58 protein-coding genes and 1 tRNA gene (1 of these 59 cut by a window edge) are annotated in these 55,178 nt (G+C 65.5%); 22 read left to right on the top strand and 37 right to left on the bottom strand.

The window, feature by feature from the left end:
• Window positions 1-24: 24 nt before the first annotated feature.
• The 6 genes from HG718_RS14610 to HG718_RS14585 all read right to left on the bottom strand — a co-directional run bounded on the left by HG718_RS14610 (window position 25) and on the right by HG718_RS14585 (window position 3,750).
• Entirely contained in the window at window positions 25-627 is a 603-nt protein-coding gene (locus HG718_RS14610) for a DsbE family thiol:disulfide interchange protein (protein WP_160586359.1), read from the bottom strand.
• Complete coding sequence (gene ccmD, locus HG718_RS14605; protein WP_036263110.1) at window positions 624-809, bottom strand: heme exporter protein CcmD; 186 nt, start codon at window positions 807-809, stop codon at window positions 624-626. The genes HG718_RS14610 and ccmD overlap by 4 nt, the downstream gene beginning before the upstream one ends.
• A 4-nt stretch (window positions 810-813) precedes the next feature.
• The gene (locus tag HG718_RS14600) at window positions 814-1,572 is read right to left on the bottom strand and encodes a heme ABC transporter permease (RefSeq protein ID WP_160586358.1); all 759 of its coding nucleotides are present in this window, start codon (window positions 1,570-1,572) and stop codon (window positions 814-816) included.
• Window positions 1,573-1,648: 76 nt separating this feature from the next.
• A complete protein-coding gene (ccmB, locus tag HG718_RS14595) occupies window positions 1,649-2,302 on the bottom strand; it encodes a heme exporter protein CcmB (RefSeq protein WP_160586357.1) in 654 nt (217 codons plus the stop codon).
• A complete protein-coding gene (gene ccmA, locus HG718_RS14590) occupies window positions 2,299-2,901 on the bottom strand; it encodes a heme ABC exporter ATP-binding protein CcmA (RefSeq protein WP_160586356.1) in 603 nt (200 codons plus the stop codon). Before ccmA ends, ccmB begins: the two co-directional genes overlap by 4 nt.
• 18 nt (window positions 2,902-2,919) lie before the next feature.
• The gene (locus HG718_RS14585) at window positions 2,920-3,750 is read right to left on the bottom strand and encodes a crotonase/enoyl-CoA hydratase family protein (protein ID WP_160586355.1); all 831 of its coding nucleotides are present in this window, start codon (window positions 3,748-3,750) and stop codon (window positions 2,920-2,922) included.
• Between the two features lie 312 nt (window positions 3,751-4,062).
• Between HG718_RS14585 and acnA the strand changes: the two genes are divergently transcribed.
• Both acnA and HG718_RS14575 read left to right on the top strand, forming a co-directional pair.
• Complete coding sequence (gene acnA / locus HG718_RS14580) at window positions 4,063-6,828, top strand: aconitate hydratase AcnA (RefSeq protein WP_160586354.1); 2,766 nt, start codon at window positions 4,063-4,065, stop codon at window positions 6,826-6,828.
• 252 nt (window positions 6,829-7,080) lie between these two features.
• Window positions 7,081-7,854 carry a DUF1223 domain-containing protein gene (locus HG718_RS14575; protein WP_160586353.1) on the top strand — a complete coding sequence of 258 codons (774 nt, stop codon included), beginning with the start codon at window positions 7,081-7,083 and terminating at the stop codon, window positions 7,852-7,854.
• Window positions 7,855-7,888: 34 nt separating this feature from the next.
• On the opposite strand, the gene HG718_RS14570 is transcribed toward HG718_RS14575, so the two are convergent.
• The 4 genes from HG718_RS14570 to HG718_RS14555 are packed head-to-tail and all read right to left on the bottom strand — an operon-like array spanning window position 7,889 to window position 12,770.
• Window positions 7,889-9,010 carry a DUF4340 domain-containing protein gene (locus HG718_RS14570; RefSeq protein WP_160586352.1) on the bottom strand — a complete coding sequence of 374 codons (1,122 nt, stop codon included), beginning with the start codon at window positions 9,008-9,010 and terminating at the stop codon, window positions 7,889-7,891.
• Complete coding sequence (locus HG718_RS14565; protein WP_160586351.1) at window positions 9,010-11,001, bottom strand: Gldg family protein; 1,992 nt, start codon at window positions 10,999-11,001, stop codon at window positions 9,010-9,012. Before HG718_RS14565 ends, HG718_RS14570 begins: the two co-directional genes overlap by 1 nt.
• Before the next feature lie 6 nt (window positions 11,002-11,007).
• Window positions 11,008-11,742, bottom strand: coding sequence for an ABC transporter permease (locus HG718_RS14560; protein ID WP_027839583.1), 735 nt, complete (start codon window positions 11,740-11,742; stop codon window positions 11,008-11,010).
• Window positions 11,739-12,770, bottom strand: a complete 1,032-nt coding sequence (locus HG718_RS14555; RefSeq protein ID WP_244617560.1) for an ATP-binding cassette domain-containing protein — start codon at window positions 12,768-12,770, stop codon at window positions 11,739-11,741. The genes HG718_RS14560 and HG718_RS14555 overlap by 4 nt, the downstream gene beginning before the upstream one ends.
• Window positions 12,771-13,512: 742 nt before the next feature.
• Between HG718_RS14555 and HG718_RS14550 the strand changes: the two genes are divergently transcribed.
• Window positions 13,513-13,920: a DUF2794 domain-containing protein gene (locus HG718_RS14550; protein WP_160586350.1), complete on the top strand. Its 408-nt coding sequence runs from the start codon at window positions 13,513-13,515 to the stop codon at window positions 13,918-13,920.
• Here HG718_RS14550 and HG718_RS14545 read toward each other — a convergent pair.
• A complete protein-coding gene (locus HG718_RS14545; RefSeq protein ID WP_160586349.1) occupies window positions 13,917-15,155 on the bottom strand; it encodes a cation:proton antiporter in 1,239 nt (412 codons plus the stop codon). The two genes, HG718_RS14550 and HG718_RS14545, sit on opposite strands and share 4 nt — an antisense overlap.
• Window positions 15,156-15,407: 252 nt before the next feature.
• Here HG718_RS14545 and HG718_RS14540 point away from each other — a divergent pair, with 252 nt between their 5' ends.
• Entirely contained in the window at window positions 15,408-17,393 is a 1,986-nt protein-coding gene (locus HG718_RS14540; protein WP_160586348.1) for a methyl-accepting chemotaxis protein, read from the top strand.
• A gap of 91 nt (window positions 17,394-17,484) precedes the next feature.
• On the opposite strand, the gene HG718_RS14535 is transcribed toward HG718_RS14540, so the two are convergent.
• Complete coding sequence (locus HG718_RS14535; protein WP_160586347.1) at window positions 17,485-18,240, bottom strand: Bax inhibitor-1/YccA family protein; 756 nt, start codon at window positions 18,238-18,240, stop codon at window positions 17,485-17,487.
• A 101-nt stretch (window positions 18,241-18,341) separates the two neighbouring features.
• Here HG718_RS14535 and HG718_RS14530 point away from each other — a divergent pair, with 101 nt between their 5' ends.
• Window positions 18,342-18,779, top strand: coding sequence for a PaaI family thioesterase (locus tag HG718_RS14530; RefSeq protein ID WP_160586346.1), 438 nt, complete (start codon window positions 18,342-18,344; stop codon window positions 18,777-18,779).
• Window positions 18,780-18,782: 3 nt separating this feature from the next.
• Here HG718_RS14530 and HG718_RS14525 read toward each other — a convergent pair whose 3' ends face one another.
• Both HG718_RS14525 and HG718_RS14520 read right to left on the bottom strand, forming a co-directional pair.
• A complete protein-coding gene (locus HG718_RS14525; protein ID WP_244624764.1) occupies window positions 18,783-21,398 on the bottom strand; it encodes an ABC transporter permease in 2,616 nt (871 codons plus the stop codon).
• Window positions 21,395-22,153 (bottom strand): ABC transporter ATP-binding protein, encoded by a 759-nt coding sequence (locus tag HG718_RS14520; protein WP_244624763.1) that lies wholly within the window; start codon window positions 22,151-22,153, stop codon window positions 21,395-21,397. The genes HG718_RS14525 and HG718_RS14520 overlap by 4 nt, the downstream gene beginning before the upstream one ends.
• A gap of 200 nt (window positions 22,154-22,353) precedes the next feature.
• Here HG718_RS14520 and HG718_RS14515 point away from each other — a divergent pair, with 200 nt between their 5' ends.
• The 3 genes from HG718_RS14515 (at window position 22,354) to thpR (ending at window position 24,995) form a co-directional block, all read left to right on the top strand.
• Entirely contained in the window at window positions 22,354-23,040 is a 687-nt protein-coding gene (locus tag HG718_RS14515; protein ID WP_373868276.1) for an arylesterase, read from the top strand.
• A gap of 155 nt (window positions 23,041-23,195) precedes the next feature.
• Window positions 23,196-24,236: an NADP(H)-dependent aldo-keto reductase gene (locus HG718_RS14510; RefSeq protein ID WP_027839576.1), complete on the top strand. Its 1,041-nt coding sequence runs from the start codon at window positions 23,196-23,198 to the stop codon at window positions 24,234-24,236.
• Between the two features lie 213 nt (window positions 24,237-24,449).
• Window positions 24,450-24,995 (top strand): RNA 2',3'-cyclic phosphodiesterase, encoded by a 546-nt coding sequence (gene thpR, locus HG718_RS14505; protein WP_160586345.1) that lies wholly within the window; start codon window positions 24,450-24,452, stop codon window positions 24,993-24,995.
• 9 nt (window positions 24,996-25,004) lie between these two features.
• Here the strand turns inward: thpR and HG718_RS14500 are convergent, their stop codons facing one another.
• Window positions 25,005-25,430, bottom strand: coding sequence for a metallopeptidase family protein (locus HG718_RS14500; RefSeq protein WP_160586344.1), 426 nt, complete (start codon window positions 25,428-25,430; stop codon window positions 25,005-25,007).
• A gap of 59 nt (window positions 25,431-25,489) precedes the next feature.
• On the opposite strand from HG718_RS14500, the gene HG718_RS14495 reads away from it, so the two are divergent.
• Window positions 25,490-25,801: a 4a-hydroxytetrahydrobiopterin dehydratase gene (locus HG718_RS14495; protein ID WP_280521618.1), complete on the top strand. Its 312-nt coding sequence runs from the start codon at window positions 25,490-25,492 to the stop codon at window positions 25,799-25,801.
• A gap of 29 nt (window positions 25,802-25,830) precedes the next feature.
• Here the strand turns inward: HG718_RS14495 and HG718_RS14490 are convergent, their stop codons facing one another.
• Entirely contained in the window at window positions 25,831-26,520 is a 690-nt protein-coding gene (locus HG718_RS14490) for a class I SAM-dependent methyltransferase (protein ID WP_160586342.1), read from the bottom strand.
• A gap of 180 nt (window positions 26,521-26,700) precedes the next feature.
• Between HG718_RS14490 and HG718_RS14485 the strand changes: the two genes are divergently transcribed.
• Complete coding sequence (locus tag HG718_RS14485; protein WP_160586341.1) at window positions 26,701-27,264, top strand: MarR family winged helix-turn-helix transcriptional regulator; 564 nt, start codon at window positions 26,701-26,703, stop codon at window positions 27,262-27,264.
• Window positions 27,265-27,356: 92 nt separating this feature from the next.
• On the opposite strand, the gene HG718_RS14480 is transcribed toward HG718_RS14485, so the two are convergent.
• Window positions 27,357-27,725 (bottom strand): VOC family protein, encoded by a 369-nt coding sequence (locus HG718_RS14480; protein ID WP_027839572.1) that lies wholly within the window; start codon window positions 27,723-27,725, stop codon window positions 27,357-27,359.
• A 207-nt stretch (window positions 27,726-27,932) separates the two neighbouring features.
• Window positions 27,933-28,715: an SDR family NAD(P)-dependent oxidoreductase gene (locus tag HG718_RS14475; protein ID WP_027839571.1), complete on the bottom strand. Its 783-nt coding sequence runs from the start codon at window positions 28,713-28,715 to the stop codon at window positions 27,933-27,935.
• A gap of 284 nt (window positions 28,716-28,999) precedes the next feature.
• On the opposite strand from HG718_RS14475, the gene HG718_RS14470 reads away from it, so the two are divergent.
• On the top strand, window positions 29,000-29,416 hold the full coding sequence (locus tag HG718_RS14470) for a YkvA family protein (protein ID WP_160586340.1): 417 nt from the start codon (window positions 29,000-29,002) through the stop codon (window positions 29,414-29,416).
• Between the two features lie 278 nt (window positions 29,417-29,694).
• Here HG718_RS14470 and HG718_RS14465 read toward each other — a convergent pair whose 3' ends face one another.
• From HG718_RS14465 to HG718_RS14445, 5 genes are all read right to left on the bottom strand, one after another.
• A complete protein-coding gene (locus tag HG718_RS14465) occupies window positions 29,695-30,633 on the bottom strand; it encodes a DMT family transporter (RefSeq protein ID WP_160586339.1) in 939 nt (312 codons plus the stop codon).
• Window positions 30,630-31,580 carry a DMT family transporter gene (locus HG718_RS14460; RefSeq protein WP_160586338.1) on the bottom strand — a complete coding sequence of 317 codons (951 nt, stop codon included), beginning with the start codon at window positions 31,578-31,580 and terminating at the stop codon, window positions 30,630-30,632. The genes HG718_RS14465 and HG718_RS14460 overlap by 4 nt, the downstream gene beginning before the upstream one ends.
• 258 nt (window positions 31,581-31,838) lie before the next feature.
• Window positions 31,839-32,639: a GDSL-type esterase/lipase family protein gene (locus HG718_RS14455; protein ID WP_160586337.1), complete on the bottom strand. Its 801-nt coding sequence runs from the start codon at window positions 32,637-32,639 to the stop codon at window positions 31,839-31,841.
• A 1-nt stretch (window position 32,640) separates the two neighbouring features.
• Window positions 32,641-33,642, bottom strand: coding sequence for an NADPH:quinone oxidoreductase family protein (locus HG718_RS14450; protein ID WP_027840503.1), 1,002 nt, complete (start codon window positions 33,640-33,642; stop codon window positions 32,641-32,643).
• Window positions 33,643-33,802: 160 nt separating this feature from the next.
• Window positions 33,803-34,432, bottom strand: a complete 630-nt coding sequence (locus HG718_RS14445; protein ID WP_160586336.1) for a DUF2141 domain-containing protein — start codon at window positions 34,430-34,432, stop codon at window positions 33,803-33,805.
• Between the two features lie 149 nt (window positions 34,433-34,581).
• On the opposite strand from HG718_RS14445, the gene HG718_RS14440 reads away from it, so the two are divergent.
• A complete protein-coding gene (locus HG718_RS14440; RefSeq protein WP_244617559.1) occupies window positions 34,582-35,361 on the top strand; it encodes an RNA methyltransferase in 780 nt (259 codons plus the stop codon).
• Here HG718_RS14440 and HG718_RS14435 read toward each other — a convergent pair.
• Window positions 35,297-35,998 (bottom strand): ChrR family anti-sigma-E factor, encoded by a 702-nt coding sequence (locus HG718_RS14435; RefSeq protein WP_160586335.1) that lies wholly within the window; start codon window positions 35,996-35,998, stop codon window positions 35,297-35,299. The two genes, HG718_RS14440 and HG718_RS14435, sit on opposite strands and share 65 nt — an antisense overlap.
• 2 nt (window positions 35,999-36,000) lie before the next feature.
• Entirely contained in the window at window positions 36,001-36,606 is a 606-nt protein-coding gene (locus HG718_RS14430) for a sigma-70 family RNA polymerase sigma factor (protein WP_308936406.1), read from the bottom strand.
• Between the two features lie 394 nt (window positions 36,607-37,000).
• Between HG718_RS14430 and HG718_RS14425 the strand changes: the two genes are divergently transcribed.
• From HG718_RS14425 to HG718_RS14415, 3 genes are all read left to right on the top strand, one after another.
• On the top strand, window positions 37,001-37,546 hold the full coding sequence (locus HG718_RS14425) for an invasion associated locus B family protein (RefSeq protein WP_160586334.1): 546 nt from the start codon (window positions 37,001-37,003) through the stop codon (window positions 37,544-37,546).
• A 14-nt stretch (window positions 37,547-37,560) separates the two neighbouring features.
• Window positions 37,561-38,823, top strand: a complete 1,263-nt coding sequence (rlmN, locus tag HG718_RS14420; protein ID WP_160586333.1) for a dual-specificity RNA methyltransferase RlmN — start codon at window positions 37,561-37,563, stop codon at window positions 38,821-38,823.
• Between the two features lie 126 nt (window positions 38,824-38,949).
• Complete coding sequence (locus HG718_RS14415; protein ID WP_036264025.1) at window positions 38,950-40,347, top strand: DUF3422 family protein; 1,398 nt, start codon at window positions 38,950-38,952, stop codon at window positions 40,345-40,347.
• 14 nt (window positions 40,348-40,361) lie between these two features.
• On the opposite strand, the gene HG718_RS14410 is transcribed toward HG718_RS14415, so the two are convergent.
• Complete coding sequence (locus HG718_RS14410) at window positions 40,362-40,811, bottom strand: VOC family protein (RefSeq protein WP_027840508.1); 450 nt, start codon at window positions 40,809-40,811, stop codon at window positions 40,362-40,364.
• A gap of 118 nt (window positions 40,812-40,929) precedes the next feature.
• Between HG718_RS14410 and HG718_RS14405 the strand changes: the two genes are divergently transcribed.
• Window positions 40,930-41,517, top strand: a complete 588-nt coding sequence (locus tag HG718_RS14405) for a TetR family transcriptional regulator (RefSeq protein ID WP_160586332.1) — start codon at window positions 40,930-40,932, stop codon at window positions 41,515-41,517.
• 3 nt (window positions 41,518-41,520) lie between these two features.
• On the opposite strand, the gene HG718_RS14400 is transcribed toward HG718_RS14405, so the two are convergent.
• Genes HG718_RS14400 through HG718_RS14390 form a run of 3 tightly spaced genes read right to left on the bottom strand, consistent with a single transcriptional unit; the run spans window position 41,521 to window position 44,030 of the window.
• A complete protein-coding gene (locus HG718_RS14400; RefSeq protein WP_160586331.1) occupies window positions 41,521-42,144 on the bottom strand; it encodes a TetR/AcrR family transcriptional regulator in 624 nt (207 codons plus the stop codon).
• Window positions 42,145-42,158: 14 nt separating this feature from the next.
• On the bottom strand, window positions 42,159-43,025 hold the full coding sequence (locus HG718_RS14395; protein WP_160586330.1) for a phytanoyl-CoA dioxygenase family protein: 867 nt from the start codon (window positions 43,023-43,025) through the stop codon (window positions 42,159-42,161).
• A gap of 51 nt (window positions 43,026-43,076) precedes the next feature.
• Complete coding sequence (locus tag HG718_RS14390) at window positions 43,077-44,030, bottom strand: LysR family transcriptional regulator (protein ID WP_160586329.1); 954 nt, start codon at window positions 44,028-44,030, stop codon at window positions 43,077-43,079.
• 138 nt (window positions 44,031-44,168) lie between these two features.
• On the opposite strand from HG718_RS14390, the gene HG718_RS14385 reads away from it, so the two are divergent.
• The 3 genes from HG718_RS14385 to ppa all read left to right on the top strand — a co-directional run bounded on the left by HG718_RS14385 (window position 44,169) and on the right by ppa (window position 46,574).
• Entirely contained in the window at window positions 44,169-44,618 is a 450-nt protein-coding gene (locus tag HG718_RS14385; protein ID WP_160586328.1) for an MAPEG family protein, read from the top strand.
• A 180-nt stretch (window positions 44,619-44,798) separates the two neighbouring features.
• Window positions 44,799-46,022, top strand: a complete 1,224-nt coding sequence (locus HG718_RS14380; protein ID WP_192928056.1) for an argininosuccinate synthase — start codon at window positions 44,799-44,801, stop codon at window positions 46,020-46,022.
• Window positions 46,023-46,046: 24 nt separating this feature from the next.
• Window positions 46,047-46,574, top strand: coding sequence for an inorganic diphosphatase (ppa, locus tag HG718_RS14375; RefSeq protein WP_027840514.1), 528 nt, complete (start codon window positions 46,047-46,049; stop codon window positions 46,572-46,574).
• A 16-nt stretch (window positions 46,575-46,590) separates the two neighbouring features.
• On the opposite strand, the gene HG718_RS14370 is transcribed toward ppa, so the two are convergent.
• Window positions 46,591-47,181, bottom strand: a complete 591-nt coding sequence (locus HG718_RS14370; protein ID WP_160586327.1) for a TetR/AcrR family transcriptional regulator — start codon at window positions 47,179-47,181, stop codon at window positions 46,591-46,593.
• Window positions 47,182-47,263: 82 nt separating this feature from the next.
• Between HG718_RS14370 and HG718_RS14365 the strand changes: the two genes are divergently transcribed.
• A complete protein-coding gene (locus tag HG718_RS14365; RefSeq protein WP_160586326.1) occupies window positions 47,264-47,896 on the top strand; it encodes a GNAT family N-acetyltransferase in 633 nt (210 codons plus the stop codon).
• Between the two features lie 10 nt (window positions 47,897-47,906).
• Window positions 47,907-48,896, top strand: a complete 990-nt coding sequence (locus HG718_RS14360) for a saccharopine dehydrogenase family protein (protein WP_160586325.1) — start codon at window positions 47,907-47,909, stop codon at window positions 48,894-48,896.
• Window positions 48,897-48,934: 38 nt separating this feature from the next.
• Here HG718_RS14360 and HG718_RS14355 read toward each other — a convergent pair whose 3' ends face one another.
• The 5 genes from HG718_RS14355 to HG718_RS14335 form a co-directional block, all read right to left on the bottom strand.
• On the bottom strand, window positions 48,935-50,464 hold the full coding sequence (locus HG718_RS14355) for a serine hydrolase domain-containing protein (RefSeq protein WP_160586324.1): 1,530 nt from the start codon (window positions 50,462-50,464) through the stop codon (window positions 48,935-48,937).
• Window positions 50,461-51,489, bottom strand: a complete 1,029-nt coding sequence (locus HG718_RS14350; protein WP_160586323.1) for an aldo/keto reductase — start codon at window positions 51,487-51,489, stop codon at window positions 50,461-50,463. The genes HG718_RS14355 and HG718_RS14350 overlap by 4 nt, the downstream gene beginning before the upstream one ends.
• A 38-nt stretch (window positions 51,490-51,527) precedes the next feature.
• The gene (folD, locus tag HG718_RS14345) at window positions 51,528-52,421 is read right to left on the bottom strand and encodes a bifunctional methylenetetrahydrofolate dehydrogenase/methenyltetrahydrofolate cyclohydrolase FolD (RefSeq protein ID WP_160586322.1); all 894 of its coding nucleotides are present in this window, start codon (window positions 52,419-52,421) and stop codon (window positions 51,528-51,530) included.
• A gap of 76 nt (window positions 52,422-52,497) precedes the next feature.
• A complete protein-coding gene (locus tag HG718_RS14340; RefSeq protein WP_027840518.1) occupies window positions 52,498-52,776 on the bottom strand; it encodes a YggT family protein in 279 nt (92 codons plus the stop codon).
• Window positions 52,777-52,910: 134 nt separating this feature from the next.
• Window positions 52,911-53,186 carry a SemiSWEET family sugar transporter gene (locus HG718_RS14335; RefSeq protein ID WP_160586321.1) on the bottom strand — a complete coding sequence of 92 codons (276 nt, stop codon included), beginning with the start codon at window positions 53,184-53,186 and terminating at the stop codon, window positions 52,911-52,913.
• Window positions 53,187-53,377: 191 nt separating this feature from the next.
• On the opposite strand from HG718_RS14335, the gene HG718_RS14330 reads away from it, so the two are divergent.
• Window positions 53,378-53,453: transfer RNA gene (locus tag HG718_RS14330), tRNA-Ala, on the top strand.
• 178 nt (window positions 53,454-53,631) lie between these two features.
• Here HG718_RS14330 and HG718_RS14325 read toward each other — a convergent pair.
• Together HG718_RS14325 and HG718_RS14320 are read right to left on the bottom strand one after the other, a co-directional pair.
• The gene (locus HG718_RS14325) at window positions 53,632-55,002 is read right to left on the bottom strand and encodes an MFS transporter (RefSeq protein ID WP_160586320.1); all 1,371 of its coding nucleotides are present in this window, start codon (window positions 55,000-55,002) and stop codon (window positions 53,632-53,634) included.
• Window positions 55,003-55,012: 10 nt separating this feature from the next.
• On the bottom strand, window positions 55,013-55,178 hold the 3' portion of the coding sequence (locus tag HG718_RS14320; protein ID WP_160586319.1) for a metal-sensing transcriptional repressor. The gene runs 95 nt beyond the window's last position; the window shows 166 of its 261 coding nt (coding positions 96-261); its start codon lies off the right edge, out of view; the stop codon is at window positions 55,013-55,015.

Genomic DNA, 55,178 nt, shown 5'->3' with positions numbered 1-55,178 from the left:
TCGCATTTGGCGTGCGATCAGGCCCTAAGGCGCAGGCGCCGCAGGCGTGCGGGCTTTTTCGAGTTCCGGCAGGATCACGTTTTCGACATCCGCAGGGGAAATCGGCCCCACATGCTTGTAGCGGATGATGCCGGCCCCATCGACAATGAAGGTCTCGGGCACGCCATAGACGCCCCAGTCGATGGCCGTGCGCCCGGTGCGGTCCGCGCCCACCGCCTCGAAGGGATTGCCCAGGGTGCCGAGGAAGCGGCGCGCATTGTCCGGCGCGTCCTTGTAGTTGATGCCGACAAGCCGCACATCGGCCCGGGCGGCAAGCTGCATGAGCACCGGGTGCTCCTTGCGGCAGGGGGCGCACCACGAGCCCCACACATTCACCAGCGTCGGCACCCCGGTCTTGAGATCGGCGGTCTGAAGCCCCGGCAGCCTGTCCGCCCCCTCAATGGCGGGCAGGGCAAACTCCGGCACCGGCTTGTCCTTGAGGGCCGACGGGATGTCGCTGGGGTCTCCCCAGAACAGGGCGAGATAGAGCAGGACGGCCAATGCCGCGAACACCGCAACCGGCAAGGCGGCACCGTAACGGCGGCCGGCACCGGGTGCTTTTTCGCGGTCATCAGCGTCGCCGCTCACGAGGTCTCCCTCCCCGGCTGTGACTGACCCTGCGCTTGCGCCTCAAGGGCCGCGACCCGCGCGCGCGCCGCCTTATGGGTGCGCAGCGCCCAGACGACGAGGCCGAGCGTTACCAGCGCAGTGATCCCGTAGGCCGGCCAGATGAAGGCCGCATAGCCATCCATGTAAAAGAAGTCCGCCATCGCCTCAGCTCGCGCTCCCGCCGGTCTGCATCACGCGATTGGCCTGCGCTGCCTCGAGGGCCGCCGCCCGCCGCTGGAGAATTTCCGTCCGCGTGCGCACCAGCGCCAGCACCAGGAACAGCAGGGTGAAGCCTGCGGCCATGATCAGAAGTGGCGTCAGAATGGACGAATGGATCGCCGGGCCGTCGAGCCGCGCCACGGAGGCCGGCTGATGCAGCGTGTTCCACCAATCCACCGAAAAGCGGATCACCGGCAGATTGACCGCGCCTGCGAGACAGAACACTGACGTCGCCTTGGCGGCACGGGAGAAATCCTCGATCACTTCCCACAGCGCCATATAGCCGAGATAGATGAAGAACAGGACGAGCACGCTGGTGAGCCGCGCGTCCCACACCCAGTACGCCCCCCACATGGGCTTGCCCCACAGGGCACCGGTGACCAGTGCCAGGAAGGTGAAGGCCGCCCCAAGCGGGGCCATGGCCTTGGCCGAGGCAAAGGCCAGCGGATGCCGCCAGATGAGCCCGATGGCGCAGGCCAGCGCCATGGACGCATAGCCCGCTGAAGCCAGCCACGCCGACGGCACATGCACATACATCATGCGCACGGTCTCGCTCTGCTGGTAATCCGGCGGTGAGGCGAGGAGCGCGAAATAGAGCCCCACGCCCAGCGTCAGCGCCGCCGCCGCGCTGGCCCAGGGAAGGACCGCGCCCGACAGCGCCATGAACTGCGCCGGATTAGCAAACCGCTGAATGGATCTAGCCATGGGGTTTATGTATCTCCGCCCTGCCCGCGCAGCAAGAAAAGCCGGATGCGGCGAAATAACGTGTCCTTGAAAGAGGTTACGACACCGAAATCCGCAATCCCGCCGCCGCTGCAAAGGGTGCCAGCGCCAGCGCTGCCAGGCTGAACGCCCCCAGAAACAGCATCGGCGTGTCCCCAAGCCCACTGCCCGACGCCGCCGCACCGAAAATGAGCACCGGCACATAGAGCGGCAGCACGATCAGCGACAGCACAAGCCCGCCGCGCCGGACGCCGACCACCAGCGCCGCGCCGAGGGCGCCGATGAGACTGAGGGCGGGCGTGCCGATCACAAGGCTCACCACAAGCGGCCCCAGCCCGTCCATGTTGAGGTTCACAAGAAACGCCACCGCCGGCATGGCGATGATCAGCGGCACCGTATTAGTGAGCCAGTGGGCCAGGCACTTGGCCAGCACCAGCGCTTCCACCGGCAAGGGTGCCATCAGGAACAGGTCCAGCGACCCATCCTCATAATCCGCCTGAAACAGCCGGTCGAGGGACAGAAGTGTCGCTAGCAGCACCGCCACCCACAGGATGCCCGGACCGATCCGGCCCAGGAGCGGCAGGTCCGCGCCGACACCGAACGGCACCATGGTGACCACGATGATGAAGAAGCCGAGCCCGACAAACGGCCCGCCGCCCAGCCGCCCGGCCAGTTTCATGTCCCGCGCGACGAGCGCCCAGAAGCCGCTCATGACACAGGCTCCGCCACGCCCAGGCGCAGCGCCTGCGCGGGGATGCCAAGGCCGCGATGGGTGGCCGCCACCACGATGCCGCCGCGCTGAAGATGCTCCGCCAGCAGATCATCAAGCAGGGCCCGGCCCGCATCATCGAGCGCACTGTCAGGCTCATCCATCAGCCAGACCGGCCGCGCACTGTCAGCGCCGAGAAAACATGAAAACCGCGCCAGCGTCAGCCGCCGCCGCTGACCCGCCGACAGCACACCCGCCGCAAGCTCCGGAATGTGCCCAAGCCCGAAACGGGCAAGCGCTGCATCAAGATCACCCTCGCCGCCGAACATACCGACCCAGAAGCGCAGGTTCTCCCGCACTGTGAGCTGCGGTTTCAGCGCGTCCAGATGGCCCAGATACAGCATCTCAGCATCCTGGCTGATCTCGCCGGCTTCTTCCTCAAGCAGCCCGGCCAGAATGCGCAGCAGGCTCGACTTGCCGGTGCCGTTGGGCCCCGTCACCACCAGCGCCTCACCACCGGACAACCTAAACGACACGCCCGCAAACAGAGCGCGCGTGCCCCGTCGGCAGGCTAGGTCGGTGACGTGGAGAAGCGCGGTCACGGGTGGAATGCGGTGTCCCTAGATATCGTCAAATTTCCCGCCCCGCCCCTTGCCGGCGGCAAAGCGCGCGGCGCCTTCGCGCGTGGCGCCGGAAGCCAGCGTTTCGCGACCGAGCCGGAACTCATTGGCCATGGCCTGATCATAGGGCATGTCCCATTGCATGTATGCGGACAATCTGTCGCCGCGCATGCAGCCCTGGGGGAACTTGGCGATCTGCTCGGCCAGCATGACCGCTTCCTCAAGCGCCTTGCCCTCGGGCACAACGCGGTTGGCAAGGCCCATGGACAGCGCTTCATGGGCGTCGACCGGGCGGCCGGTGAGGATGAGATCCATGGCGCGGCCATGGCCGATGATGCGCGGCAGGCGCACGGTGCCGCCGTCAATCAACGGCACGCCCCACCGCCGGCAAAAGACGCCGAAGACAGCGCTTTCACTCGCCACCCGCATATCCGCCCAGCAGGCAAGCTCGAGCCCGCCTGCCACCGCATAGCCTTCAACGGCGGCGATCACCGGCTTGGACAGGAGCATCCGCGACGGCCCCATCGGCCCGTCATCGGCCAGCCGCTCGAACAAAGCGCCCGTCCTTGGAAGCGTGCCCTGATTGGCAAGCGACGGATCGCTGCCCGCCACCGCCTTGAGATCGGCCCCGGCGCAGAAATTGCCCGCCGCCCCGGTGAAAACCGCGACCGCTGCGTCCCCATCGCGCTCGAAATCGAGGAAGGCTTCCACCAGTCTGTCGGCGGTCGGACGATTGACGGCATTGCGCGCGGTTTCACGGTTGATGGTGATGACCGTTACCGCGCCGCGGCGCTCCACCAGCACCGGGTTTTCGGATGTCGTTTCGCTCATGCCGCCCATTCCCTCCATTTGTGTCGAACTGTGTGGCTTAAGTGCCTTGGTCGCATAGGAAAAATCCGCCTTCCCCTAGGCGCACGAATTTCTTGGGAGTATAAAGCGCGCGCATACCCCCGCACGTTTTGAATGCGCGAAGCAATTTGCGCCGCCGGCTGGTCACAACCCCGGTGCAGAAGAACCCAAATACAAAGCGGTCGCGGGACACATCTTTCCACGCGCGGGCACATCCCCGCCCGCGGCTCAAGGCGCCACCTCCCCAGCCCACTGGTCCGGCGCCTCCCTGCTGCCTGATGAGGAGGATCTCTCTTGGCAACTGCTAAAAAAACGGCGCGCAAGAAGCCTGCGCCCAAACAGCTTCCCGCAACGTCGCTCGACAGCTTCAAGTGCCGCCGCACCCTGAAGGTCGGCACCAAGTCCTATGACTACTTCTCGCTGAAGATTGCCGAGAAGAACGGTCTCGACGGCATTTCCCGCCTGCCCTATTCGCTGAAGGTGCTGCTGGAAAACCTGCTGCGCTACGAAGACGGCCGCTCGGTCACCAAGGCCGACATCGAGGCCATGGCGAAGTGGCTGACCCGCCGCAAGTCGTCGAAGGAAATCGCCTTCCGCCCGGCCCGCGTGCTGATGCAGGACTTCACCGGCGTGCCCGGCGTGGTTGACCTCGCCGCCATGCGCGACGCCGTCGAGAAGGTCGGCGCCAACCCGGACAAGATCAACCCGCTCGCCCCGGTTGACCTCGTGATCGACCACTCGGTGATGGTCGACAATTTCGGCACCCGCGACGCCTTCAAGAAGAACGTCGAAATCGAGTACGAGCGCAACGGCGAACGCTACGAGTTCCTGCGCTGGGGCTCCACGGCCTTCAACAACCTCCGCGTTGTTCCCCCGGGAACCGGCATCTGCCACCAGGTGAACCTCGAATATCTGGCCCAGACCGTCTGGACCCGTAAGGAAAAGGTTGCCGGCCCGCGCAACACGGTGAAGACCGTTGAAGTCGCCTATCCGGACAGCCTCGTCGGCACCGACAGCCACACCACCATGGTCAACGGCCTGTCCGTTCTCGGCTGGGGCGTCGGCGGCATCGAGGCGGAAGCCGCCATGCTCGGCCAGCCGATCTCCATGCTGATCCCGGAAGTCATCGGCTTCAAGCTGACCGGCAAGCTGCCGGAAGGCATCACCGCCACCGACCTGGTGCTGACGGTGACCCAGAAGCTGCGCGAGAAGGGCGTGGTCGGCAAGTTCGTGGAATTCTACGGCCCGGGCCTCGACCACCTGTCGCTGGAAGACCAGGCAACCCTGTCCAACATGGCCCCGGAATACGGCGCCACCTGCGGCTTCTTCCCGATCGACGCGGAAACCATCCGCTACCTGAAGGCCACCGGCCGCAAGAAGGCCCGCGTGGACCTCGTGGAAGCCTATGCCAAGAAGCAGGGCATGTTCCGCACCGCCCGCTCGGAAGACCCGATCTTCACCTCGACCCTCGAGCTCGACCTCGGCGACGTGGTGCCGAGCCTTGCCGGCCCGAAGCGCCCGCAGGACCGCGTGCCCCTCACCGACGTGGCCGACAGCTTTGCCGGCACGCTCGTCAACGAGTTCAAGAAGGGCGACGAAGGCTTCAAGCGCGAGAAGGTCTCCGGTGAGAAGTTCACCATCGGCCATGGCGACGTCGTGATCGCCGCCATTACCTCGTGCACCAACACCTCCAACCCGTCGGTGCTGATGGCTGCCGGCCTCGTGGCCCAGAAGGCCAACAAGCTGGGCCTGAAGACCAAGCCGTGGGTGAAGCCGTCGCTGGCCCCCGGCTCGCAGGTCGTGACCGAGTACCTGAAGGCCGCAGGCCTGCAGAAGGAGCTCGACAAGCTGGGCTTCAACCTCGTCGGCTATGGCTGCACCACCTGCATCGGTAACTCCGGCCCGCTGCCGGCGCCGATCTCCAAGGCGGTGAACGATGCTGACCTCGTGGTCGCCTCCGTCCTGTCCGGCAACCGTAACTTCGAAGGCCGCGTGTCTCCGGATGTGCGTGCCAACTACCTGGCCTCCCCGCCGCTGGTCGTCGCCTACGCGCTGGCCGGCTCGGTGAACGTCAACCTCACCGAAGAGCCGATCGGCCAGGACAAGAAGGGCAATGACGTCTATCTGAAGGACATCTGGCCGACGTCGCTGGAAATCGCCGAGGCCGTGCGCAAGTCCGTCACCGCCAAGATGTTCCGCGAGCGCTATTCGGACGTCTTCAAGGGCGACACCCACTGGCGCAAGATCAAGGTCACCGGTGGCAAGACCTATGAGTGGAACAAGAAGAGCACCTATGTGCAGCACCCGCCTTACTTCGAAGGCATGACGGCCGAGCCGCAGCCGCGCGACGCCGTGACGGATGCCGGCATCCTGGGTCTGTTCGGGGATTCCATCACCACCGACCACATTTCCCCTGCCGGCTCCATCAAGGCGGACAGCCCGGCTGGTGAATACCTCAAGAAGCACAAGGTGAAGCCGGCGGAGTTCAACTCCTACGGCTCGCGCCGCGGCAACCACGAAGTCATGATGCGCGGCACCTTCGCCAATATCCGCATCAAGAACCAGATGGTGCCGGGTGTCGAAGGCGGCGTGACGGTACACTACCCGTCCGGCGATGCCATGCCGATCTACGATGCGGCCATGAAGTACAAGGAACAGGGCAAGTCCCTCGTTGTCTTCGGCGGCAAGGAATACGGCACCGGCTCCTCGCGCGACTGGGCGGCCAAGGGCACCAAGCTCCTGGGCGTCGAGGCCGTGATCGTGGAAAGCTTCGAGCGCATTCACCGTTCCAACCTCGTCGGCATGGGCGTGCTGCCCCTGCAGTTCGAGGAAGGCACGAGCTGGAAGTCCCTAGGCCTGACCGGCTCCGAGACCGTGACCATCAAGGGCACGGAAAAGGGCATCAAGCCGCGCATGAAGCTGAAGCTGGAGATCACCAACGAGAAGGGCAAGACCCAGACCGTGCCGGTGCTCTGCCGCATCGATACCGCCGATGAAGTTGATTACTACAACAATGGCGGCATCCTGCACTTCGTGCTGCGCAACCTGATTTCCGCCTGACGGATCAGGCCCGGCACCCCGGTGCCGCAACGACACTCAAGACGCGGGATGCTCCGGCATCCCGCGTTTTTTGTGCCCGGCTGCCGGTCATGACAGCTAGACTATCGGCCTGGTGAGCGGGGCAAGTGCCTGCACCCGTTCATCTTTCTCACGCCGCATTTCACCAATACTTGAGTGGATCAGGAGCGGATGACTTTCTAGGTTCTCCGTGGGCGGGGAAGGCCACACAAGCCTCTATGGAAGCAGCCACTCATGACCGGCGTCACCAACAGCAGATTTTTCACGCCCGCGGCATTGGCTGCAGGCCTCGCCGCGCTGACAGCGCTGCTGCCCGCAGCCCCTGCCGCCGCGCGGCCCGCCGTGGTGGAGCTGTTCACCAGCCAGGGCTGCTCATCCTGCCCGCCGGCGGACGCGCTGATGAATGAAGTCGCCACCCGGCGGGACGTCATCGCGCTGACCTACAACATCACCTATTGGGATTATCTCGGCTGGCGCGACACCCTGGGCCGCGATGAACACACCGCGCGCCAGGAAGCCTATGCGCAGCATTTCCGCGACCGGAAATACACCCCGCAGCTGGTGGTGGACGGTGCAAGCCACATGCCCGGCAGCCGCGTGCGCGCCTCGCGCGATGCCATCGACGACCGGGTGTCTCGGGTAAGCGGCCGTCCGGAATTGATCGCTGACGTCACCAATGACGGGATCACCCTGCGCGCCGGCGCCGTGCCGGGAAGCGAGACGGATGACGTCAGCGCCATCTGGCTTGTGCAGTTCGATACCGCCCACGAGGTGGAAATCACCCGCGGCGAGAATGCGGGCGAGACCATCATCTATTCCAACGTGGTGCGCGACGTGACGCGGCTGGCCGACTGGGACATGACCGAACCCCTGTCCCTCGACGTGGCGAAGGCCATGCTCATGGAAGGTGCCCATGACGGATGCGCGATCATCGTGCAGCGGGCGGGGCAATATGGCGTCGGCGAAGTCATCACCGCGACCCGCCTCGACATGAGCCTCATCAACTAGGCGTCAGCCCCGAAACAGGGTCCGGCAGACCGGCTTACTCAGCCGGGTCTGCCACGGCCTCAAGATCAACCGCGCCTTCCTCGCGCGGCTGCACCAGCGTATCGAGCGCCCGGGTAAGGTCCGCGCCCTTGGCGGTGGGCAGCGCATAGACGAAGGCCCCAAGCCGCGCGTCAAGCGCCTCTGCTTCCGCCTTGACCGCCTCTGACGCTTCGGCCGTCGTATCGGCACGGAAGCGGGCGTAATAGAGCTTGTCCTGCTTCTCGGCCTCAGCCGTGATCACCAGCCCGTCGCCGGTGACAAAGCGGCTCGTGACCGGAGCCTCCAGCGTTCTGTCTTCCGCTGGCACTACATCGATGAAGCTCAGCCCGACAAGCGCGTTGCCGATGCCGTTGATGGCATAGTCGGTGACAGGCTCCAGACCCTCATCGAGACCGCGGATGCGGTAGGCCGGGCCGGGTGTGGCCGCAAGATCCGGCTCACCATCAAGCTCCACCACATAGGCCTCGCCCTCCGCAGGCGTGACCTCCACATGGTGCACGTGGCCTTTTGCCAGGGTGAGAATGCCGGTGTCGAGCCAGGCTGCGGGGTTCTGTTCCAGGTTGAAGGAGCCGCGCGCCACATAGGTCTGGTCCTCGCCGGTGCGCCGCACATAGATGGTGCCGCTGCCGTCGATATCCGCTGAGCCTTCGAGCTTGCCCGCAATCAGCGAGGCCAGCACGATATCGTCCGCCCCGTAGACAGTGATGCGCACGCCGGTGCCCTTGTCGTCCGGGTCCGTGAGGTTGATGTGCTTGTGCCATTCCGGCTGAGCGGTGCGGGCCTCGATGAGTTCAAGGTCGGCAAGACCCACCACGGTCCGCTTCACAAGCTGCGGCTTGACCGGGTGGCCGCCCTTCTCCGTCACCCGCCACAGGGCAGGGTCCGTCGCGTCACGCTCGACGGTGACGGTTTCCTTGCGGCTGCGGATCACAACCCGCTGGGCCTGATTTGCCCTTTCGGCAAGCTCCGGGAACACCGGGCGAGGTTCGAAATCACTCGTCACCGCGCGCCGCTGCATGGAGACGGCGAAGGCCGCCATGGCGACCATCAGCACCGTCACCACCGCCAGCATGGCCAGGGTGCGCGCATGGCCCGGCCGCAACAAGGCTTCCCGCATTACTCTGCTCCCCCGGTCGAAGAATTGGATGTGACAATGGCGCGGCCGGCGGCTTCCGCCCGTGCCCGACGGCGCTTGCGGCGCGTCCAGCCGAGGCCCGCCCAGACCAGCCCCACCAGAATCGGCACCAGGGCCATGTTTATGAAGGCCAGGCGCGCGCCCAGCGCATCCACGTCGCGGCGCAGGTCGCCCTGCACGTCACGCAGGGCCCGGCGGCCCTCCGCCAGTTCCCGCTGCAGGCTCTGCATTTCGCTCTCCTGCGCATCCGTCAGAAGCGCAGACGCACTTGAGCCGTCGGGCAGTTCGGCCCGCAATTCGGCGAGCCGGGCTTCGGTCTCCTCGATACGCTGCTGCAGGCGCTGCTCCTCGGCGAGGAATTTGGCTTCCGCGTCGCGGCGGATGTCCTCCACCACGGTGAAGGGCCGGTCCGCCGGTTCACGCCCGCGCAGGGAGATGAGATCGTTGGAGCCCATCAGGTTTTCGACCGCGTTCACCACGAAGGCCGCGTTGTCGGCGGTTGGGACGGCGATCCGGTCACCCAGGAAGGCCTGCACCTGCACCCAGAACCGGTCATCGAACAGATCGCTGTCAGCGAAGACAACGATATTAGCGTCCTCGATGCTCTCGGTCAGATGGGCCGAAGACTGAAGCTCGATGGGCGCTTCCTCCTCGTCATCGGCCAACGGACGGCCTTCCGGGAAGGCCGATGTGACCGGGCCCGACAGGCGGGCGGCCACCGTGAAGCGCTGATCGGCGGACTCGAACGACCGCAGCAGATCATCCGGCGACGGGGCCGCCTTCACGCGCTCAAGATCGAGGATCATGGATTCAGGCGAGGATTGCACGATGGGCGTGAACGTGGTGCTCGCCCCTTCGGTCGGCCGCAGAATGCCCGCCGAGCCGATATGCAGCGCATCAAGCGGCGCTGTGATCGGGTCGTCCTGGTCGAAATCCTCCGGCACCAGCCGCTGCCACAACACATAATCCGTCAACTGACGGCGCTGGCGGGCACCGGCGGCCACACGCTGCGCCCGCAGCCGGTCGGCCAGCACGTCGGTGGGCACCATCTCGACGCCCCAGCTCTCCATCAGGACCGGCAGGTTGGAGGCTTCCGTGTACCCCTGCACGGGCTTGCCCGCGGGACCGGCGGTGAGGCTCACTTCGGAATGCGGGTCGAGGAAGGCAATCACCCGGCCGCCGCGCATCACGAACTGGTCGATGGCATAGAGTGTCTGCGGGCTGAGCTCCTTGGGATGCACCAGCGCCAGCACCTTGATTTCGTTCGGCACCCGGTCGAAATCCTGTTCAAGGAATTCGACGATGAAAGATGCCTGCAGCTCCTGATAGATCATGAAGGGCTCGGACCGGCCCTCCATGGCGAGCAGCAGCCCGCCCGCCCCTGTATCAAGCGGCAGGTTGGAAACGACGCCCAGCTTCGGCTTTTCAGGATTGGCGAGCGAGAAGATCAGCCGCGCCAGATCATATTCCAGATAGGTTGCCCGCTCCGGCGCGACGAAGGAGATGACCTCCCGCCCGTCAACGCTGTTGGTGCCGATTATGCCGAGAAACACCTTGTCGCCGGTGCGCAGCGGCACACCGGTGAGGCCCGCATCACTCGCCTTGTCTTCCTCGACGGAGAAGGCTTCCGGATTGATTTCCTCGATCCGCACCATGCCGTCGGAGACGGAGGCGATTTCGCCCAGCATATCGCGGACGCGCTGGGCATGGGCGCGCAGCGACGGGATCTCGGTCACCACGTCTTCGGAATAATAGAACCGCAGAGTCACCGGCTCGCGCAGATTGGCGACGATGTTTCGGGTGCCGTCCGACAGGGTGAACAGGCTGCGCTCGGTCAGGTCCAGCCGCGCATTCTGCAGGCTGACATTGGAGAAGGTATTGAGCGCGACGAACAGAATGGCGCTCAGCACCAGGACGCTGATGGCGAAGACGGCCCGGCTGATGGCGGGGCGGTTTTTCTCTGGCGTGCTCATGATGCCTTACCCCGCCCGCTTGAGATCAATGACAATGCCTGTTGCCACCAGCCACACGGCGATGAGCGAGGCGAAATAGATCACGTCCCGCAGATCGATCACCCCATCCATGATGGCGTCGAAATGGGTGACGAAGCTGAACGACGCGATGGTGTTGAGCACCACCTGCGGCACCCAGCCGGCGAAGAAATCCAGAACCAGCGGCAGGCCGGACAGCGTGAACAGGAAGCACACGACGACCGACAGCACGAAGGCGATGACCTGGTTGGTGGTGACCGCCGACATGCAGGCTCCGATGGCGAGATAGCCGCCCGCCATGAACAGGCTGCCCACATAGGACGCGATGATGACGCCGTTATCCGGGTCGCCGAGATAGTTGACGGTGATCCAGATCGGGAAGGTGAGCCCCAGCGCAATGGCCGCGAATGCCCAGGCAGCCAGATACTTGCCCACGACGCTGGCCCAGAACGGCGCCGGCAGGGTCAGCAGCAGTTCCATGGTGCCGGACTTGCGCTCCTCGGCCCACATGCGCATGGAGATCGCCGGGATCAAAAACAGGTATAGCCACGGGTGGAAACCGAAGAAGCCGCGCAGGGACGCCTCGCCCGCCTCGTACCACTGGCCGAGATAGAAGGTGAACGCCCCGGTCGCCAGCAGGAAGATGACGATGAAGACGAAGGCCAGGGGCGTGGCGAAGAACGACGCAAGCTCGCGCTTGAAGATGGCGAACATCTGGGTCATGCGCTGATCTCCTGGCGGGGGGCCGCAACGTCACCTGCCGGTGCGTCGGGCGCGTCGGAATGCGTCAGCATACGGAAGACTTCATCCAGCCGGCCCTTTTCGGCATAGAGCGCCTTGACCGTCCAGCCCTTCTCCTGCGCGAGCACTGCCACCTGCTCCGCCAGCGGCGCTGTGGACTGGTCCGTGCGGGCGGCGGCGAAGACGGTGAAGTCCACAAGGCCCGCATCCGCGTCCCGCCGCTCGACACTGGCCGTCCCGGCAAGGCCGCGCAGGGCGGTTTCCGCCGCATCCGCATCAGCCGGTGACGCAAAGGCGACAGACAGGGTGACAGCGTCATGCCAGCGCGACCGGCCCATCAGCTCAGCCGGGGTGCCGTCAGCAACAATGCGCCCGCGGTCGATGATGAGCGCGCGGTCGCACACGGCTTCCACTTCCTCAAGGATGTGGGTGGAGATGATGATCGCCTTGTCCCGCGCCATCTCCTGGATGAGCAGGCGGACCTGGTGTTTCTGGTTGGGGTCGAGACCGTCGGTCGGCTCATCCATGATGAGCACGTCCGGATCATGCAGGATCGCCTGTGCCAGGCCGACGCGCCGCTTGAAGCCCTTGGACAGGGTATCGATCGGCTGGTCGAGCACCGGGCCGAGGGTGGTGCGCGCCACCGCAAGACCGACAGCTGCGGCGGCATCAGCGCCACGCAGGCCGCGGATCTCGGCAACGAAGCGCAGGAAATCGATCGGCGTCATCTCGCCATAGGCCGGCGCGCCCTCGGGCAGATAGCCCATGCGCTTCTGCGCCGCCATGGTGTCGGTCTCCACGTCGTGGCCGCAGACACTCACCCGACCGGCGGTCATCGCCAGAAAGCCGGTGATCATCTTCATGCTGGTGGATTTGCCTGCGCCGTTGGGGCCCAGAAAGCCCAGCACCTGCCCCTTGGGCACGCTGAAGCTCACATTGTTGACGGCGACGAAGGGGCCGAACCGTTTGGTCAGTCCACTGATTTCAATCATCGGTGCTGCCGAACTCATGCCGGTCACGTTCTCTCCCAATCCGCGCGCCTCAGCGGCGATGCGCTCTTGTCGCGCTCCGGTCGCGCTTTATGCAACGGCCTGCTGCCAGCCTCTTGGGCCCGCCAGCGGCGCTGCTAGTACTTACCCTTGTGGATAGAAATGTGAAGGGGCAGGCGCAAGTGACTTTTCGGAAAGAAACACGCCGAAACCATGGCACGCGCATGGACAGGCCTCCCGCGCGTTGGACGCGCGGAAAGCTTATGCCGGCGGGGGGAGAAAATGGCGGTGCCGGGCGGACACGCCTTCCGTGTGAGAAGGGCTCCCGCGCGAGGGGCCGGTCCGGGGGGATGGACCGTCTGATCCCGGAGGTTTGGGGGGAAACCGGGACCATCATGCGCCGGAGCATCGGAGGAGGATCCTGCCCGGCACCGCAAAAAGGGCCCCCGCAAGGACCCTGCTGGATACGCGGGAACAATGCGGGGGGTCGCTGCGGCGGCTGTGCGGGCCTGTGGCATCCCCGGAGGGGGCTGGGGGGCTGGGGGAACCGGAGAGGCCGGTGGACCCTTCGCCGCCTTGCGACAGTTGAAATATGGGTGGGCTTTTGGGCACGCCAACGGCTGAATTAGGGCAATTTCATGATCCCGGGACACGGGCCCGTGACCGGCAAGGCAGCCTTGCCACACAGCGCCCGGCCGCTTGGTTATCGACGCCCGGCCATGGGCCCTTGCGCCCTGCCCCTTTGCCCCTGACAATGCTCATGATGAGCACAGCACAACATCTCTCCATCGTCCCCGCGGGGTCCGGGGGCGCGTCGGGCAGCACGTCCGGAGGCGCATCCGGAGGCACGGGTCCGAAGGCGCCGAAGCAGGTCTTCTGGGACCGGCGCGAACTCGACGCCCTTCTCAACGTCTATGGCCGCCGCGTGGCCGCCGGTGACTGGCGGGACTACGCCATGAGCGGCGCCAAGGACATGGCTGTGTTCGAGGTATATCGCCGGGCAAGCGAAATGCCGCTCTACCGCATCGAGAAGCGCCCCAAGCTGCGCAACCGCCAGGGCGCCTATGCCGTGATCGCCGCCTCGGGGATGATCCTGAAGCGCGGCCATGAGCTGAAACAGGTGCTGAAGGTGCTGGAACCGAAGCAGATTTCGCTCGTCTCCGAGCTCTAGCGCCCCTGCGGCGACCGCCTGAGCAGCAGGCTCATCGCCAGCGGTGCCGCCAGGGTGGTGACGATCGCCATCAGGATCAGCGCCGAAGGCAGCGCCGCCACCATGGGATCATCCGACGCCGAGGCAAACAGCCCGCGCTCGACGGCAATCGAGATCACCACCAGCTCCACCGCCCCGCGCGACGACATGCCCGCCCCGATGGCCACGGCCTCGCGCGGGCGGAAGCCGAGCGCCAGGGCCGGCACACCGCAGCCCGCCATCTTGCCAGCCATGGCAAGGCCGATGAGAGCCGCAAGGAACAGCGGTGCATGGGTGACGGCGGTGAGATCCACCGCAAGGCCGATGGAAGCAAAGAACACCGGGCCCGCGAAGCCCGCCGTCAGTCCGCCGATGATCAGTTTCATCTCATTATAGGCCTTGGCCCCGACCCGTTCCGGCTCGAAGAAGAGCCCGGCCATGAACACACCGATGATCCAGTGCATGCCCAGAAGCTCGGCCAGCACCCCATAGCCCATGGCCACCGCCATCAGGATCGCCAGTTCGGCTGAGGCGATCTGCAGCACATGCAGCTTGCGGGAGATACGCGGATAGACATGGGCACCCAGGAGCCCTGTCACCACGAAGAAGGCGGCAGCCTTGGCAACCATCAGCAGACTGTCCGCAAGTCCCGGCATGGAGCCGGTTTCTATGAGAGCCGTCAGCAAGGCCAGCAGGACAAGGCCTATCACATCATCGAAGATCGCCGCGGCCACCATGGCCTGGCCCAGCCGGGTGCCGAGCAGTCCAAGCTCCGACAGCACGCGGACCGTCGTGGGGATCGCCGTGATCGCCAAGGCGACACCGACCAACGCTGCCTGCACCGGCCGCTCCGGTGTATCGGGCAGGAAGGCCCAGCCCAGCCAGATACCGGCCGCCAGGGGCACCAAGGCGCCGCCCAGCGCGATGCCAAGACCCGCCCGGCCATTCCGCATCAGGCTGCGCGGCTGCATGTCGATGCCCGCTGCCAGCAGCAGGAAGAAAATGCCCGCCTGCGCCACCAGCTCGATCAGCGGTCCCTCGAGCGCCCACAAGCCATGCGGGCTGAGCCCGTGCGTTGCCAGATAAGCGGCCCCCAGGCCGATCAGTACGCCGGCCACCAGCTCACCCACTTCGGCAGGCTGACGGCAGCGCTCCGCCCCCTCGCCGAAGAGACGCGCGATCACGAAGATGATGAACAGGCCGCCAAGTGCATCCATGACATCGCTGATAGGCGGGTTGTCGGGGTGCTGGCAAGCAGCGAGACAGCAGCCGGGCCACCCTGCCGATCCGCACCCCGTGCATGACTGCCATGATGCAGCGCATACAAATTCGATCCGCGATTAAATCAAAGTTTACTGCGTGCAGGCCAATCTACCGGAAGTTGAACTGATTGGCTGTTAAGGCTTGCATTCCCACCATGGGACCGGACGACCCGGCGCGAGCCTGCAACCGCAACCGGGATTGATCCAATGGCACATGCTCTGCAGGCCCCTCTCGCTTTCCTGCGTGATCTCCGCATCTCCACCCGCATCTTCGTGCTGACCGGCCTTGCCGTGGCCGCAGCGCTTGTGCTCTCCGCGGCCTTCCTGGTGGGGGATTTGCGCGTCGGGGATGCCTCCGCCCGCCAGTCCGTCTTCGCGGAGAAGGCAGCGCTTGCCAAGGAAGTGGAAATCGGAGCCCTGGAAATGCGCCGGCGCGAGAAGGACTTCCTGATGCGCCGGGACATGGCCTATGCGGAGAAATATGACGGTGCCGTTGACCGCGTGCTCGGCCGCCTCGACGCCATGAAGGCCATGCCGACCACCCAGGAAGAGGCCGCGGCCCTCGACCGCCTGACCGCGGGCATCCGGGCCCACCGCGAGAAGTTTGCCACTGTGGTGGCGCTGCAGCAGGAAATCGGTCTCGATGAGAAAAGCGGTCTTCAGGGCAATCTGCGCGCGGCCGTCCATGCGGTTGAAAAGCGCCTGGCAGAGGCCGAACTCGACGCCCTGACCGTGAAGATGCTGATGATGCGGCGCCACGAGAAGGACTTCATGCTGCGCGGGGCCGAAAAATATATCGGCCGGATCGACACCCGCCGGACGGAATTCGACGCGCTGCTGGCCGCAGCCGAGCTTGACCCGGGCTACAAGCGCGATGTCTCGCGCCTGATGGATACCTACCAGGCCGACTTCAAGAGCTGGGCCAGTCAGTGGCTGGTGCTACAGACCGAGATTTCAGTCCTCAGCGACATCTTCAGCGCCATGAATGACGACTTCGACGCCACCTTCCAGATTGCTGCCGACGGCACCGCCAAGGCGGAAGCCGCCCTCAAGGATGCGCGCAGCGACACCCGCCTGCTGTTCGTCATCACGGGCATCGCCGTGCTGGCCGGCGCCACCCTGCTGGGGGTTGTCATCGCCCGCACCATCACCGTGCCGCTGGCGCGCCTTACCACGGCCATCAACGCCCTCGCCAAGGGCGACACCGCCGTGGACGTGCCTGCGACCGCCAACAAGGACGAGACCGGCGAGATCGCCCGCGCGCTTCTGGTGTTCAAGGAAAACGCCATTGCCCGCGAGAAGCTGGAAGAGGAACAGGCCGCAGCCCGGGCCGCCGAAGAGGCACGCGCCCAGCGCATCGACCAGCTGATCGCCAATTTCGATGCCGCGATGAACCGCAGCATGGCTTCCATGTCCGCTGCCGCGACGCAGCTCAACGACACGGCGGACATCCTGTCCCAGTCAGCGGAAACCTCAAGCACCCAGGCCGCGTCGGCCACCCGCGCGGTGGATGACGCCTCCACCAACGTCAACGCCGTGGCGGCCGCATCCGAAGAGCTATCGAGCGCTATCGCCGAAATCAGCCGCGAGATCCAGAAGACCGGCGAGATGTCGACCGAGGCCCGCTCCAAGGCCGGCCATGCCAGCGCCACGGTGGCAGAGCTTGCCGCCGCCGCCGAGAAGGTGGGCAGCGTGGTGACGCTCATTCAGGACATCGCCGAGCAGACCAATCTGCTGGCCCTCAACGCCACCATCGAGGCCGCCCGCGCCGGGGACGCCGGCAAGGGCTTTGCGGTGGTTGCCTCGGAAGTGAAAGCCCTGGCAACGCAGACCGCCAAGGCCACCGAGGAGATCACCGGCCAGATCGCCAGCATCCAGACCTCCACGGGGTCCGCCGTGGACGCCATCAACGGCATCACCACGACCATCGAGAGCATTGCCGAATATACCTCGATCGTCGCCAGCGCCGTCGAGGAGCAGAGCGCGGCCACCAACGAGATTTCCACCAAGGCCCAGCAGGTGGCCGGCGGCGCCTCGGAGGCCAGCCAGTCCATCGGCGAGCTCAACACGCTGACCGGCGAGACTTCCCAGTCCGCAGCCCAGGTGCGCTCCCTTTCCGGCGACCTTGCCGGGGAAACCACCGGCCTGCGCGGGGAGATCGAAAGCTTCCTCAAGGATGTGCAGGCCGCCTGACCCGGGCCCGCCCACATCTGATCGGGACACGAAAAAAGCCCCCGGCGGACCCATCCGCCGGGGGCTTTGCTTTGCGGGTAGTCGGCTTGGCCTATTCGCGCGAGCCGAACAGCTGCAGCAGCATGATGAAGAGGTTGATGAAGTCGAGATAGAGCCGCAGGGCGCCCATGATGGCCTTGCGGCCGGCGACCGTGCCGTCATCATTGACGTCATACATCTCTTTGATCTGCTGCGTGTCGTAGGCGGTGAGACCGGCAAACACGAGCACACCGATGACCGAGATGGCGAACTGCAGGGCGCCCGAACCCAGGAAGATGTTCACCACCGAGGCCAGGATGACGCCGATCAGGCCCATGAACAGAAACGAGCCCCAGCCGGAGATATCCTTGGAAGTGGTGTAGCCCCACAGGCTCAGCGCACCGAAGGAGGCGGCGGTGATCAGGAACACCTGGAAGATGCTGGCACCGGTGAACACCAGGAAGATGGACGCCATGGACAGGCCCATCAGCGCCGCATAGCCCCAGAAGGTGGCCTGTGCCGCCGGCACGCTCATCTTGTGGACCCGGAAGCTCAGGAAGAAGACGATCGCCAGCGGGGCCAGCATCACCAGCCACTTGAACGGGCTGGCGAACAGGAACTGACCGAAACCGGACAGGGCAAGACCCTGCGGGGTCTGCACAACGGCCATGGTGTAGGCGAAATAGGCGATGACGCCCGTGATCGCCAAACCACCGGCCATGTAGTTATAAACACGCAGCATGTAGCTGCGCAGGCCGGCGTCGATATCTGCGCCACGCGCCTGCGCAGGGCTACGGCCACGAAGGACTTCGCTGTCGTAGTCAGCCATGGAGTTGTTGATCCTCTCAAAGGGAAACGGAATACCGACCCGTAATATCGTTCGGAATTGCGGCCTGTTCAAGGCTGCCGGTGCGTGCCCAAAAGGTAAATATGTCGAATATTCAAACACTTAAAATGGATGTGGATTCCCTCAACGCGTTCCTGCAGCGGGAATTTCCCCAATGGACCGAGGAGCATGGCTCCCGCGTCATCGCCACCACGGGCGACGGCGTGGTGGTGGAACTGCCCTATAGCGACAGCCAGCTGCGGCCGGGCGGCACATTGTCCGGGCCCACCATGATGGGGCTGGCGGACACCGCCATGTATGCCGCCGTCCTGTCGCGCATCGGCCCGGTGGCGCTTGCTGTCACCACCAACCTCAATATCAATTTCATGCGCAAGCCCGAACCGCGCCCGCTGGTGGCCACCTGCCGCCTCCTGAAACTCGGCTCGCGCCTTGCCATCGGCGACGTGGCCCTCACCAGCCAGGGCGACACGGACATGGTGGCCCACGCCCAGGTGACCTACTCGATCCCGCCGCAGCGCTGACTGTTATTCCGACCGCAGGATTGGCGCGGCCTTGCGGCTGAGGGCGGACCAGGTGCCGACGAGGCCGAAGCCCATGGTGATGACCGTCGCGCCGACCACCGTCACGGCCAGCGTGCCGGGCAGGAACAGCCACTCGGCCTGCATCACCTGGGTGATGACGAGATAGGCCGCCAGCGTGCCCGCCCCGGCGGCGATCAGCGCCGTGCCGAAGCCGAGCAGCGCATATTCAAGCGCATAGGCGCCAAGCACCCGGGCGCGTGTGGCCCCCAGCACCTTGAGCACCACCGAGTCATAAACCCTGTGCCGGTGGCCCGCCGCCATTGCCCCCGCCAGCACCAGAATGCCGGCAACAATCGTCACGACGCTCGTGGCACGCACGGCCAGCACCAGGTCCTCGAGCAGGGACGACACCGAACTGATCGCCTCCTTGACGCGGATCGACGTGACGTTGGGGAAGGCATCGGTGACCCGGCGTTGAAGCTCCAACTCGCCCGCTTCTTCCATGGTGACGGTGGAGAGCACCGTCTGCGGGGCGTTGTCGAGCACGCCGGGGGAGAAGACGAGAATGAAATTGATGCCGCCGGACTGCCAGGTGATGTCGCGCAGCGACGCGATCTCGGCAGTGATCTCGCGGCCCAGCACGTCGATGGTCAGCGTATCACCGATGCCGACGTTCCAGCCCTCGGCAAGCTCGCGCGAGAACGAGACAAGCGGCGGACCCTGATAGTCTTCCGGCCACCACTCCCCGCGCACAAGCTCCGAGCCCTGCGGCAGCGCCGCTGAATAGGTGAAGCCGCGGTCACCGCGCAGCGCCCAGCGGGTGTCAGGCGTTGCTTCCACGTCGCCGGCGCGCACGCCGTTCACTGCAACAATCGGCCCTCGGATCATCGGCACCTGATTGACGCTGACGATGCCGTCAGTGTCGTCGAGAATGGCGTTGAACGGTTCAAGCTGCGCCTTCTGCATGTCGACGAAGAAGAAGGAGGGCGCGCGGTCCGGCAATTGCGTGGCGACCTGGCGGGTGATGTTGCCGTCGATCAGCGAGATGGTGACAAGCAATGTCAGCCCGAGGCCGAGGGACAGCACCACCGAACTTGTCGGCGCACCGGGCCGGTAGAGATTGGCCAGCGCAATGCGCAAGGACGGCTGCTTCGGGCGGCCCGCCTTCTTGGCGACCCACATCATGAGATCAGCCGCCAGCAGCAGGACACCGAAGCTTGCAGCCGTGCCCACCAGGAACCAGACAGCGAACAGCCGCTGATAGTCTTCGGTGAGCGCAACCGCCAGCACCGCAAGGACGCCGAGCGCGCCGGCGGTGAGCGCCACATAGAAGGGCCGCGGCCATTTGCGCGACGGGGCCACGATGTCGCGGAACAGGCCTGCGGCGGGAATGTCCCGCGCCCGCGCCAGCGGCCACACGGCAAAGGCCACCGCGGTGACCACACCATAGATCGCCGCCAGAATGAGCGCGCCGGGATAGATCGAAAACACCGTCGGCACCGGCAGAAGATCAGCCAGGGTCGCTTGCGCGATCACCGGCACAACCGCCCCGATGGCAAGGCCGAACGCGACACCCACAAGCGCAATGGCCATCACCTGCAGGAAATAGATCTGGAAGATCAGCCCGCCCGGCGCGCCGAGGCATTTGAAGGTGGCAATCACTTCACGCTTTTTATCGATGTAGCTCTTGATGGCATTGCCGACGCCCACACCCCCGACGATCAGCGCTGTGAGGCCCACCAGCGTCAGGAACAGGGCCACCTGCCCGACGGTGCGGCGCAGGCCGGGCGCTGAGTTTGAGCGGTCACGGATGCGCCAGCCGCTTTCCGGGAGCGCCTCCTTGGTGTCCGTCACAAACTGCGCAACGGCTTCATTGCTCTGCTCACCCGGGGGCAGCTTCAGCCGGTACTCGTAATCAACAAGACTGCCGATCGTGACAAGCCCCGTGGTGGCCAGAGCCTCCTCGGAGATCATCACCCGCGGGCCGATGGCAAAACCGCCGGCCACCCGGTCCGGCTCATTGTCGATGGCCGAGCGGATTTCAAACGTCTGTGTACCGACTTTGAGCGCGTCACCTGCTTCAAGGCCGAGACGTTCCAGAAGGACCGGTTCCACCACTGCGCCGAAGCGGCCACTTGAATCCTGGGCCAGCGCCCGGTCAAGCGGCGCGCCGGAGGCTAGCGCCACTTCGCCGTAGAGCGGATAGGCCTTGTCCACGGCCTTGAGCTCGACAAGCGTGCGGCTGTCATTCTTGACGGCGCGGCCCATGGCCCGCATGTCCGCGGTCTTCGACAGTTCACCGCCGCGCGCCACGACCTGGTCAAGCCAGGCCCGCTCTGCCGCATCGGTCTCGCGATGCACCAGCTCGAAGCCGACATCGCCGCCCAGAATGCTCTGCCCTTCTTCGGCAAGCCCGCGCATCAGCGCCGAGGAAACCGAGCCGACAGAGGCAATGGCCGCAACGCCAAGCGTCAGGCAGGCAAGAAAGATCCGGAAGCCCTTGAGGCCGCCGCGCAGCTCCCGCGCCGCGATCTTCCACGGCAGCGGCATGCGGCCAGCGCCATTGCGGCGGATCGAGCCCGACAGCGCGGATGAGGAGGGTTCGGCTATATCGCTCACGCCTGCCCCTCCAGCACGGCAGCGTCTGCCACCCCGCCCGCACGCACACCGGCCCGCGTCGTCTCCACCTGCCCGTCGCGGAGATGCACGACGTCGTCGCACATCTCGGCAAGCTGCATGTCATGGGTGATCAGCACCAGCGTGGTGTCGCGGCGCGAATGCAGGTCGAACATCAGGTCGATGATCGCTTCACCCGTCGTGCCATCGAGATTGCCGGTGGGCTCATCCGCCAGAAGGATCGCCGGGTCCGGCGCCACGGCGCGGGCCAATGCCACGCGCTGCTGCTCACCGCCGGACAGCTGGCCGGGATAATGGTCAAGCCGGTGGGCCAGCCCCACGGCCTTGAGCTCTTCGGCCGCCACATCGAACGCGTCCGCGCGGCCCGCAAACTCAAGCGGGATGGCGACGTTTTCAAGCGCCGTCATGGTCGGCACCAGATGGAAGGACTGGAACACGATCCCCACATTGTCGCGCCGGAACAGGGCCAACTCGTCTTCATTCATGGTGGTGAGCTCGCGCTCCGCCACCCGGATCGAGCCGGAAGTCGGCTTCTCGAGCCCCGCCAGCACCATCAAAAGCGTGGATTTGCCGGAACCGGACGGGCCGACAAGGCCCGCAGCGCGCCCCGGCGCCACATCAAGCCCGATGCCGCGCAGGATGTGCACGGGGCCTGCCGAACTCGGCAAAGTGAGATGCACATCCTGAAGCGAGATGATCGGCGAAGCGGCGGCAGTCGAGGCGGCAGGATGGGTCACGGAGAACCTTCCGGATTTTTCTGGGGCCCGCGCTGGATGTCTAAGGCTGGCTTGCCCATATGCAACAAGACCCCAGGTCCAGCGTCGGTATATGGCATATGGCGGCTTGGCCGGGTTATACAACCTTCGGTCATATTCATGCGCCACTCATCTAGCAGCGTGTCATAATCGCTGACCAATGCATCCACATGCGAGGATCAATGCTGAAGAATACGCGCCTCATGCCCGCCCAGATCATGCAGCCCCTGGCAGCGCTTCTCGCGGCGGCAGCTTTGCTGGCCTTTTCACTCGCAGCGCCCGCCCGCGCGGAGGACGGCAAGGTCAAGGTGGTGGCGCTCGGCACCAGCCTCACGGCGGGCTATGGCCTTGAGCAGGCGGAAGGCTTCGTGCCTCAGCTGCAGGCCGCGCTTGAGGCCAAGGGGCTGGACGTTGAGGTGGAAAATGCCGGGGTTTCCGGTGACACCTCCGCCGGCGGCCTGGCGCGGCTGGACTGGTCGATCGATGACGACGTGGACGCGGTGATCGTCGAGCTTGGCTCCAACGATGCCCTGCGCGGCTTCGACCCGCAGCAGACCCGCAACAACCTGACCGCCATTCTGGAGGCGCTGGCGGCCCGCGACCTGCCGGTGCTGCTGACCGGCATGCTGGCACCGCCCAATCTCGGCGAGGAGTATGGCGCGGAATTCGCCGCCATCTATCCCGACCTTGCGAGCCGCTACGGCGTGCTATTCTATCCCTTCTTCCTGGAAGGCGTGGCCGCCGACGCTGCGCTCAACCAGCCGGACGGCATCCATCCCAATGCGGACGGTGTGCAGGTGATCGTGGAGGCGATCACCCCCTATGCCGTCCAGCTTGTCGAGCATGCGCGCAAGGACACCTCTTCCTGACCCGACATCTTTCCTGACGCGCGCCGCATCTTGGGGGGAGGCGCGCTTCGTTTGACCGCAACATCACACCAGCGCCGCCCGCCAAAGGCGGGCCCGGACGCCTTCACGCACAACCGAATAGACAAGATCGCACTTCAAGGGAGCAACGCATGGCTATGGACTATCGCCCGCTGGGCACAACCGACATCAAGGTCTCGTCGATCTGCCTGGGGACCATGACCTGGGGCGAACAGAACACCGAGGCCGAGGGCCACGAGCAGATGGATTATGCCGTGGAGCGCGGCATCAACTTCTTCGATACGGCGGAAATGTACGCCGTGCCGCCGCGCAAGGAGACGCAGGGCTCGACCGAACAGATCATCGGCACCTGGTTCAAGGAACGGAAGAACCGCGACAAGATCATCCTCGCCACCAAGGTGGCCGGGCGGTCCAACTTCGACTGGCTGCGCAATGACGGCGGCTATACCAACCACACCGCCGCCCAGATCGAGGAAGCCGTCGACAAGTCGCTGAAACGTCTGCAGACGGATTATATCGACCTCTACCAGCTGCACTGGCCGGACCGCCCCATCAATCTGTTCGGCGGGCTGGGCTACAAGCACATCGACGGCGACCACACGCCGCTGGAAGAGATCCTCGATACCCTCGGCAAGCTGGTGAAGGCGGGCAAGGTGCGCCATGTGGGCCTCTCCAACGAGACGCCCTGGGGCACGATGAAATTCTTGCAGATTGCCGAAGCGCGCGGCCTGCCGCGCATGCAGTCGATCCAGAACGCCTATAACCTGATCAACCGCACCTTCGAGCTTGGCGGCTCTGAAATCGCCCACCGCGAGAAGGTGGGGCTTCTGGCCTATTCGCCGCTGGCCCAGGGCTACCTCACCGGCAAGTACCGCAACGGCGCCAACCCGGAAGGCTCGCGCAAGAAGCTGTTCAACCGGCTGCAGCGCTATGAAACGCCGGCCGCTGACCGCGCCATGGAAAGCTACTTCAAGATCGCCGAGAAGCACGGCATCGACCCCTCGCAGATGGCGCTGCAATATGTAACCCAGCGCCCCTTTGTGACGTCGAACATCATCGGCGCCACAACGATGGAGCAGCTCAAGACCGACATCGACAGCGTGGATCTGGAGATGAGCGAGGAGCTGCTGAAGGAGATCGAGGCCGCCCACCTGGAGCAGCCGAACCCCTGCCCGTAAGAGACCGCGCAAAAAGTCACCTCTCCCCGCCGGGGAGAGGTCGGCGCGCCAGCGCCGGGTGACGGGGACAGCGCCCGCGGCAACCGCGCCCATCCCCCGCCACCGGTCCCCCGCCACCAGACCCTCCGGTCAGGCCGGAGGGAAAGCGGGAACCAGGCAGACACCACCCCAAACCGCTTTCAGCACAGCACCGAGTCAGATACTGCTTGGCCCATGCTCAGGCTGTTTGTCGCCATCGGACTGCCGCATGCCACCTGCATCGATCTTGCGATGCTGGGCGGCGGCGTGCCCGGCGCGCGCTGGGTGCCCTCGGAAAATTTTCACGTCACCCTGCGCTTCATCGGCGAGGTGCAGCCAACCGTGGCCGAGGATGCCGCCTCGGCGCTGAGCACGATTTCCGCCCGCCCCTTCGACATGCAGATCAGAGGCTGCGGGGTGTTCGGCAACGGCAAGCCGCGCTCCATCTGGGCGGGGGTCGAACCCCACGATGCCCTGCTGCACCTGCAAAAGAAGATCGAGCGCGCCTTCCAACAGATCGGCCTGGCGCCGGACAAGCGCAACTTCTCCCCCCACGTCACCCTCGCCCGCTTGCGCAATGCGGACCCGGCCAAGGTGCAGCGCTTTGTGGAAGAGCATAACCTCTATCGCGCGGCCCCCTTCCGGGTGGACAGCTTCGGGCTGTATTCGAGCGAGCTGAGCCATACGGGCTCGATCTATCACCTGGAAGAAACCTACAGGCTGACCCGCACAGCCGCCTGAAGTGGCCTGTCAGTCCGTCTGCTCCTCAAGGGCGTGCATGGCCTCGTCACTGAGGCCCATATGGTGACCGATCTCGTGGATCAGCACATGGCGCACGAGGTGGCCGAGGGTCTCGTCATATTCGGCCCAATAGTCGAGCAGGGGCCGCCGGTAAAGAAACACCATGTTGACCGTGCCGCCCATGTCGCCCGTCTCGCGATAGGGGGTCATGCTGCCGGAATAAAGCCCGAGAATGTCGAACGGCGTTTCAAGCCCCATCTCGGTCATCACGTCCTGATCGGGGAAATCCTCCACCCGCACCACCACGTCGCGGGTGAGGCCCGCGAACGGCTCCGGCAGATCGGCCAGCGCCGCCTGCGCGATCTGCGTGATGTCATCGAGTGAGGGCGCGCGGCGGCCCTGCCAGTTGGAAAGCGCGTCGGTATGGATGGTCATGCGGGGATGATGCCCCGCCTTGACCCGGCACGAAAGCGCATGCACATCACCTTCAACCGATATCGTCAGGGAGACAGACCATGACCGCACGGCTTGAGGGCACCGCCCGCACGGAGGCACTTGCCACCCTTACCGGCTGGGACGAGGTGGAGGGCCGCGACGCCATCCGCAAGGTCTTCACCTTCAAGGATTTTTCCCAGGCCTTTGCCTTCATGACCCGCGTGGCGCTGAAGGCCGAGGTGATGGATCACCACCCGGAATGGTTCAACGTCTATAACAAGGTGGATGTGACCCTCACCACCCACGACGCGGACGGGCTGAGCCAGAAGGACATCGACCTCGCCCGCGCCATGGAAGACTACGCCGCCTGACGCTCAGGCCGCCTAGTCCTCCATGACCGTCAGGCCTGGCCGAGCCGCGGCTTTTCAAAGATCGCGATGGCCGCGACGAGCTTGCCGGCGGGCTCCTGGGTGACATCCACCACGGCAAAGCCTGCCTGTTTGGCAGCCTCGACCGCCCGCTCCACCCGGTCCCAGCCGCCCTGGGCACCGGCAAAATTGCTGGTGGTGTCCGGCCCCGCCGACCGCTGGACGATGACGAGGTGGCCGCCGGGCGCAAGCACCCGGGCGATCTCCACGAGCGCCCGCTGCGGCTCCGGCCAGAACTGGAAGCTGTTGACCGCATACACCTTGTCGAACGCGTCAGCTGGAAAGGGCAGGCTCTCGGCACTGGCCTGTGCCACCTCGGCGCGGTTGCGGGCGATCATCCAGTGCAGCTTGTGCCGCGCCATGCGCACCGCCGCCCGGGACACATCCACCCCGGCCACCCGGCCCGTGCGGCCCACGATCCGCGCCACCCGGCGCAGCGACACCCCCGGCCCGCAGCCGATCTCCAGCACCCGCTCTCCCGGCGCAAGCGCCAGCGCCTGCCGGGCGGCGCTGTTATAGGCCCCGTTCTTCCAGGCCATGGCCGTGAGCGCGAGACGGCCCATAAGCCCGCGCGGATGGCCGAATTGCGATCCGGTTTCACGCTCTGCCTCAGCCTCGGTATTAGCAGCATTCTTGTCGATCATCGGCAGGTGAGATGCCATCCCACCACCGGTCCCCATCTGTCCTCCAATGCCCGCCTTGCTCATCGCGTCCTCTCCCATCGTCACGCTGATTGACAACTGATTTGTCATATAAGGACTGTTTTACCCCCTTCAAGACGCAGCGGCCAAGGTTTAGAGTCCGCGCTCTTGAATTGACGACGCATCAGCAGGAGGGCGCCCGTGGCGAAGGAAGACGGCGGCAAGAAGAAAGCAGGCAAGGGCGCCAAGAAACTTGTTAAGGCCGTCACCCCCGCCCGCAATCTGGGACGCCGTGACCTGTCGCTGGCCGTGATGAACTGCGTGCCCTGGCTCTATTTCCGCCTGCAGGCCGAAGGCCAGGAAATTGGTGCCGTCAACGCCCAGCGCGGCGGCACATGGGGCATGCTCAATTCCGTCATCACCCAGGGCCCGCAGACCGTGCCGCAGCTGGCCCGCGCCCGCCCCGTCTCCCGCCAGCACATCCAGAAACTGGCCAACGAGATGGTGGCCGAGGGGCTGATCCGCTTCGTGCCCAACCCGGCCCACAAGCGCTCGCAGCTCATCGAAGCCACGCCCAAGGGGCTGGACGCCTATTCCCGCATGAATGCAAGCCTCGGCGAACTGGCCGAGCAGCTGGGCGAGGGCTTTTCCAAGGAAGAGCTGTTCATGGCCGCCAGCGTGCTCGAACGCATGCGCGCCAAGCTGGCCGAGCGCCAGGGCGGCGGCGCACCGGGCGCCCTGCCCGTGCCGCTGGCCGCCGAGTAACGCCGCCTCGATCCGCCCGGAGACGGGCCGCAAAGAAAAAGGCCGCCCCATGGGGCGGCCTTTCTCGTTTCGCGTTTCCGGCGCCTTGCGGCTCAGCCCATGTGGAAGGCGCAGATCTTGTTGCCGTCGAGGTCACGGAAATAGGCGCCGTAGAAACCGGGCATCCGCTCGCCGGGACCGCCTTCATCAGCGCTGCCGAGTTCCATGGCCTTCTTGTAGAGCGCGTCAACGCCCTCGCGGCTGCCGGCGGGCAGCGCGATCATGCAGCCATTGCCGACGGTAGCGGGCTGGCCGTCTGCCGGCTTTGTCACCATCAGCATACCGCCCTGGCCGTTGCTGTAGATGCGCATGCGGCCTTCGTCTTCCATCACCATCTTCGGGCCGAGATCGGCCATCAGGGCTTCGTAATAGGACAGGGCCTTGGGCAGGTCGTTGGTGCCGACACAGGTATATCCGAGCATGGGGGTTTCCTCCGGGTGCAATTGATTAACGCGTTTTTGTAATCGCAAACGCGGCCCCGTGCACTTACGTTTTCGTGAATTGACGGGGCAATGAAAAAGGGACGCCCGGCATGGCCGGACGCCCCTCTTACATAGTCAGTTTTGTACGGCTTACAGCAGTGCCATATGGCCCGCGCTTACCGCGGCATCACATGGCAAGACCCACGCTTACCGCGGCGCCATGCGGATAGCGCCGTCGAGACGGACGGCTTCACCGTTGAAGTAGCCGTTCTCGATCATGGTCTTGGCAAGATGCGCATATTCGGCCGGCTCACCGAGGCGGGCCGGGAACGGCACCTGCGCGCCGAGGGCCTGCTTCACCTTTTCAGGCGCACCCTGCAGCAGCGGGGTGTTGAAGATGCCCGGCAGGATCGTGTTGATGCGGATGGCTTCGCGCGACAGGTCGCGGGCAATCGGCAGGGTCATGCCGACAACACCGGCCTTGGAGGCGGAATAGGCAGCCTGGCCGATCTGGCCGTCCTGGGCCGCAACGGACGCCGTGTTGATGATCGCGCCGCGGTCACCGTCCGGCAGCGGGTCCAGCGACATCATGCCGGCAGCTGACTTGGCGATGCAGCGGAAGGTGCCGACCAGGTTGATTTGGATGATCAGGTCGAACTTGTCGGTCGGGAACGGCTTGATCTCACCGGTTTCCTTGTCGCGGCCGGCGGTCTTGATGGCGTTGCCGATGCCGGCGCAGTTCACCAGGATGCGCTCCTGGCCGATGGCCTCGCGCGACGTGGCGAAAGCTGCGTCGACGCCGGCTTCGTCGGTCACGTTGCACTGGGCGAACACGCCGCCGAGTTCCTTGGCAAGGGCTTCACCCTTTTCGGCATTCAGGTCGAAGATGCCGACCTTGACGCCTTCAGCGGCCAGGGCACGCGCCGTGGCTTCGCCGAGACCGGACGCACCGCCGGTGATGACGGCGGAAATGGAACTATCAAGCTTCATGGATCAAAGCCTCCCGATTGTATGTTGAGATTGATCGTCAGGACTGCGATTGGGCGCGGGTGTACCATGAAGAAAACCAGTTGCGATAGGGGTTTGGGGCCTTCCGGGCCCGCCCCAAAATCGGCACGGTTTTGACGTAGGGGAATATTGGGCAGCCACGCGGGGCCCGCTTGCGCCTGCCCGCGCGCAGGCCCATCTTTCAGGGAACCGGCGCGCCCTTTTGCGCATTTTCCCAGATAGTGCCGCCCATCGCGGCGGACCGGAAACAACCGGGAGCATGAGCCATGACCGGCCCAGAGACAGGCATGTCCCCGGACAGCGACGCCATTGCGCTGATCGAGGACCCGAAGATCCAGCTGCCCGCCATTGCCGCGCGCAATGAGCGCGTGGCGCGGCGCGGGTTCTGGCGCAAGCTCGCGCGCGTGGCCGGCAAGATCCCTTTCGCTGAGGACGTGACCGCCGCCTATTACTGCGCCATCGACCCCGGCACGCCGATGCGCGTGCGCGCCACGCTGTTTGCCGCGATCACCTACTTCATCGTGCCGACGGATCTCATCCCCGATGTGATCGCGGCCCTCGGCTTCACCGATGACGCCACGGTGCTGACCACCGCCATCGCCATCGTCGGCAGTCACATCAAGGACCACCACATCACCCGCGCCCGCCGCACCTTGCGGCAGGGAGAGTTCGAGGACGCCTGAGGGCGTCGGGAACGCGGAAGCTCAGGCCGTATGCACGAGACCCTCCGGTCAAGCCGGAGGGAGGGCGGATTAAATTTCCCTCTCCCCTCGCGGGAGAGGGAGGGGCCCGCGCGCGTCAGCGCGTGGGAGGGTGAGGGGGCGGCAGCATTGGTGTCTAACTTCTGGCGGCGCCATCGCGGGGAGGCCCATCCCCCTCACCCGGTGCTGACGCACCGACCTCTCCCTCCAGGGGAGAGGTGATTTTACGGCGATACGTGGTAGCGCCGGAAAGAAGTGTCTCAGTCTTCGGGCACAGCCTCAGCCCGGCGTGCGCGGGCTTCCACGGCTTCACGCCGTGCGATGTAGAGCGTGGTGGCGACGATGATTGCGGCGCCGACAATGGTCAGCCAGTCCGGCACGTCGCCGAAAATGAGGAAACCCGCAATCGCCGCGAAGACCAGCCGCGAATAATCAAACGGCACGATGGCGGACGCGTCCCCCTCGCGATAGCCGCGGATGAAGCAGTTATGTGCGCCCGCGGCAAAGGTCCCCATCAGCACCAGCAGACCGAGCTCCTCCCATGTGGGTGTCACCCACACGAAGGAGGCGGGGATGCCCGCAACAGCGGTGCCGACGACGCCCGTGTAGAACATCAGCGTGACCGGTGCGTCTTTCGCCACCAGCTTGACGAAGATGGTCGCCATGGCCACGCAGAGCGCGCCGCCCAGCGCGACAAGGGCTGCGGGATCGATCTCGACCGTGGGCCGGAGCATGACGAGCACGCCGAAAAAGCCGATCACCACAGCGCCGATGCGCCGGGGCCCTGCCGGCTCGGACAGGATGAAATAGGCCAGCGGCACAACGAACAGCGCCTTGGTGAAATTGTAGGCCAACGCGTCTGCCAGCGGCAGATGAACCAGCGCATAGAAGCCGCACATCATGGCCGTGGAGCCGACAATGCCGCGCAGCAATTGCAGGAACGGATAATGCGTCTTGATGGACGCGACCCCGCCGCGCACCAGGAACGGCACAATGACCAGGAGCGCGATGAACATACGGAAGAAAGCCAGCTGCAGGCTGTGCAGCCGGTCGCCCAGAAACTTTGCCAGTACCGCCATGGCGGTGAAGCAGGTGGCCGACAGGAGCAGCCACAGCGCGCCGCGTACATTGGGCGGCAGGGCCAGCCACCAGGCCGCCAGCCGCGCCCGCAGCTCCGGTGTCTCCTCGGCGCTGCTCATGCGCCGTCGGCCTGCGCGGCCGCAGCAGCCTTGGCGCGCGCCACGGCAGCCTCGCGCCGGGCGATGTAGAAGCTGGTGCCCGCGATGATGACAGCACCGATGATGGTGTAGATGTCCGGCACCGTACCGAAGAAGAGGAAGCCCGCCGTGCCCGCGAAGATCAGACGGGTGTAATCGATCGGCGCGATGGCGGTTGCCTCCCCGACGCGGTAGGCGCGCAGGAAGCAATTGTGCGCGCCCGCACCCACAAGGCCGATGCCTGCCAGCATCACCCATTCATAGGGCGTGGGGTCGATCCAGTTGAGCGCCATGGGGATCACCGCCATGCCGCAGCCGAACACGCCCGAAAACAGCATCATGGTCAGCGGCCCGTCCTTGTCGGCGACGAGCTTGACCATGACGGCCGCCCCCGCCACCAGCAGCGCACCGAACAGCGCCACGAAGGCCGCAGGCTCGAAATCGCCGGACGGGCGCAACATGATCAGCACACCGATGAACCCGAGGATGACCGCAATGATGCGGCGCGGGCCGGGCACTTCGCGCAGGAAGATGATGGCCAGCGGCACCAGGAACAGGCCTTGGGCGAACTGGATCGCCTGCGCGTCGGCCAGCGGCAGATGCACGAAGGCATAGACCATGCACAGCATCGCCCCGCCGCCGATGACCCCGCGCAGCGTCATCAGGCGCGGATGCGCGGGCCTGAAGCCGCCATGCCGGATCAGCCAGGGCATGATGATGAGGGTAGCGAAGAACAGGCGGAAGAACGCCACCTGCATGGTGTCGAGCCGGGTGCCGAGAAACTTGGTAAGCACCGCCATGACCGTGAACAGCGCCGCCGAGGTGAGCAGCCACAGCGCCCCGCGCGTATTGGCGGGCAGCGCCTCCCAGGCCGCGGCGAACCGCGCACGCCGGTCATCAAGGGCGGATGCGGGGGGTTGCTCGGTCATGGGCGGGGTCTTTCCTGGTACGCTGCCTTGGGGACGCAAAGGCAGGGCGGCGGCCAGCGCACCGCAGGCAAGGCACGGGCGACAGGGCCATGGAACCGCCAAAGGGGGAGGCCAAAAGGCCCCGCCAATCTATGCGCCGCGGGGCGAGGCTACAAGATGACTGGGAGTCATGATTATGCGGAGCATGGCTGCGCATTTGCTCAGGCGTCCGCTGGCCCTGCGTCCGTCATGAGAGGCTGAGCGCAATCCGGCCGGAAATCAGGGCGCGGGGGCCACTGGCAGGGCCGGACCGGCGGGAAGCGGCGGCTCCGCGCGGGTAAAGGTCTCAAGATCCCTCGCCAGCCGCGCCCGCACCAGCTGGCCGATCAGGTCGTAGCCGGCGTCGTTGAAGGTCAGCCCATCCCAGCGGAACAGGCTTTCATCGATGCGGCCGTCCGCCGTCAGCATTGGGGTCGAGATATCGATGAAATGCACCCCCGGCGTTGCCGCCGCCATGGCGGACAATTGCGTGTTGGCCTGGGCAAATGCCGCCCAGCGCGCCTTGCGCATGGGCTGCGGCGGGATCGACAGGACATAGACCTGCGGGTCGTCGTCAGGGCCGAGGCCTGCCGGACGCAGGATGCTTATGAGCGCCGCCACATCCGCTTCGACCTCATCCGCCGGCTTGCCGCCGACATCGGCCAGATCATCCGCCCCGGCGGAGATGACCACCGCCCGCGGCCCATAGGGCAGGATGATGCGCGGGGCATAGGCGGCCACATGGGACACATGGGCGCCGCCGAAGCCGCGATTGAGCACCGGCAGCGGCGCGAGATCGCGGGCGAGCGTCTCCCATTTGCGGATGGTGCCGCCCCCGGCAAAGACGATCTGCCCCGCCTCTGGCGGATTGGACACGTCCAGCCGCTCGAACTCGGCGATCTCCCCGGCCCAGTACTCCGCCTCGCCGGAGGCCAGCAGCACATAGACCAGGAAGCCGAAGACGGCGAGGATCAGCACGGCCGCAAGCAGGACGGCGCGGATTGCTCCGCGCCGCCACTCGCGACCATACCGGTCATCCATCCTATTCAGTGGTGAGGACAATCTTACCCTTCACCTTGCGCGCGGCCATGTCCTTGAGGGCGGAGGCCGCATCCTCAAGCGCATAGGTCTTGGACACATGCGGCTTGATCTTGCCGTCGCGGAACCAGGTCATCAGCTCGTTGAGATTGTCCTTGTTGCGCTCCGGCTCGCGCGCGGTGAACGCGCCCCAGAACACGCCGACAATCTGGCAGCCCTTGAGCAGCGCCAGGTTGAGCGGGATCTTCGGGATCGGACCGGACGCAAAGCCGACCACAAGGAAGCGGCCTTCCCAGTTGGTGGCGCGCAGCGCCGGCTCGGAATAGCTGCCGCCGACCGGGTCATAGACCACATCAGCACCCTGGCCGCCGGTCAGCTCCTTGATCTTGTCGGAGAAGGCCTTCTGCTCATCCCGCGACATCTCGCCGGAGGGATAGACGAAACCGTCATCGGCCCCGTGATCCTTGGCGACCTGCACCTTGTCCTCGGTGGAGGCTGCGGCAATGACGCGGGCACCCATGGCCTTGCCGAGCTCAACAGCCGCCAGGCCGACGCCGCCGGCAGCCCCCAGCACCAGCAGGGTCTCGCCCGGCTTGAGCTGCGCGCGGTCCTTCAGCGCGTGATGGGAGGTGCCATAGGTCATCAGGAAGGCAGAGGCGGACACGAAGTCCATGTCGTCCGGGAAAGGCGTGCAGCGGGCTTCCTCAAGCACCAGCTCCTGGGCGTAGCCGCCCCAGCCGCAGGACCCGATCACCCGGTCGCCTTCCTTGAGGTTCTTGACGCCGGGGCCGACCTTGTCGACCACACCGGCCACTTCGCCGCCCGGCGAGAACGGTAGCGGCGGCTTGAACTGGTACTTGTTCTCGATGATCAGCACGTCGGGGAAGTTGACGGCAGCCGCCTTGACGGCGATGCGCACCTGGCCTTCGCCGGGCTCCGGCGAGGCGACATCCTCGATCACCAGGCTGTCCGGCGGCCCATATTCCTTACACAACACTGCCTTCATGGCACTCTCCCTTGGTTCGGGTTTTTGACGAATAAGAGTTGGATGACGCGGCGTTGCAGCACGCGCCTATTCGCCAACGGATGTACCATGACGGGCCGCTGCACGGAAACCGGCACGATCCGGGGATGGACATAATGTCAGGGAAGAAAGGAAAGGCGGCTCAGGACCCGGCGCGGCCGCTCTTGCCGATATAGGTGACCTCGATGCCGATCTCGGCCCCTTCGCCCGTCACCGCGACAGCGGCCTCGGCGAAATCGGGTGCCGACAGCACCGGCATGGCGCCATTGGAGAAGCCCAGCGGCTCAAGCGGGATGCCGAACAGGCCCCGGTCGAGCGTGCGGTTGCCGTTGAGATCGTAATAGGCGACCACCGCATAGGTGCCCGGCTCAAGCCCGGTGAAGACAGCGCGCACCGGCCCCGTCTCGGGCACGGCGACCTCAACCTTGGCGTCTTCGGCCTTGAGGAAGGTCTCGCCTGATTTGTAGAGATTGACGCGCACCTGCCCCTGGCCGGGCATGGTGCCGGCAATGACGACGGCAAGCGTTGCGCCGTCGCCGTCGGGCAGTGCCGTACTCTGGTTGAGGGTGCCCTGGTTGAGCGTGGTCTGTTCAGACGTGGCCTGCCCGGCAACAGGCTGGGGCGACACGGCATCAGCCGCCTGCGCGGGCAGGATCGTGGCGCCGACCAGCGCGCCCATCAGCGCACCGGCCCATAGGCCACCCAGCAAGCTGCCCTGCACGCCGCCCAAAGCCCGGTGAAGGGCACCCTGCGATGTCCGCGAAATGACCACGTCTGTCCTCACACAGCCGGATGCGAAATCTTGTTTTTCTTGGGCAAACGGCAGTGCAACGGAAGAAGCAGACCTGAGCCCGCCCAAATTATGGGCACGAAATCATTTATGACAAATGCACATCGGCGTGAGAGGGGTGTGATATTGACATGGCTTCGCTGACAGTGGCCGCCGCGCCACAGGACGTGCTGCCGTTAACCCTGTTACTGCTGCCTGAGACCGCGCCTGCCATGACCGACCCGAAGACAGAAGCTGCCACACCCTCCGCCGGCCAGCCTGGCAACCAGCCCGCAAACGTGGCGACCACGCGCCCGCGCGGCTATTTCGCGATCGGGGCCGAACGCATTTCGAAGACCGGGAACATGGGCAATCTTGTGCGCTCGGCGCACGCCTTCGGGGCCAGCTTCTTCTTCACCGTGGATGCCCATTACCGCCTCAAGGGCGCGCATTCCGACACCTCCGACGCGGGCAGCAACATCCCCTTCTATGACTGGGAGACCGTGGGCGACGTGATGCTGCCCAAGGGCTGTGACCTTGTGGGCGTGGAGCTGATGGATGAGTCGATCGACCTGCCGAGCTTCTATCACCCCAAGCGCGCAGCCTATGTGCTGGGGCCGGAGGCGGGCTCGCTGTCAGACGAGATGCGCGAGCGCTGCACGAGCTTCATCCGTATCCCGACGGCTTTCTGCATCAACGTGGCCATGGCGGGCGCCATCGTGATGTATGACCGGGTGAAGACCCTGGGCAATTTCCCGCCACGGCCGACATCATCCATCGCGATGCCGGAAGCCTCCAACCTGCTGCCGGATGGAAGCTATGCAGGTCTGCGGCATGGCAGCGGCGACAGGCGCGCCACAGCGAGCCCTAGCTACCGAGAACGCGCTGCACGAGTCCGAGAGCGCCGGTCAGCTGCAAAGGAGCGTCCGTGATCGCCAGCGCGTAACAGGTCGCGCCCTTTTCAGCGATCGGCTTGTGGGTGATCTCGGGAGAGGCAACACAAATGTCGCCGGGCCCGTAGCGGTCCCGCCCGTCCCCGAAGGCACCGGTAAGCACCAGCGTCATCTCCTGACCCTTATGCGTATGGGTCGGCACGCCATAGCCCGGATCGATGCGGTAGAGCTTCACCTCGCCCTCACCGGCCTCGAAGCCGAGATCCATGGCGCGGACGCCCGGTGTCACGAAAGACCACTTGCCCCCATGGGCGGCCACCCGCTCGCGGATCACCGCCGGAAGCACGTCAAGCTCGGCATCCGGTGCGGGCGCAGACGGTGCCGTCTCCGGCAGGGCGTCGATCGCCGCCATCACGTCAGCGAAGGCCCCCTCGCCCATCGGCACGGGCTCGGCTTCCTCAAGCATCAGCCCGGCGAGATCACCGGCGACGGCCAGCGTCTCGCTGATCTCCGGCCGTAACGCCATTTGCGCGGCGACCATCAGCCGCGTCGCGTCATCCAGCGTGCCGGTGACGTAATCGAGCAGGATTTCTTCTCCGAACTGCCGGGCAAGCGGTTCCACGGCGTCCTCCCTGGAAGTGATGTCGGGCGACTGTTTGCTGGTGCGGTCTGTCATGGTCACACCGCTCCATCAAGCCCGCCCTTGAGCTTGCGGAAAGCAAGTCTAAGGCGTGATTTGACGGTGCCCAGCGGCAAGTCAAGATTTTCGGCGATCTCGCTGTGCGACCAGCCCTTGAAGAAGGCAAGCCGGATCAGCTCCGCCTGCTCCTCCGGCAGGGTGGTCAGCGCATCCCGCACCCGCGCCTCGCGCTCGCTGGCGGCCACGGCCTCGTCGGGCTGTTCGGCTTCCGACGGCAGCAGCAGCGGGTCATCGGGATCATAATCGGGGAACTTCTCCCGCCGCAGCACGTCGATGCGCCGGTTGCGGGCGATGGTGTAAAGCCAGGTGGAGACGGAGGACTGGCGGCGGTCGAACTGCCCGGCCTTGCGCCAGACGGTGATCATCACCTCCTGGGCGACTTCTTCCGCCTGCGCATCACTGGAGCCGAGCTTCATCAGATAGCCCTTGAGGCGCGGGGCGAAATAATCGAACAGGACGGCAAAGGCCGCCTTGTCCTGACGCGCGGCGACGGCCTCGATGCAGTCGGCCATGGCCTCCCGGTCATAGGCCGTCTGGCCGGCCTTGGTCCCGCCTGCTCCCATACCTGCTTTAGACGCAGTCACTGCCAAATCCGGCCATCCTCGGTCATCATGAAGCCGCCTGGCCGCGCCCCCGCGCTCCTGCCGTTCATCCGGCGGGGATTACGTTACGGCAACGGCCTTGCGGCGGCAGGCCGGGTCACGAAAAGGCCACGTTCCCTGCGCACATTCCGGCATTCAACGCCACTTGGCCGGGAGACGCAATGTCTGTCCGCCCGCCCCGCAACCGTCCGCACGCGCCCGCGACACTGGCACAAGGCCGCGCGATGCGCCTTAAGGCTGTTTGCGACGGCGGGTGACAGGAGACGCCGATCAGCGATATGAAAAGGCCGGACAGCCGGACATCTCCGCTCAACGGGTCCGCTCCAAGCCCCACGACATGAAGCCCCCACGTTACGAAGCAAGGAAAACCCCGCGCATGACCCGCTCCGCCATTCTGCCCGCCCTCGCCCTCTTCGGTGCCGCTCTGGGGGCAGCAGCCATGACGACCGCGACGGCCGCCCGCGCCGCAGAGCCCGTGCCCCTGGGCACTTTCTCCGACTGGCGCGCCTACAAGCTGGATAACGGTGCCAACACCATCTGCTATGCGCTGAGCCAGCCCAAGGACACCGAGCCGAAGAATGTGCGCCGCGGCGAGATCTACGTGATGGTCTCCAACTGGCCGGGCCGCAAGGTGAAGGGCGAGGTGAGCGTGGTGTCGGGCTATCCCTACAAGGACAAGTCCACCGTGACCGCCGATGTGGACGGCGCCAAATACACCCTGTTCACCGAGAATGACGCCCGCAACGAGGGCGGCGCCTGGGTGCAGGACCGCGCCAGCGAAGCCAGGCTGCTGTCGGCCATGAAGCGCGGCAACTCCCTGCGCGTGCTTGGCACCTCCGCCCGCGGCACGCTGACCAAGGACCGCTATTCCCTCTCCGGCATCACCGCCGCGGTGAAGGCCATTGACGGGGCCTGCAAGTAGGCTGCACATACGCCATGGCCTCAACCCAGCTCGACATCGCCCGCGCCAACCCCAACGCCCCGACCGTCGCCGGCGTGATATCGGCTGCGCCGGGCTCAGCGCCTGGGGTAACTGCGGACGCACGCCCGTCGCTTATCGGCAAGTCGCGCAAACAGCTGACAACGGCCCTGCAGGACATCGGCATCGCGGAGAAAGAAAGCCGCATGCGCGCCAGCCAGATCTACAACTGGCTGTATGTGCGCGGCGCCAGATCCTTCAGCGAGATGGCCAACATCTCCAAGGCCGTGAAGGCGCGGCTGGACGAGCATTTCTCGATTGCCCGCATGGAGGTGGTGACCGAGCAGATATCCACCGACGGCACCCGCAAATGGCTGCTGCGCCTGCCCGACGGCAACGAGGTGGAGACCGTGTTCATCCCCGAGCCGGGCCGCGGCACGCTGTGTGTCTCGTCCCAGGTCGGCTGCACGCTCACCTGCTCCTTCTGCCATACGGGCACCCAGAAGCTGGTGCGCAACCTGACGCCGGACGAGATCACCGGCCAGGTGCTGATCGCCCGCGACAGCCTGGGCGAATGGCCCGAGCCCAACACCCCGTCGCACGCGCGCGAGCGCTCCATCACCAATGTGGTGATGATGGGCATGGGCGAGCCGCTCTATAATTTCGACAATGTGCGCGACGCGCTGGACGTGGTGTCGGACGGCGACGGGCTGTCGATTTCCAAGCGCCGCATCACGCTGTCCACCTCTGGCGTGGTGCCGGACATCGCCCGCTGCGGCGAGGAGATGGGCGTCATGCTGGCGATCTCGCTGCACGCCGTCCGCGACGACATCCGCAACGAGCTGGTGCCGATCAACAAGAAATATCCGATCGCAGCGCTTCTCGACGCCTGCCGGAATTATCCCGGTGTCTCCAACGCCCGCCGCATCACGTTTGAATATGTGATGCTCAAGGGCGTGAATGACAGCGACCAGGACGCGCGCGAGCTGGTGCGCCTGCTCAAGGGCATTCCGGCCAAGATCAACCTGATCCCGTTCAACCCGTGGCCGGGCTCAGCCTATGAGTGCTCCGACTGGGACCGCATCGAGGCATTTGCCGAGATCATCAACCGGGCAGGCTATGCGAGCCCCGTGCGCACCCCGCGCGGACGCGACATTCTTGCGGCCTGCGGCCAGCTCAAGTCGGAAAGCGAAAAGGAACGGGCCTCCGTCCGCCTGGCGCGCCGGCGGGCCGAGGCACAGGACGGGACCCAGGACGAGCCCGGCTCCGCCGCGTCCTGAGAAGGCTTTGTCCCGCGTCCCCCGGGGGACTTGCACCCAAGCAACCGATCCGTATGATCCCGCGCTTCCGCCCGGGCGTCCTGCATATGACGCAGCGCCCGTGGCCGTTTCGGGGGACAGAACTTCATGCCGGGCTTGAAGGCCATGACGGCGCATCCGTTGCGCCAGCAGCTGAACGACGAGGTGCATTCGCGCCCCTCGGCCGATGTGCATGCCCCCATGATGGTGACCCAGATCGCCACCATTACCGGCGAGACCGGCGTGGAAGCAGAGCGCGAGATGCTGCGCGGGCTGGCGCGCGACATGGGCGTGTCGACGCCGGAGAATTTCGGCAATCACCTGGCGATTGATCTGGGCACGGACGAGACCGCCGTGCGGCTGGTGTGGGAACGGCACACGGAGTTTTCCACCTATGCCTTCTCCCGCCCCTGCCCGGAGCTGGCCCCGGACACTGCCGGGGGCGCCGGCAACAAGGATGCCGCCCGCGCCGACGTGCCCGACCTCAACGAGGTATTTCTGAATTCACCGCTGGCGTCGATCCCCGAGGACTGGCGCGCGCGCCTGCCCGGCGAGGTGCTGGTGGGGATCAACCTGCTCGCCATTCCCGGCAATGCCAGCGACATCGAGGCGCGGCTGCCGGAGGTGTTCAACGGCAACAAATGCGTGGGCGCCGGCATGTCAGGCGGCAGGGCCGCGGCGTGGACCGATTTCCGCCTGCATGACGATGACGGCATGAGCCGCATCCTTGTTGCCAACCAGACCCTACGCCCGGGCCGCCTTGGCCGTCTCGTCCAGCGCCTGCTGGATGTCGAGACCTACCGCATGATGGCGCTACTGGCCTTTCCGCTCGCCCGCGAGGTGACGCCCGACCTCGGCTCGATTGAAACCGAGCTGTCGACGCTAGCCGCGGAGACCGCGCGCATCCGCAATCTGGAAGACGAGCAACGGCTTCTGGCCCAGCTCTCGACGCTGGCAGCCCGCGCCGAAGACCTGGCCGCGCGCACGCATTACCGCTTTTCAGCCGCCCGCGCCTATCACCAACTGGTGGACCGGCGCATCAGCGAGCTGGATGAGGTGAAGCGCGAGGGGCTGCAGCAGATCGGCACCTTCATGGATCGCCGCCTCGGCCCCGCCATGCGTACCTGCACGGCGGTTGCCGATCGGCTTGAGGCAGTGTCGGCCCGCATTTCGCGCGCCTCGAGCCTTCTCAACACCCGCGTGGAGGTGGCCCTGCAGGAGCAGAACCAGACGCTGCTGCGCTCGATGGAGAGCCGCACGAGACTGCAGGTCCGCCTGCAGGAAACCGTCGAGGGGCTGTCGGCTGTCGCCATCACCTATTACCTCGTCGGCCTCATTGCCTATGTGCTGAAGGCGATGGAAAAGGCCGGCCACCCGGTGAACCCCACCCTGATGACCGGCCTGATTGCGCCCTTCGTGCTGGCGGCTGCCTATATGGCGATGCGGCAGATCAGGAAGCGCGTGACCCGCAGCGGCATCGCCGGCGGGGCAGGCGGCGACCTCTAGGACACCACCGCTGCCTAGCCCGCGGGTCGTGCCGCATCCGCATATTGCTCGGCGAAGGCGCCCTTGGGCGGGATTGGCGTGATCACGTCCACGAGATTGCCGTCCGGGTCCGTCATGATGAAATGACGCTGGCCGAAATCTTCGTCGCGCAGGGACAGCAATATCTCCGCCCCGCGCGCCTGCATGCGCGCATGGATCGCGTCCACGTCATCGGTCTCGAAATTCATCAGCCGAGGCGCCGCAACGCCGCGATGGCCCTCGGGCATGGTGGCGTGACCTGCGGCGATGATCGCCAGATTGCCCGCGCCGCCGCCTGACGCATGACCGTCAGCGTCGCCTGCGGTGAGGTGTACATACCAGTCCGCCTCGAACGCCGTGAGAAGCCCGAAGGCCTCGCGATAGAAATCCGCCAGCCGGGCGACATTCTCCGTCGCCACCACCGGATAGAGGCTCGTAATGCTCATCGTCCTGCTCCCTTGCCTGGACCGCGCCATTTCACAAACAGACAACCTGTTTGTTTTATCCATATACAAACAGTCTGCCTGTTTGTAAAGTCCCGACAGTCACATCAGGGTCGACGCCATGGCCACCAACGAACAACGCACTGCCCGCACCCGCGCCAGCCTCCTGAAGGCCGCCCGCGCCGAATTCGCCGCCCACGGCTATGCGGACGCCGCCACGACCGCGATCGTGTCCCGCGCCGGCGCCACGCGCGGGGCGCTGTATCATCACTTCAAGGACAAGCTGGCCCTGTTCGACGCCGTGGTGGAGGCGGAGGATGCACGGCTGGCACAGCTGATCGACGACGCCACCGAAGACATGCCGGACGCGTTCAAGAGTCTCCGCCATGGGATCGGCATCTATCTCGACGCCGCCACGGCCCCGGCCACCCGGCGCATCCTGATGCTGGACGGCCCTTCGGCGCTGGGCTGGACGCGCTGGCGCGAGATCCAGGCCCGCCACTCCCTGCGCACATTGCGCGAGGGGCTGGAGGCGGCACAGGCGCAAGGCGCGCTGACCCCAGACCTTTCGGTCCCCGTCACCGCGTCCCTGTTTGCCGCAGCGCTGGACGAAGCCGTCCACGTCATCGCTGAATCCAGGAACCGCAAGCAGGCGCGCGCCCAGGCAGTGGCCGCTGCTGAAGCAATGCTGGACGGTTTGAAAGCCTGAAACTTACGGCCAGTGCTGACCCGCGGCGCGGGCGACGAAGCCGATGATCTCGTCTTCCACCTGCGCCTTGTTGGGCCGGGGCGTGGCGGAGACCGCCTGCGTCAGCCCCGCCATGACGCCGCCGAGGATCATCGACACCAGAAGCTCCGGATCGAACCGGCCATCAATGTCGCCCTCGCGCTGGGCCTGGGCGATGTTGAGCGCCCCCAGCCGGGCAACCCGTCGGGCGCGCTCGGCACTTTCCGGCCCCAGCGACGGATCATTCTGCAGCGAACCGATGATGACCGGCGCCAGCGGTTCATCGAGAAAAAACGAAATGAGATCGCGGATGCGCGCCTGTTCCCGGTCGATCCAGCGCGCGCCCTCATAGGGCACGGCAATGATCGCGTCGTCCATGCGCGCGTAGAAATCCGCCACCACCGCCGTCAGAAGGCCTGCCTTGTTGCCGAAATGATAATGCGCCAGCGCCGTGGACACCCCGGCGCGTTTGGCGACATCCCCCATCTCAAGCTCGCCGCCCTTCTCCACCAGCACCTCACCTGCCGCAGCAACCAGCAGCCGCTTGGTTTCCTTGGCGGGCCGGCGCGTGCGCTTGACGGGAGAGAGGGGGGTGGCGGTGTCAGCCATGGCGCGGGGTCCGGTCACTCTTCCAGTTTGCGCTTGGGGTGCATGCCATTCACCATGCCGATGAAGGGCGGATAGACGCCATACCCGACCATGCGCTTCATGTCTTCGGTCATGCTGCGGATCGTGTCCTTGGAGAGCGACAGGAAAAAGTTCTCCTGCGTGCGCAGCCACGGCTCGCAATATTGGCAGGTGACGCCCAGCCGTGCCGCGTCAGACCGGTTGGCCCCGCCGCCATGCCACAGCGTGCCCGGATAAAACACCACCGACCCCGGCGCCATCACGGCCTGCACCGTCTCGTCCTCGGCGCGGGGCACCCGGCCATCCGGCCAGGTTTGGCTGCGCGGGAAGACGACCGTTGCGCCATTGTCTTCCGTAAACGGATCAATCGCCCACACGGTGGCAGCACTCAGCCCCGCGCGCGGGCGCGGCACCGGATAAAACCCGTCATCTGCATGGGGCGCCTGTTCGGTTTCACCGGGCAGGATGTTGATCGCCTGTGCCTGCGACAGCAGATAGCCGGGCATCAGCAGGCTGTCGAGCAGCGCCAGGATGCGCGGATGCTCGATCAGCTTGTCGGTGACCCGCGTCTTCTCCGGCATTGAGTAAAGCCGCTGGGTGAGGTGGCCCTCGAAATCATTGCGGCCCGTGTGGTCGAGCATCGTCAGGAGCTCGGCCCGGATGGCGCTGATCTCGTCGTTGCTCAACAGCCCCTCGATGATGACATAGCCCTCGCTCTCAACCGCTGCGAGATCCCGCGCCAGATCATCCGGGTCCACCTTGTCGATGGCGGTGCTCCGGGTGGCCTTGTAGGTGCCCGCAAGGTCCGGGCGGCCCGGGCCCTGGCGCTTGAGGCCGGTTGGTGTCGGATGGGAATTTTGCATGGCTGCGCTCCTTACTGATTTCAAATCAGTAACAGGGTGCAAGGCTCACCGTCAACTCTCCGGCAGCCCGGTGATCACCGGCAGGCGCGCCTTCAGCGCCGCCGCCATGTGATCCATGAAGGCCCGCACCCGGGCGGTCTTGCGCAGATCGGCATGAGTCAGCAGCCACACCGCATAGGCCTCCTCGCGCTGATCGGGAAATAGCCGGACGAAGCCCTCGTCCACCGCCCCCAGAACCGACGGCAGCCGCGCAATGCCCGCCCCGGCACGCACCAGCGCTGCGATCTGTAACGGATCACCCGCCGTCAGCGAGGCCTGCGACCCGGGCAGTTCGGCCCGCAGCCACGGCACATGCACCGCATTGTCGCGCCGGCCGGTATAGCCAAGCAGCGGCGGCTGGCCGGCGAGATAGGCCTCAACGCCGCCCGCCGCCTCAACCGCGGCGCGGCCCGCATAAAACCCGTAGCCCACCGGCCCGAAGCGCTGGCCCACCAGATTGTCCGGCGGGGTGTCGGTGACCCGCACGACGACATCCGCCTCGCGTCGGTCCAGATTGACCGACACGTAATCCGCCATCACCTCCAGACACACATCCGGATAGGCGCGGGAGAACGCGTCAAAGACAGGCGGCAGAAGATGAATGCCGATCAGCGGATTGACCGACACCCGCAGCGTGCCCGTCAGCGCCAGGTCACGCCCCGCCACCCGCCGTAGCGCGGTGGCGGCTGTGTCATCCATCAGGGCCGCCGATCCGGCAAGTTCCTCGCCCGCCGGGGTCAGCACGACAGCTCCCGCCGATGGCCGGTCAAACAGCCTGACCCCCAATTGCTGCTCCAGCCGGCCCAGCCGCCGCGACAGGGTGGCGTGGCCAAGGCCAAGCTGACCGGCTGCCTTGCGCAAACTGCCCGCCCGGCCGACAGCCAGCAGCAGGCGCAGATCATCCCAGGAGGGGTCTTCCGGTGCGTTCAGCCCGCCAGTGGCCTGGTCGGTTCTTTTTTGGACCATGTCGGTTCTTTTCTGTCATCTTATGGACCGAATTCGAAACACCTAGATCGGGTGACAGAACCGGGTCATCAAGGGGCACGGACTTCATCAGGCGGCGCCATCCTTCAACAAGCCGCCATTCAGCCGGAGGAGACTTCCATGACATTCCCCATCATCACCGCAGCCCTGGCCGGACTGCTGTTGATCCTGCAGCAGGTGCTGATGCTGTCAGCCGGCACCCTGCGCGCCCGAACCGGCATCGGTGTCGGCTATGCAGACGACAAGAATTTGGAGCGGCTGGTGCGGCGCCACGGCAATCTGGCGGAGAATTCTGCGATTTTCATTGCCGGGCTGGCGCTGCTGGAACTGGCCACCGGCCCCACACTCGCCGTGCAGATCTTCGCCGGCGTCTTCCTGCTGGCCCGCCTGTCGCACGCCTTCGGCTTTTCCAACCTCAAGGGCTCCCACGGCAAGCTGGCGGGTGACGGGGCCACGGGCTCAGGCACGGTTGTGCTGTTCCGTGCAGGCGGCGCCACGCTGACAGCCCTCACAGGCATCGCGCTGGGGGCCTATCTGCTGTGGGTCATGGTCCCGCAACTGCCGTTCTGAGCCGCATCTTTGGCTGCCCGCCGGACGCCCTTTGCCGCAGCCCATGCATCTGCGGGCATCACCCTTCCGGCGGGCAGCCAACTGACCCTTTGACAAACGCCGCCAGACGCGCAAAACCCCGCCCCAAGAAATGTGCGCCCATTCACCGGGCGCACCTGCAAGAAGCGGGGCACAACAAAAATGAGCGTGACCGACGTCAAGAAGGTGGTGCTGGCCTATTCCGGCGGCCTGGACACCTCCATCATGCTGAAATGGCTGCAGGAGACCTATGGCTGCGAGGTGGTGACCTTCACCGCCGATCTCGGCCAGGGCGAAGAGCTGGAGCCGGCCCGCAAGAAGGCCGAGATGGCCGGCATCAAGGAAATCTACATTGAGGATGTCCGCGAGGACTTCGTGAAGGACTACGTCTTTCCGATGATGCGCGCCAATGCGCTCTATGAAGGCCTTTACCTGCTCGGCACCTCCATCGCCCGTCCGCTGATCGCCAAGCGCCAGATCGAGATCGCCCGGGAAACCGGCGCGGACGCCGTGTGTCACGGCGCCACCGGCAAGGGCAACGACCAGGTGCGCTTCGAACTGGCCTATTACGCCCTGCAGCCGGACATCAAGGTCATCGCCCCCTGGCGCGACTGGGAACTCAAGTCCCGCCAGCAGCTGATCGACTTTGCCGAAAAGCACCAGATCCCCATCGCCAAGGACAAGCGCGGCGAGGCCCCCTTCTCGGTGGATGCCAACCTGCTGCACACCTCCTCCGAGGGCAAAGCGCTGGAAGACCCGGCGGTCGAGGCCCCCGAATATGTCTATCAGCGCACGATTTCGCCGGAGGACGCGCCCGACACCCCGACTTATATCGAGGTGGGTTTTGAAAAGGGCGACGCTGTCTCCATCAACGGCGTGACGATGTCACCGGCAACCCTGCTGACCGAGCTTAACCGCTATGGCCATGACAACGGCATCGGCCGGCTGGACCTCGTGGAAAACCGCTTCGTCGGCATGAAGAGCCGCGGCATCTACGAGACGCCCGGCGGCACCATCCTGCTGATGGCCCATCGCGGCATTGAGCAGATCACGCTTGACCGGGGTGCGGCGCACCTCAAGGACGAGCTGATGCCGAAATATGCCGAACTCGTCTATTTCGGCATGTGGTTCTCGCCGGAGCGCGAGATGCTGCAGGCCCTGATCGACAAGAGCCAGGAACACGTCAACGGCACCGTCCGCCTCAAGCTCTACAAGGGCTCGGTGGATGTGGTTGGCCGCTGGTCGGACAACTCGCTCTATTCCATGGAACACGTCACCTTCGAGGAAGATGACGTCTACGACCAGGCGGACGCCTCGGGCTTCATCAAGATCAATGCCCTGCGCCTGCGCCTCCTGGCCGACCGCAACCGCCGTATCAAAAGCTGATTTCGAGAAAAGGCAAAACTCAGTATGCGTATTGAAGCCCTCCCCATCGGAGAGAACCCGCCGGAAGACCTCAACGTGATCGTTGAAGTGCCCGTCGGCGGCGCGCCCATCAAGTACGAGTTCGACAAGCCCTCAGGCGCCCTGATGGTGGATCGCTTTCTGAACGCGTCCATGCGCTACCCGTGCAATTACGGCTTCGTGCCCCACACCCTGTCTGACGACGGTGACCCGGTGGACGTGCTGATTGCCGGCACCCCGGCGGTCGTGCCCGGCGCCGTGCTGGCCGCCCGTCCCGTCGGCGTGCTGCTGATGGAAGACGAAGCTGGCATGGACGAGAAGATCCTCGCCGTGCCGCCGCACCGCCTCAACACCTATTACGACAAGGTGGAGAACTACACCGACCTGCCGAAAATGCTGCTCGACCAGATCGAGCACTTCTTCAACCACTACAAGGCGCTGGAGCGCGACAAGTGGGTGAAGCTCAATGGCTGGGCGGACGCGGACAAGGCCCGCGAGATGATCGTCAAGGCGATCGAGAAGGCCAAGGTCTAGGACGCAAGGCCGGGCGCTATCCGGCCCGCCAGGCCGACAGCCCGTCACACATCAAGCGCCCAAGCAGGTCAGCCGCCTGCTTGGGCGTTGTTCTTTGGGCCGCCGCCTCAGCCCCCAGCGCGTCCGCCGCCCCAAGGAACCCGAGGATCACCAGCCGCGCCTTTTGCGGCGGCAGGCTGACAAAGGGCCGCAATGCCTGGTGAATGCCGGACACATAGGCCTCCCGCAATTCACCCTTGGCCGCCTGCATGGCGTCTGATCCTTCAAGGGCTGCGGCAATGGCTGCATAGGCCGGCCCTACCTGCACGCAGCAGCGAATATAGGACGCGGCAATCACCTCACAGACCGCCTCCAGCGTATCCGGCCCGTTGGCCAGAACGTCACGCGCGGCCGCCATTTGATCTTCATCGAGCCGCCGGTAAAGCGCGATGAGCGCGCCCTCGCGGGAGCCGAAATGATCATAGGCGATGGGCTTGGTGACACCGGCGCGCGCGGCCACCGCCTGCAGCGTCAGTGCTTCGGTGCCCGCCTCGGCCACGATGGCCGCCGCCGCCTCCAGCAACTGCGCCCGCCTCTCGGGCTTCGACATGCGCTGTGATGCCGCCATTGATCCACTCCTGCTTGACTCGTCGCCTGAACTACATATCCTACTTTTCGTAACTTACGAATAGTAACTTATTGGATATGCCATGACAGAGATCGCAGCCAGCCCCGGCCGCCCGGACATGCCGGCGGATGACGCAGCCGCCCTCATCTACGCCACAGGCCCTGCCTCCTATGACTACATCTTCGGCGGCATGGCCAGGCTGGCGCCCATCATCCGCCACGCCTGGCGCGGTGACGGCACTCTCTACTCCCATGAGACAGCAAGCGTCGTGATGGACGGCAGCACCATGGCGGGCATCGAGATCGGGTATGCGGGCGAGGAATTCTACGCCCGCCGGGACGCGACCGCCGGAGCCGCGGCCGAAGCGATGAAAGCAGGCGCTGTATCCTTCGAGGACCTGACAGCCATTGCCGAGAAGGCCGACAAGGCCAGCTACCTCAATGCCTGGGTGCCGCCCGACGTCTATTACCTGATGGCCCTCGCCGTACCGGAAAGCCAGCGCGGCCGCGGCATCGGCAAGGCGCTGTTGCAGCGCGCCATCGATCGCGCCCGCGCCGGCGGCTACCGCGCGCTTCACCTGGATGTGCTGTCGGACAACCCGGCCGTCGGCCTCTACACCGCCATGGGGCTGACCTGCGTGGCAGAAACCATCGCCCCCGAACCCTGTCGCGTCCATGGCATCCCGATGGAGATGCGCATGGCCATTACCCTGTAGGATCTGTCCCATGACCAAGACCATACTGATCGCCGGGGGCTACGGCCTCGTCGGCAGCCACATCGCCCGCCACATCCGCCGCCTGGTGCCCGACGCCCGCCTGCTGATCGCGGGCCGCAGCCCGGACAAGGCGACGGAGCTGGTGGCCGAGCTGGGGAATGCCACCGCCTGCACCATGGACAGCACCGACCCGCGCGCGGCCCTTGCCGCCGCCGGGCCGCTGGATGCCATGGTCTGCGCCCTGCAGGACCCCCATGACCAGCTGCTCGCCCATGCCATTGAGACCGGCTGCGCCCATCTGAGCATCACACGCTCAGTCAATGATATGGCATCGCTGCTGGCGCGCACCGGCAACAGCACCTTGCAGGCCCCCGTGATCCCCACCGCGCACTGGCAGGCAGGCATCACCACCCTTGCCGTCCTTGACCTGGTGCAGAGCGCGTTCGACCGCGTGGATCGCATCTCTATCGCGGCCCTGTTCGACATGGCCGACCCCATCGGCCCGATGACGCTGGAAGATTCCGGCAGCTTCTTCGGTAAGGCACAGGTGCTGCGCGACGGTGCCTGGTGCTGGGTGGACCCGGACGCGGAAGTGGCAAGCGTGCCGGTTGCCGGTGAAACGATCGAGACCCGCCCCATGAGCGTGCTCGATGTGCCGAGCCTGCGGGCCGTCACCCACGCGCGCGACATCGAATTCCGCCTCGGCATCGGCACCTCCCGCGGCACACGGGCGGGCGGCGCGGCCTCCCACGACATGGAGATCACCGTCGAGGGCACGGATGCATCGGGTGCAAAGCTCACCCGCACCCGCATCGTCTCCGACCCGCGCGGCCAGGCGGAACTGACCGCAACCGGCGCAGCCCTTGCGACCCGGCGCGCGGTCGGCGGCGATGAGCGGCCCGCGCCGGCCCCGGCAGTGCTGATGCCGGAAGCAATCCTGGATGCAGGAGAGGCGATGGCGGAGCTGCGCGCGCTGGGTGTGACGGTGGAAGAGTCGTGAGGCGTGACGGCGGCCTGATCCTTCAGGCCGCCTGACCGTCAGAACATCGGCGCGACGGCATCAAAGGGGACGATCCACATGTCGCCGCGCTGAAATTCCTCCAGCCCGCCGAACACATGCGCCGCCAGCTCCTGGGCCATGTCGCCGCCGGTCTGCGCATTGGTGAGCACCACCAGGGCCGTCTTGGCGCGCGGCTCGATTACCAGGATGCTGGCATAGCCGGGATTGGAGCCCCACTGCCACAGGGTACGCTGGGTTTCCCCGTCCGGCAGGCGGCGGTCGCGCACGCCGATGCCGAGCCCCCAGGCCAGGCCGTCCTCCGCCCCGTGCCCCACCTTGACGCGCGGACGCGTCATCTCACGCAAATCGCTGACGGCAAGCAGGCTCGGCGTCATCATCTCGTCGGCGAACCGCGCCATGTCGCCTGCCGAGGTGCGCAGGGAGGATGCCGGGTGCACGTCGCCTGCTGCCCTGAGCGGCACCGGCACGCTGCGGAACAGGAACGGCGTCAGCGACAGGACGCCGAGCACCAGCGCCACCCGCGTCCAGCCGCCGCCCATGGCCGCATCATCACGCCGCATGACCATGCCCGGCCGCTCACGGGTGAAGCCCAGCAGGTGGAACACCAGCCGCCACAGAATGGCGGCAAGGGCGACGAAGAGCAGGAAGATCAGGGTAATGAGGAACACGGCAGTCAGCAGGCCGAGGCCGACAAGCTCCAGCACCGCGACGAAGGCGGCGATGCCGCCGAGAATGGCCGGAAACACCAGGCTGCCTGCTTCCATATGCGGGTGCTGCAACACCAGCCGCACCACGAAGAAGGTGACGATACCGCCGACGACAAACACGGCGAGGAACGGCACAAAAACGAGCGCCAGCGGCACCCACAAGGGCACATGCCCCGTCGCCATCGCGCCCATGCGCTCCGGCGCCACCTCGAAGCCGGACGTGGCCATGCCGAGGGGGGCAAACACCCGGTCGCGCGCCACCTGCGCGAAGGGTGCCTGCTCATAGGCGCTGATGGCATAGCCCAGATAACCGAAGCCTTCCCCGGAATAGGCGAACGCACCGCCGGGCTCAGTCACCAGCGCATGGGTGCTGCGGCGGATGTCGTTGGTGAGGCCCGACCGGTGGGTGAGGATCTGTTCCAGCGTGACCGGCGGTACACGCCCGTCCTCATTGGCTTCAAGCCAGGCCGGTTCAACGCCGAGGCCCACATCCTTGTCGAGCCGCAGCTTGCCCGCCGCCACCAGCTGCATGGCCACATGCGCGGTGACGGGCTTGGAGAGCGACGCTGCCTCGAAGACCGTGTCCGGCGTCACCGGCGTGCGGCCGATGACATTGTCGACACCGAAGGCCCGCTCATAGACAAGGCGGCCATTGCGCATCAATGCCACCTGCGCACCGGGAACGTCGTTCTCGTCCATCAGGCGCGGCACGAAGGCATCAAGCGCCTGCGCGGTTTCCTCAACCGTCCAGGTAAGCATGCCCGTATCAGCCGCAGCAGTGCCCGCGCCCGCCACCATCAGGACGCCTGCCGCCAGAAGCCTGAGCGCGCGCTGTATCACCGCGTCAGATCCTCCAGGGAGATTTCTTCAAGAGGGATGCGCGGGATCTGGAAGTTGAGCCGCAGGGCATCAACCTTCGCCCTTACGTCATCCTCAAGCGGCCCACGTTCCTCGGCGCGCAGCAGCATGGCCAGCTCGTCGCGGTTCTTGACCCCGAGAATGACGCTGTCCACCCCTTCCATGCCCAGTGCATAGCGATGCGCCACCACGGCCGGGTCTTCGCCCAGTTCCGCGCACAGGGCACGGAACGGCTCGGCCTTCTTGTAGTCGGCCACATTGGCATTGTCGGCGGGCAGGGCGCGGTCGATCGCCGCCGTCAGCGCGCCTGCCTGCACGGCGCGGATGCCCAGCACGCCCACATCATTGTTCTTTGCCGTGCGGATGATGTTGCGCGGCTCTGCGGGCTCTTCATAGCTGCGCATGTCGCCGGCGGAATCCATCAGATTGGCGACAGCCTGGACGGCATCGGGTTTCACTTCATGGCGCAGGGCATCCATCACCGCGCGCGGCAGGCCCGTCCCCGTAATGCCCCAGGCACCGATCAGCCCCTTTTCCTTCAGGGCTTCCATGGCGGGGATCACGTGGTCCGTATAGAGAGAAAACCGCGTCGCCCAGCGGTGCTGCGTCTCCGCGTTGCGGGCATACTCGTAATCATCCGGGCAGATATTCGAATGCAGGAAATAGATGTCCGCCCGTTCGACCTTCATCGTTTCCAGCGACCGCACTAGCTTGCGCTCAAGCTCCGCGGCAATCTTGTCAGCCGGCGGGGAGCCGAGCTGGCACTTGGTGGTGACGCGCACACCGTCAGGCAGCGCGCCGTCGAAGGCCGCGCCAATGACCTGCTCAGCCTCACCGCGCCCGTAGCCCGGGGCCATATCAAGCAGGGTGATACCGCCCTCGACCGCGGCCCGCGCCGTGGCCACCGCTTCCTCGCGGGAGGTTTCTCCCCAGAGCTGGCCGAGCCCGCCGCCGCCGAGGGTGAGCGCGCTGACGGGCCAGAGCGATCCTAGCTGCCGTGTCTGCATGTGCCGCTCCTTGGAAAATGGGAGTTAAAGGGCCGTGCTCAAACCGCCGGGTCGGCGAGGCCCGCCTGCCGGTGCGCGGCGATCAGCGTGTTGCGCATCAGGCAGGCCACCGTCATCAGCCCGACACCGCCGGGCACCGGGGTGATAGCCCCGGCGATCTCCGAGGCGGGCGTGAAATCCACGTCGCCCACCAGCCGCGTCTTGCCCTCGCCCTTCTCCGGCGCCGGAATGCGGTTGATGCCCACATCGATCACCAGCGCGCCGGGCTTCACCCAGTCCGCCTGGACGAAATGCGGACGGCCGATGGCGGCCACCAGAATGTCCGCCGCCCGCGCCTCGGCCCGCAGATCCTTGGTGCGCGAATGCGCCATGGTGACGGTGCAGTTCTCTTTCAGCAGCAGCTGCGCCACCGGCTTGCCGACCAGGTTGGACCGGCCGATCACCAGCGCCTTGAGGCCCGAGAGATCATCCCGCACGCCCTTGAGCATCAGATAGGCGCCATACGGCGTGCAGGGCACCATGGCATCCAGCCCGCTGGCCAGCCGCCCGGCATTGAGCGGGTGCAGCCCGTCCACATCCTTGAGCGGATCGATGGTGTTGATCACCGCCTGCTGGGAAATCTGCGCCGGTACCGGGAACTGAACCAGGATGCCGCTGACTTCGGGGTCGTCATTGAGCTGGCGGACCAGCGCCAGCAGCTTGTCCTCGCTGGTGGTCTCCGGCAGGCGGTGCTCGATGGAGCGTATGCCGACTTCGGCACAGGCCCGGCCCTTGGAGGCCACATAGACCTTTGAGGCCGGGTCCTCGCCCACCAGCACCACCGCCAGCGCCGGGGTGATGCCGTGCTGCGCCTTGAGCGCCTCGACGCCCACAGCGACCCGCGCCTTGACCTCGGCGGAATAGTGTTTGCCGTCAATCAGCGTGGCGGGCATGGGCGGGCGGTCCTGTCTTGGCCGTCTGGCGGCGATATGCGGCGGAAGAAAGAAGGCAGAGCGGATCAGGCAGGCGTCACAGCATGTAGATGATGATGGCGCGCTGCAGGGCGAAGATGGCGATCAGCACGATCAGCGGCGACAGGTCGATCCCGCCCATCGCCGGCAGCATGTTGCGGATCGGCTGGTAGACAGGCTCGGTCAGCCGGTAGAGCATGTCGGCGATCTGGTAGACGACGCGGTTGCGCGTATCCAGCACGTTGAAGGCGATCAGCCAGCTCATGATGACGCTGATGATGACCACCCACCAGGCAAGGTTGAGGATAAGAAGCGCGACTTCTGCAAGAACCTGCATCGACCCGTCCAGACATGTGAAATTTCGTGATTCCACATGTACTTGCGCCGCCCTGCGGACGCAAGGCGGCATAGGCCACAAGCGGCCCTGCGAGAGGCCGGATCTTCAGAAAGTGACCATTCCGGCCGGGCGCGTCATCTGCGGGCGGTGAACTTGATCCACGCCATCACCGCCACGCAGAGCCTTACCAGGATGTTGTTGAGGATGATCGACGGCGCGCCGAGGATCAGGCCGTAAAACGCCCACATCGCCACACCGGCACCGAAGGCCGCCAGCCACCCCCACGAAAAATCATCCGCGTGGCGCGTTTTCACGGTCTTCCACACCTGCGGCAGAAAGGAGATGGAGGTGAGAACGGCCGCAAGCGCGCCAACCACCTCCGCATAGGGCACAAGGCCTGCCAGATCCATTCGTCAGTCCTGAGAAACGGCCGTGCACGGGGCCTGTGATGACGTGAATTCCCGCCCCTTCCATGCCACAGCCGGGGGACCGGCGCACGCTCTGCCGCCACCTTGACAGCCGGCGTCGGGAGACCCTAAATGCCGCCCTTGCCAAACCGGCAAATGCCCGCCCGGCACATTCCCAGCCGGAGACGCGCAACGGGGCCGTAGCTCAGATGGGAGAGCGCAGCAATCGCACTGCTGAGGTCAGGGGTTCGATTCCCCTCGGCTCCACCACTTATCCTTTCAGTCGGACTGGTTGCGCCTCGGTTTTTTGTTTTGGGGTGCTCCACCACTTCCCCTCTCAGTCGAGCTGGTTACGCCCCGGTTTTCTGTCTTGGGGTGCTCCACGAGTTTTTTGCCCAGGTCGGATAGAAACCGCTTCGAGTCCTGGATGACCCGACATGCTCGTGCCCTACTCGTACGCGGCGTTTCTCGGCCAGCGACGGTGCAGGTCGTCGATGACATAGGCATGGCTGTGCGCACCATGCGCGCCGCCACGCAGATGCGGATGACTGACCGGCAGATCAGGGTGGGTATGGGTCACGTGCTCAGGATCATCACGAAGCCAGAGGCGCGCTGCCGCAATGGTGGCCGCAAGGGCTATGGTTGCCAACGTCAGAAGCGCCGCCTGCGCGCCGAACACGGTCATCAGCGCGCCCGCGAGCGGGTAGGCAACAAGCCAGCACAGATGGCTGAGGGCAAACTGAGCAGCAAAGACCGCTGGCCGGTCCTCAGCATGTGAGGAACGTCGCAGCAGACGTCCGGACGGGGTCAGAACGGTTGAGTAGCCGAGCCCGACCAGCGCCCATGCCACGAGAAGCATCACCCAGCCCAGCCCCACCGCGCTCAGAAGAACAGCAAACCCACTCAGCACACATACAATCCAGCCAGCAGCGGCCAGCATGACCAGGCGGTCCGGCAACCGATCAAGAACGGGTGGCAGCAGCAGGGCCGCCAGCATGGAGCCGCCGCCGAAGGCCGCAAGCGCCCAGGCAACGCCGCTTTCACCAAATCCCAACCCAATGCCCGGTCCTGCCTGTACCAGTACAACGCTGTTGACGAGCACCATGGCCCCGCCGGCGGAGGCTGCGAGCGTCAGCGCCAGCAGGCCGCGCAATCGCGGGGTGGCGAGAAAAATCCGCAGGCCGCGAGTCGTGCGGTCATAAATGCCACGCCGGGGCTGAGACACTTCACCCGTGCCCCCACCCTGCGCCGGCCGCGGCAGCGTCACGCTTACAACGAGCAATGCGGAAGCGACGAACCCCAATGCAGTGCCAGCAAACAACAGGTCGTAGGACACCACTAGAAGCAACATGGCAGCCAGTGTCGGGCTGATGATGTTCTCCAGATCATAAGCCAACCGTGACAGCGACAGCGCCCGCGTATAGGCCGATTCATCCTGTAGAATGTCAGGAATTATTGCCTGGAATGTCGGTGTGAAGGCCGCCGACGCGGATTGAAGAACAAAAACAAGCGCAAAGACCTGCCAAAGCTCGCTGACGAACGGGAGTGCCAGCGCCGCCGCCCCCCGTACAAGATCCAACGCAACGAGCAATGCACGGCGCGGCATGCGATCGGCGAATGCCCCGGCAATGGGCGCAATCAGCACATAGGCCACCATCTTGATGGTGAAAATCATGCCCAGCACCAAACCGGCATCTGCCCCCGACAGATCATAGGCCAGCAGACCAAGTGCCACCGTGGCGAGCCCCGTTCCCAGAAGGGCAACAATCTGAGCTGCAAAAAGGTGCCGGTACGTAGAATTCGCAAGAATGGCCAGCATGGAGCAGCGCCTAGAGATAGCGGGTGATGGCTTTGAGTTCGGCGCGGTCCGCGTCCGAACTGTCGCTATCAAGACAGTGATCCATGTGGTCATGGATAAGAAGCTGCTTTGCATTGGCAACAGCACGCTCAACTGCGTGAAGCTGCTGCGCCACATCGAGACAGGGACGGCCATGC

Origin of the sequence: Pyruvatibacter mobilis (assembly GCF_012848855.1) — a bacterium.
Lineage (GTDB): Bacteria > Pseudomonadota > Alphaproteobacteria > CGMCC-115125 > CGMCC-115125 > Pyruvatibacter > Pyruvatibacter mobilis.
Note: the sequence above shows the minus strand (reverse complement) of the source record. Positions and strands in the feature narration are given on the sequence as shown.

Excerpts from the sequence above, each read along its gene's own strand:
- ccmD (WP_036263110.1), bottom strand. The coding sequence starts at position 809 with ATGGCGGACTTCTTTTACATGGATGGCTATGCGGCCTTCATCTGGCCG.
- HG718_RS14600 (WP_160586358.1), bottom strand. The coding sequence starts at position 1,572 with ATGGCTAGATCCATTCAGCGGTTTGCTAATCCGGCGCAGTTCATGGCG.
- ccmB (WP_160586357.1), bottom strand. The coding sequence starts at position 2,302 with ATGAGCGGCTTCTGGGCGCTCGTCGCGCGGGACATGAAACTGGCCGGG.
- HG718_RS14585 (WP_160586355.1), bottom strand. The coding sequence starts at position 3,750 with ATGAGCGAAACGACATCCGAAAACCCGGTGCTGGTGGAGCGCCGCGGC.
- HG718_RS14575 (WP_160586353.1), top strand. The coding sequence starts at position 7,081 with ATGACCGGCGTCACCAACAGCAGATTTTTCACGCCCGCGGCATTGGCT.
- HG718_RS14570 (WP_160586352.1), bottom strand. The coding sequence starts at position 9,010 with ATGCGGGAAGCCTTGTTGCGGCCGGGCCATGCGCGCACCCTGGCCATG.
- HG718_RS14565 (WP_160586351.1), bottom strand. The coding sequence starts at position 11,001 with ATGAGCACGCCAGAGAAAAACCGCCCCGCCATCAGCCGGGCCGTCTTC.
- HG718_RS14560 (WP_027839583.1), bottom strand. The coding sequence starts at position 11,742 with ATGACCCAGATGTTCGCCATCTTCAAGCGCGAGCTTGCGTCGTTCTTC.
- HG718_RS14555 (WP_244617560.1), bottom strand. The coding sequence starts at position 12,770 with ATGAGTTCGGCAGCACCGATGATTGAAATCAGTGGACTGACCAAACGG.
- HG718_RS14550 (WP_160586350.1), top strand. The coding sequence starts at position 13,513 with ATGAGCACAGCACAACATCTCTCCATCGTCCCCGCGGGGTCCGGGGGC.
- HG718_RS14545 (WP_160586349.1), bottom strand. The coding sequence starts at position 15,155 with ATGGATGCACTTGGCGGCCTGTTCATCATCTTCGTGATCGCGCGTCTC.
- HG718_RS14540 (WP_160586348.1), top strand. The coding sequence starts at position 15,408 with ATGGCACATGCTCTGCAGGCCCCTCTCGCTTTCCTGCGTGATCTCCGC.
- HG718_RS14535 (WP_160586347.1), bottom strand. The coding sequence starts at position 18,240 with ATGGCTGACTACGACAGCGAAGTCCTTCGTGGCCGTAGCCCTGCGCAG.
- HG718_RS14530 (WP_160586346.1), top strand. The coding sequence starts at position 18,342 with ATGTCGAATATTCAAACACTTAAAATGGATGTGGATTCCCTCAACGCG.
- HG718_RS14515 (WP_373868276.1), top strand. The coding sequence starts at position 22,354 with ATGCTGAAGAATACGCGCCTCATGCCCGCCCAGATCATGCAGCCCCTG.
- HG718_RS14510 (WP_027839576.1), top strand. The coding sequence starts at position 23,196 with ATGGACTATCGCCCGCTGGGCACAACCGACATCAAGGTCTCGTCGATC.
- thpR (WP_160586345.1), top strand. The coding sequence starts at position 24,450 with ATGCTCAGGCTGTTTGTCGCCATCGGACTGCCGCATGCCACCTGCATC.
- HG718_RS14500 (WP_160586344.1), bottom strand. The coding sequence starts at position 25,430 with ATGACCATCCATACCGACGCGCTTTCCAACTGGCAGGGCCGCCGCGCG.
- HG718_RS14490 (WP_160586342.1), bottom strand. The coding sequence starts at position 26,520 with ATGGCATCTCACCTGCCGATGATCGACAAGAATGCTGCTAATACCGAG.
- HG718_RS14480 (WP_027839572.1), bottom strand. The coding sequence starts at position 27,725 with ATGCTCGGATATACCTGTGTCGGCACCAACGACCTGCCCAAGGCCCTG.
- HG718_RS14475 (WP_027839571.1), bottom strand. The coding sequence starts at position 28,715 with ATGAAGCTTGATAGTTCCATTTCCGCCGTCATCACCGGCGGTGCGTCC.
- HG718_RS14470 (WP_160586340.1), top strand. The coding sequence starts at position 29,000 with ATGACCGGCCCAGAGACAGGCATGTCCCCGGACAGCGACGCCATTGCG.
- HG718_RS14465 (WP_160586339.1), bottom strand. The coding sequence starts at position 30,633 with ATGAGCAGCGCCGAGGAGACACCGGAGCTGCGGGCGCGGCTGGCGGCC.
- HG718_RS14460 (WP_160586338.1), bottom strand. The coding sequence starts at position 31,580 with ATGACCGAGCAACCCCCCGCATCCGCCCTTGATGACCGGCGTGCGCGG.
- HG718_RS14455 (WP_160586337.1), bottom strand. The coding sequence starts at position 32,639 with ATGGATGACCGGTATGGTCGCGAGTGGCGGCGCGGAGCAATCCGCGCC.
- HG718_RS14450 (WP_027840503.1), bottom strand. The coding sequence starts at position 33,642 with ATGAAGGCAGTGTTGTGTAAGGAATATGGGCCGCCGGACAGCCTGGTG.
- HG718_RS14440 (WP_244617559.1), top strand. The coding sequence starts at position 34,582 with ATGGCTTCGCTGACAGTGGCCGCCGCGCCACAGGACGTGCTGCCGTTA.
- HG718_RS14435 (WP_160586335.1), bottom strand. The coding sequence starts at position 35,998 with ATGACAGACCGCACCAGCAAACAGTCGCCCGACATCACTTCCAGGGAG.
- HG718_RS14425 (WP_160586334.1), top strand. The coding sequence starts at position 37,001 with ATGACCCGCTCCGCCATTCTGCCCGCCCTCGCCCTCTTCGGTGCCGCT.
- rlmN (WP_160586333.1), top strand. The coding sequence starts at position 37,561 with ATGGCCTCAACCCAGCTCGACATCGCCCGCGCCAACCCCAACGCCCCG.
- HG718_RS14415 (WP_036264025.1), top strand. The coding sequence starts at position 38,950 with ATGCCGGGCTTGAAGGCCATGACGGCGCATCCGTTGCGCCAGCAGCTG.
- HG718_RS14410 (WP_027840508.1), bottom strand. The coding sequence starts at position 40,811 with ATGAGCATTACGAGCCTCTATCCGGTGGTGGCGACGGAGAATGTCGCC.
- HG718_RS14405 (WP_160586332.1), top strand. The coding sequence starts at position 40,930 with ATGGCCACCAACGAACAACGCACTGCCCGCACCCGCGCCAGCCTCCTG.
- HG718_RS14400 (WP_160586331.1), bottom strand. The coding sequence starts at position 42,144 with ATGGCTGACACCGCCACCCCCCTCTCTCCCGTCAAGCGCACGCGCCGG.
- HG718_RS14395 (WP_160586330.1), bottom strand. The coding sequence starts at position 43,025 with ATGCAAAATTCCCATCCGACACCAACCGGCCTCAAGCGCCAGGGCCCG.
- HG718_RS14390 (WP_160586329.1), bottom strand. The coding sequence starts at position 44,030 with ATGGTCCAAAAAAGAACCGACCAGGCCACTGGCGGGCTGAACGCACCG.
- HG718_RS14385 (WP_160586328.1), top strand. The coding sequence starts at position 44,169 with ATGACATTCCCCATCATCACCGCAGCCCTGGCCGGACTGCTGTTGATC.
- HG718_RS14380 (WP_192928056.1), top strand. The coding sequence starts at position 44,799 with ATGAGCGTGACCGACGTCAAGAAGGTGGTGCTGGCCTATTCCGGCGGC.
- ppa (WP_027840514.1), top strand. The coding sequence starts at position 46,047 with ATGCGTATTGAAGCCCTCCCCATCGGAGAGAACCCGCCGGAAGACCTC.
- HG718_RS14370 (WP_160586327.1), bottom strand. The coding sequence starts at position 47,181 with ATGGCGGCATCACAGCGCATGTCGAAGCCCGAGAGGCGGGCGCAGTTG.
- HG718_RS14365 (WP_160586326.1), top strand. The coding sequence starts at position 47,264 with ATGACAGAGATCGCAGCCAGCCCCGGCCGCCCGGACATGCCGGCGGAT.
- HG718_RS14360 (WP_160586325.1), top strand. The coding sequence starts at position 47,907 with ATGACCAAGACCATACTGATCGCCGGGGGCTACGGCCTCGTCGGCAGC.
- HG718_RS14350 (WP_160586323.1), bottom strand. The coding sequence starts at position 51,489 with ATGCAGACACGGCAGCTAGGATCGCTCTGGCCCGTCAGCGCGCTCACC.
- folD (WP_160586322.1), bottom strand. The coding sequence starts at position 52,421 with ATGCCCGCCACGCTGATTGACGGCAAACACTATTCCGCCGAGGTCAAG.
- HG718_RS14340 (WP_027840518.1), bottom strand. The coding sequence starts at position 52,776 with ATGCAGGTTCTTGCAGAAGTCGCGCTTCTTATCCTCAACCTTGCCTGG.
- HG718_RS14335 (WP_160586321.1), bottom strand. The coding sequence starts at position 53,186 with ATGGATCTGGCAGGCCTTGTGCCCTATGCGGAGGTGGTTGGCGCGCTT.
- HG718_RS14325 (WP_160586320.1), bottom strand. The coding sequence starts at position 55,002 with ATGCTGGCCATTCTTGCGAATTCTACGTACCGGCACCTTTTTGCAGCT.